The 40,897-nt window shown below is 31.6% G+C and carries 42 protein-coding genes (1 of these 42 only partly in view); 21 read left to right on the top strand and 21 right to left on the bottom strand.

Annotated elements, in window-relative coordinates; translation table 11 throughout:
* Both ACEWL1_RS10160 and pyrE read right to left on the bottom strand, forming a co-directional pair.
* Positions 1-104, bottom strand: the 5' end (the start) of a protein-coding gene (locus ACEWL1_RS10160; protein ID WP_409233195.1) for an SRPBCC family protein. The gene continues 286 nt to the left of window position 1, outside the view; 104 of the gene's 390 nt are visible here — the first part of the coding sequence; its start codon is at positions 102-104; the stop codon falls past the left edge of the window.
* Between the two features lie 9 nt (positions 105-113).
* Positions 114-755 carry an orotate phosphoribosyltransferase gene (gene pyrE, locus ACEWL1_RS10165; RefSeq protein WP_409233196.1) on the bottom strand — a complete coding sequence of 214 codons (642 nt, stop codon included), beginning with the start codon at positions 753-755 and terminating at the stop codon, positions 114-116.
* Between the two features lie 7 nt (positions 756-762).
* On the opposite strand from pyrE, the gene ACEWL1_RS10170 reads away from it, so the two are divergent.
* Positions 763-1,362: an NUDIX hydrolase gene (locus ACEWL1_RS10170; RefSeq protein WP_409233197.1), complete on the top strand. Its 600-nt coding sequence runs from the start codon at positions 763-765 to the stop codon at positions 1,360-1,362.
* A gap of 48 nt (positions 1,363-1,410) precedes the next feature.
* A complete protein-coding gene (locus ACEWL1_RS10175) occupies positions 1,411-3,072 on the top strand; it encodes a SulP family inorganic anion transporter (RefSeq protein WP_409233198.1) in 1,662 nt (553 codons plus the stop codon).
* Here ACEWL1_RS10175 and ACEWL1_RS10180 read toward each other — a convergent pair.
* The 3 genes from ACEWL1_RS10180 to ACEWL1_RS10190 form a co-directional block, all read right to left on the bottom strand.
* Positions 3,069-3,683 (bottom strand): nucleotidyltransferase family protein, encoded by a 615-nt coding sequence (locus ACEWL1_RS10180; RefSeq protein WP_409233199.1) that lies wholly within the window; start codon positions 3,681-3,683, stop codon positions 3,069-3,071. The two genes, ACEWL1_RS10175 and ACEWL1_RS10180, sit on opposite strands and share 4 nt — an antisense overlap.
* Before the next feature lie 149 nt (positions 3,684-3,832).
* Positions 3,833-6,007, bottom strand: coding sequence for a xanthine dehydrogenase family protein molybdopterin-binding subunit (locus tag ACEWL1_RS10185; protein ID WP_409233200.1), 2,175 nt, complete (start codon positions 6,005-6,007; stop codon positions 3,833-3,835).
* A gap of 20 nt (positions 6,008-6,027) precedes the next feature.
* Positions 6,028-6,483, bottom strand: a complete 456-nt coding sequence (locus ACEWL1_RS10190) for a (2Fe-2S)-binding protein (protein WP_409233201.1) — start codon at positions 6,481-6,483, stop codon at positions 6,028-6,030.
* Positions 6,484-6,744: 261 nt separating this feature from the next.
* Here ACEWL1_RS10190 and ACEWL1_RS10195 point away from each other — a divergent pair, with 261 nt between their 5' ends.
* Together ACEWL1_RS10195 and ACEWL1_RS10200 are read left to right on the top strand one after the other, a co-directional pair.
* Positions 6,745-7,326 carry a cysteine dioxygenase gene (locus ACEWL1_RS10195; RefSeq protein ID WP_409233202.1) on the top strand — a complete coding sequence of 194 codons (582 nt, stop codon included), beginning with the start codon at positions 6,745-6,747 and terminating at the stop codon, positions 7,324-7,326.
* Positions 7,314-8,705 (top strand): pyridoxal phosphate-dependent decarboxylase family protein, encoded by a 1,392-nt coding sequence (locus ACEWL1_RS10200; protein ID WP_409233203.1) that lies wholly within the window; start codon positions 7,314-7,316, stop codon positions 8,703-8,705. The genes ACEWL1_RS10195 and ACEWL1_RS10200 overlap by 13 nt, the downstream gene beginning before the upstream one ends.
* A gap of 4 nt (positions 8,706-8,709) precedes the next feature.
* Here ACEWL1_RS10200 and coaD read toward each other — a convergent pair whose 3' ends face one another.
* On the bottom strand, positions 8,710-9,192 hold the full coding sequence (gene coaD / locus ACEWL1_RS10205; protein WP_409233204.1) for a pantetheine-phosphate adenylyltransferase: 483 nt from the start codon (positions 9,190-9,192) through the stop codon (positions 8,710-8,712).
* A 92-nt stretch (positions 9,193-9,284) separates the two neighbouring features.
* Positions 9,285-10,259, bottom strand: coding sequence for a D-alanine--D-alanine ligase (locus ACEWL1_RS10210; protein WP_409233205.1), 975 nt, complete (start codon positions 10,257-10,259; stop codon positions 9,285-9,287).
* A 96-nt stretch (positions 10,260-10,355) separates the two neighbouring features.
* Here ACEWL1_RS10210 and ACEWL1_RS10215 point away from each other — a divergent pair, with 96 nt between their 5' ends.
* Together ACEWL1_RS10215 and ACEWL1_RS10220 are read left to right on the top strand one after the other, a co-directional pair.
* Positions 10,356-10,907: a PASTA domain-containing protein gene (locus ACEWL1_RS10215; RefSeq protein WP_409233206.1), complete on the top strand. Its 552-nt coding sequence runs from the start codon at positions 10,356-10,358 to the stop codon at positions 10,905-10,907.
* A 95-nt stretch (positions 10,908-11,002) separates the two neighbouring features.
* Positions 11,003-12,034 carry an RluA family pseudouridine synthase gene (locus tag ACEWL1_RS10220; RefSeq protein WP_409233207.1) on the top strand — a complete coding sequence of 344 codons (1,032 nt, stop codon included), beginning with the start codon at positions 11,003-11,005 and terminating at the stop codon, positions 12,032-12,034.
* A gap of 163 nt (positions 12,035-12,197) precedes the next feature.
* On the opposite strand, the gene ACEWL1_RS10225 is transcribed toward ACEWL1_RS10220, so the two are convergent.
* From ACEWL1_RS10225 to ACEWL1_RS10235, 3 genes are all read right to left on the bottom strand, one after another.
* Positions 12,198-12,689 carry a hypothetical protein gene (locus tag ACEWL1_RS10225; RefSeq protein WP_409233208.1) on the bottom strand — a complete coding sequence of 164 codons (492 nt, stop codon included), beginning with the start codon at positions 12,687-12,689 and terminating at the stop codon, positions 12,198-12,200.
* A 104-nt stretch (positions 12,690-12,793) separates the two neighbouring features.
* Positions 12,794-13,165: a hypothetical protein gene (locus ACEWL1_RS10230; protein ID WP_409233209.1), complete on the bottom strand. Its 372-nt coding sequence runs from the start codon at positions 13,163-13,165 to the stop codon at positions 12,794-12,796.
* 22 nt (positions 13,166-13,187) lie between these two features.
* On the bottom strand, positions 13,188-14,657 hold the full coding sequence (locus ACEWL1_RS10235) for a potassium/proton antiporter (RefSeq protein ID WP_409233210.1): 1,470 nt from the start codon (positions 14,655-14,657) through the stop codon (positions 13,188-13,190).
* Between the two features lie 175 nt (positions 14,658-14,832).
* Here ACEWL1_RS10235 and yaaA point away from each other — a divergent pair, with 175 nt between their 5' ends.
* Complete coding sequence (yaaA, locus tag ACEWL1_RS10240) at positions 14,833-15,591, top strand: peroxide stress protein YaaA (RefSeq protein WP_409233211.1); 759 nt, start codon at positions 14,833-14,835, stop codon at positions 15,589-15,591.
* A gap of 88 nt (positions 15,592-15,679) precedes the next feature.
* On the opposite strand, the gene ACEWL1_RS10245 is transcribed toward yaaA, so the two are convergent.
* The gene (locus ACEWL1_RS10245) at positions 15,680-17,104 is read right to left on the bottom strand and encodes an L-serine ammonia-lyase (protein WP_409233212.1); all 1,425 of its coding nucleotides are present in this window, start codon (positions 17,102-17,104) and stop codon (positions 15,680-15,682) included.
* 221 nt (positions 17,105-17,325) lie between these two features.
* Here ACEWL1_RS10245 and dnaK point away from each other — a divergent pair, with 221 nt between their 5' ends.
* The 9 genes from dnaK (at position 17,326) to ACEWL1_RS10290 (ending at position 26,548) form a co-directional block, all read left to right on the top strand.
* A complete protein-coding gene (gene dnaK, locus ACEWL1_RS10250) occupies positions 17,326-19,227 on the top strand; it encodes a molecular chaperone DnaK (RefSeq protein ID WP_409233213.1) in 1,902 nt (633 codons plus the stop codon).
* A 242-nt stretch (positions 19,228-19,469) separates the two neighbouring features.
* Complete coding sequence (locus tag ACEWL1_RS10255) at positions 19,470-19,994, top strand: hypothetical protein (protein ID WP_409233214.1); 525 nt, start codon at positions 19,470-19,472, stop codon at positions 19,992-19,994.
* A gap of 108 nt (positions 19,995-20,102) precedes the next feature.
* A complete protein-coding gene (locus tag ACEWL1_RS10260) occupies positions 20,103-21,395 on the top strand; it encodes an NAD(P)/FAD-dependent oxidoreductase (RefSeq protein WP_409233215.1) in 1,293 nt (430 codons plus the stop codon).
* Between the two features lie 6 nt (positions 21,396-21,401).
* Positions 21,402-21,710, top strand: a complete 309-nt coding sequence (locus ACEWL1_RS10265) for a hypothetical protein (protein ID WP_409233216.1) — start codon at positions 21,402-21,404, stop codon at positions 21,708-21,710.
* A complete protein-coding gene (locus ACEWL1_RS10270) occupies positions 21,707-22,072 on the top strand; it encodes a hypothetical protein (RefSeq protein WP_409233217.1) in 366 nt (121 codons plus the stop codon). Before ACEWL1_RS10265 ends, ACEWL1_RS10270 begins: the two co-directional genes overlap by 4 nt.
* Before the next feature lie 2 nt (positions 22,073-22,074).
* Entirely contained in the window at positions 22,075-22,995 is a 921-nt protein-coding gene (locus tag ACEWL1_RS10275) for an AraC family transcriptional regulator (protein WP_409233218.1), read from the top strand.
* A 127-nt stretch (positions 22,996-23,122) separates the two neighbouring features.
* On the top strand, positions 23,123-25,279 hold the full coding sequence (locus ACEWL1_RS10280) for a TonB-dependent receptor (protein ID WP_409233219.1): 2,157 nt from the start codon (positions 23,123-23,125) through the stop codon (positions 25,277-25,279).
* A 101-nt stretch (positions 25,280-25,380) separates the two neighbouring features.
* A complete protein-coding gene (locus ACEWL1_RS10285; RefSeq protein ID WP_409233220.1) occupies positions 25,381-25,812 on the top strand; it encodes a DUF2141 domain-containing protein in 432 nt (143 codons plus the stop codon).
* Positions 25,813-25,924: 112 nt separating this feature from the next.
* Positions 25,925-26,548 carry a hypothetical protein gene (locus tag ACEWL1_RS10290; protein WP_409233221.1) on the top strand — a complete coding sequence of 208 codons (624 nt, stop codon included), beginning with the start codon at positions 25,925-25,927 and terminating at the stop codon, positions 26,546-26,548.
* A 122-nt stretch (positions 26,549-26,670) separates the two neighbouring features.
* On the opposite strand, the gene ACEWL1_RS10295 is transcribed toward ACEWL1_RS10290, so the two are convergent.
* The 3 genes from ACEWL1_RS10295 to ACEWL1_RS10305 form a co-directional block, all read right to left on the bottom strand.
* Positions 26,671-27,234 (bottom strand): PDDEXK family nuclease, encoded by a 564-nt coding sequence (locus ACEWL1_RS10295; RefSeq protein WP_409233222.1) that lies wholly within the window; start codon positions 27,232-27,234, stop codon positions 26,671-26,673.
* Positions 27,235-27,237: 3 nt separating this feature from the next.
* Positions 27,238-27,582, bottom strand: a complete 345-nt coding sequence (locus ACEWL1_RS10300) for a type II toxin-antitoxin system HigB family toxin (protein ID WP_409233223.1) — start codon at positions 27,580-27,582, stop codon at positions 27,238-27,240.
* Positions 27,583-27,729: 147 nt separating this feature from the next.
* The gene (locus ACEWL1_RS10305; protein ID WP_409233224.1) at positions 27,730-28,680 is read right to left on the bottom strand and encodes an XdhC family protein; all 951 of its coding nucleotides are present in this window, start codon (positions 28,678-28,680) and stop codon (positions 27,730-27,732) included.
* 93 nt (positions 28,681-28,773) lie between these two features.
* Between ACEWL1_RS10305 and ACEWL1_RS10310 the strand changes: the two genes are divergently transcribed.
* Positions 28,774-29,331 (top strand): 5-formyltetrahydrofolate cyclo-ligase, encoded by a 558-nt coding sequence (locus tag ACEWL1_RS10310; protein ID WP_409233225.1) that lies wholly within the window; start codon positions 28,774-28,776, stop codon positions 29,329-29,331.
* A 182-nt stretch (positions 29,332-29,513) separates the two neighbouring features.
* Here the strand turns inward: ACEWL1_RS10310 and ACEWL1_RS10315 are convergent, their stop codons facing one another.
* Positions 29,514-30,395, bottom strand: coding sequence for a TIGR01777 family oxidoreductase (locus tag ACEWL1_RS10315; RefSeq protein ID WP_409233226.1), 882 nt, complete (start codon positions 30,393-30,395; stop codon positions 29,514-29,516).
* Positions 30,396-30,576: 181 nt separating this feature from the next.
* Here ACEWL1_RS10315 and ACEWL1_RS10320 point away from each other — a divergent pair, with 181 nt between their 5' ends.
* The 4 genes from ACEWL1_RS10320 to ACEWL1_RS10335 all read left to right on the top strand — a co-directional run bounded on the left by ACEWL1_RS10320 (position 30,577) and on the right by ACEWL1_RS10335 (position 35,427).
* Positions 30,577-31,227, top strand: a complete 651-nt coding sequence (locus ACEWL1_RS10320) for a DUF4331 family protein (RefSeq protein ID WP_409233227.1) — start codon at positions 30,577-30,579, stop codon at positions 31,225-31,227.
* Between the two features lie 28 nt (positions 31,228-31,255).
* Positions 31,256-31,813 (top strand): DUF4331 family protein, encoded by a 558-nt coding sequence (locus ACEWL1_RS10325; protein ID WP_409233228.1) that lies wholly within the window; start codon positions 31,256-31,258, stop codon positions 31,811-31,813.
* A 78-nt stretch (positions 31,814-31,891) separates the two neighbouring features.
* Positions 31,892-33,187, top strand: coding sequence for a tetratricopeptide repeat protein (locus ACEWL1_RS10330; protein ID WP_409233229.1), 1,296 nt, complete (start codon positions 31,892-31,894; stop codon positions 33,185-33,187).
* An 11-nt stretch (positions 33,188-33,198) separates the two neighbouring features.
* Positions 33,199-35,427 carry a TonB-dependent receptor gene (locus ACEWL1_RS10335; protein ID WP_409233230.1) on the top strand — a complete coding sequence of 743 codons (2,229 nt, stop codon included), beginning with the start codon at positions 33,199-33,201 and terminating at the stop codon, positions 35,425-35,427.
* Between the two features lie 126 nt (positions 35,428-35,553).
* Here the strand turns inward: ACEWL1_RS10335 and ACEWL1_RS10340 are convergent, their stop codons facing one another.
* The 6 genes from ACEWL1_RS10340 to ACEWL1_RS10365 form a co-directional block, all read right to left on the bottom strand.
* Positions 35,554-36,357, bottom strand: coding sequence for an anti-sigma factor (locus tag ACEWL1_RS10340; RefSeq protein ID WP_409233231.1), 804 nt, complete (start codon positions 36,355-36,357; stop codon positions 35,554-35,556).
* The gene (locus tag ACEWL1_RS10345) at positions 36,357-36,884 is read right to left on the bottom strand and encodes an RNA polymerase sigma factor (protein ID WP_409233232.1); all 528 of its coding nucleotides are present in this window, start codon (positions 36,882-36,884) and stop codon (positions 36,357-36,359) included. Before ACEWL1_RS10345 ends, ACEWL1_RS10340 begins: the two co-directional genes overlap by 1 nt.
* 38 nt (positions 36,885-36,922) lie before the next feature.
* The gene (locus ACEWL1_RS10350; RefSeq protein WP_409233233.1) at positions 36,923-37,498 is read right to left on the bottom strand and encodes a YdeI/OmpD-associated family protein; all 576 of its coding nucleotides are present in this window, start codon (positions 37,496-37,498) and stop codon (positions 36,923-36,925) included.
* Complete coding sequence (locus ACEWL1_RS10355) at positions 37,492-38,829, bottom strand: M28 family peptidase (RefSeq protein WP_409233234.1); 1,338 nt, start codon at positions 38,827-38,829, stop codon at positions 37,492-37,494. Before ACEWL1_RS10355 ends, ACEWL1_RS10350 begins: the two co-directional genes overlap by 7 nt.
* 4 nt (positions 38,830-38,833) lie before the next feature.
* Complete coding sequence (locus ACEWL1_RS10360) at positions 38,834-40,156, bottom strand: hypothetical protein (RefSeq protein ID WP_409233235.1); 1,323 nt, start codon at positions 40,154-40,156, stop codon at positions 38,834-38,836.
* Positions 40,157-40,274: 118 nt separating this feature from the next.
* Positions 40,275-40,661: a DUF6249 domain-containing protein gene (locus ACEWL1_RS10365; RefSeq protein WP_409233236.1), complete on the bottom strand. Its 387-nt coding sequence runs from the start codon at positions 40,659-40,661 to the stop codon at positions 40,275-40,277.
* Positions 40,662-40,897 lie beyond the last annotated feature (236 nt).

A 40,897-nucleotide genomic window follows, 5' to 3' on the forward strand; every position in this document is an offset into this window, starting at 1 on the left:
GTATTTTCTGGCATTAATTGCTCAAAGTTTTGTAGGTTACTTAAAAATTCAAAAACTTTTTTTGAGGATTTTGATACGCTAACTTTTGTGCTTTCTAAATTCATAAATTTTTTTTATTGATTCCACTTACTTGGATTTCTTCTCCAATCTTGTAATGTGTTTAATTCTTTGTCTGAAATGTAACTACTATCTAGTGCTTGTTCTAACAAATATTCGTAGCTACTTAATGTAGTTAGTTCTACATGATTTTCTTTAAAATTGTTATCAGCAATTTCAAATCCGTAGGTAAAAATGGCAACCATTCCTTTGATGTTAACATCGGCTTCTTTTAAAGCTTCAACAGCTAATAAACTGCTTTTTCCGGTGCTAATTAAATCTTCAATTACAACAACGTTTTGTCCTTTTTCTATATAACCTTCAACCTGGTTTTTACGACCGTGTTTTTTAGCTTCTGGTCTCACATACACAAAAGGAACACCCAATTCTTGAGCTACTAAAACGCCAATAGCAATTGCACCGGTTGCAACACCTGCAATAACATCTGGTTTTCCGTGTTTTTGCTCAACAAGTTTAGCAAGTTCTGTTTTAATAAAATTTCGAACAGGAGGAAAAGATAAGGTAATTCTATTGTCGCAATAGATTGGGGAATTCCATCCAGAAGCCCAAATAAAAGGCTCTGAAGGATTCAACTTTATTGCTTTTACCTGCAATAAAAGTTCAGCTGTTTTTTTTGCTGTATCTTTGTTTAAAATCATGTCGCAAATGTATAAAGTTTTTGTAAATGATAAGCCAATTATTTTAACAGATTCATTAAAAAAAAACAATAATTACCGTGTTTATATTTTTAAGGATATTGTTGTTGATGAAATTTTGCACAAACTAAAAAGAGGCAATTCTAAAGGTGTAAATTTATTCTGTGCTAACTTAGAAAAAGATTGGAAAACGTTTCAAAAACATTTTAAAGTGGTTTCTGCTGCTGGCGGATTGGTTTTAAATCCAAAAAAAGAAATGCTTTTTATTTATCGGTTAGGAATTTGGGATTTGCCAAAAGGAAGAATCGAAAGAGGAGAAACCATAGAAGAAACTGCCGTTAGAGAAGTAGAAGAAGAATGTGGGGTTAAAAATTTGACTTTAGAAAAACCATTATTAACCACATATCATTTGTTTTTTATGGATGATTTTCAACAATTAAAAATTACACATTGGTTTTTAATGAAAACAGATTTTCAAGAAAAACTAACGCCACAATTAGAAGAAGGAATAACCAAAGTAGCATTTAAAAACGAAGCACAAGTTACTGAAGCTATCCAGAATACCTACGCAAATATTAAATTGGTCCTAGATTCTTACAAGCAATTATAAGTTCAAAATAAAACCTATATTTGCCGTCTTCAAAAATCAACCAAAATTATGACTGAATTTATTAGAAAAAGAGTACAAAATGTAAAGAATGATGTCTTATCAGGAATTACAGTAGCCCTAGCTTTAGTGCCAGAAGCGGTTGCTTTTGCCTTTGTTGCGGGAGTGGATCCTTTAGTAGGATTGTACGCTGCATTTATGGTTGGTTTGGTTACCTCTATTTTTGGTGGAAGACCAGGAATGATTTCTGGAGCAACAGGTGCATTGGCTGTTGTAATGGTGAGTTTGGTTTCTGAAGGAAATGCCATGGGAAATCCTGATGAAAATTTAGGGTTGTACTATTTATTTGCAACCGTAATTTTAATGGGATTGATACAAATTTCTGCCGGAGTTTTTAAACTAGGAAAGTTTGTTCGTTTGATTCCACATCCTGTGATGATGGGATTTGTTAATGGATTGGCAATCGTTATTTTTCGTTCACAATTAGGAATGTTTCCAGATTTAGTTTCTGAAGGAACAACTTTCTTTGGAAATACAGGACAATGGTTTCAAGAGCTGTTTTCTAATTTAGAGTTTTGGAAAATGTTTGGATTGGTTGTGCTAACCATGATCATTATGTGGGGTTTACCAAAAATGAAAGCAACTAAAAAATTACCTGAAGCATTAATTGCAATTTTAGTTGTTGTTGGAATTGTTGTTTTTTCAAATTTAGATGTTGATACTGTTGGTTCTTTTATTAGAGACGGAGGAGGAGAAGGCTTAAAAGGTGGACTACCAACGTTACATTTAGAAACATTTTCTAAAATACCAATGAATTTTGATACCTTGAAATTTATTTTTCCATATGCTTTAATTTTAGCAGCAATCGGATTGATAGAGTCGTTAATGACGTTGAATTTAATTGATGATTTAACCGAAACTAGAGGAAATTCAAATAGAGAGTGTGTAGCGCAAGGTAGTGCAAATATTCTTACAGGATTGTTTGGTGGAATGGGTGGTTGTGCAATGATTGGGCAATCAATTATCAATATAAAAGGTGGAGGAAGAGGAAGATTATCTGGAATTACTGCAGCAGTTATGTTGTTGATTTTTATCGTTTTTGCATCGTCTTATATTGAGCAAGTTCCTATTGCAGCACTCGTTGGAGTTATGTTTATGGTGGTAATTGGAACCTTTGCTTGGTCTAGTTTTAGAATTTTAAATAAAATACCAAGAACCGATGTTTTTGTATTGGTATTGGTTTCTGGTTTAACGGTAATTTTTGATTTAGCAATTGCGGTTTTAGCAGGTGTTGTTGTTAGTGCGTTGGTTTTTTCTTGGGAAAATGCGAAACGAATTAGAGCAAGAAAACGCCTTAAAGAAGACGGAACAAAAGTGTACGAAATTTGGGGCCCTTTATTCTTTGGTAGCATTTCTGCATTTAATGAAAAGTTTGATGTTAAAAATGATCCACAACATGTAGAAATTGATTTTGTAGAAGCTAGAATTAGCGATCATTCTGCCATTGAAGCAATTTTTGCCTTGGTAGAAAAATACCATGCAGAAGGAAAATCGATTGTATTAAAACACTTAAGTGAAGATTGTAAAGTATTATTGTATAAATCGAGCCCAGTTTTTTCAGGAATTATAGAAGAAGCAATTGATGATCCACGTTATCATTTGGCAGCAAACCCTGAAGATTTTACAAAACCATTATCAGAATATAAATTTTAAGAAATAAATTCTAGCCAATCTTTTGGCGTGTTTAAATTTTTTAAAATAGCAGCATCGTTAATTGCTATCATCGAAATTTCTGATGCATTTCTTTTTTTGATTTGTGTATCTAATCTCGAATTTTCATCAGTTATATTTAATGCTAAGAGCGATTTCCAGAACATTGGTGCTAACTTCACTGGATGTCCTTTTTTGTTGTTGTAAGTGGGAATGACAATTTCATTTTCTGTATCCATAATTTTTTTAAATTCTGATGATTTTAATAATGGAACATCAATCGGTAAAATGACTGCTTGATGATTTGTATCGAGCGTTTTCAAAACAGATTGTACTGTAGAGAACAATCCAAATTCTGGAGTTTTATTAATAACCACACGGACTATCTTCTGTTGATAATTTTGTGGCTTTTCAACAGCTTTTGCTAGCCAAGGAATGGCATCAAAATACAATTGATAATCAAAACCTAAACCAATAGTAATTTTTTCTCCAATAAAAGATTCCATTTGAGAAAGTATCCAAAAATGATTCTTGTGTTTCAACAAGCCTTTTGGGAAATCCATTCTAGATGATTTTCCGCCTGCGAGAATAATAAGAACTGTTTCTTTTTTCATGTAAAATTGGTCAGTTCGAGTGAATTTCCTTTTTGATAAAAAATGAAATTTGTATCGAGAACTATTGAAAGATTTCTCGATACTATTTTCTTTGATTTCGACTGCGCTCAATCTGGCAGAAAATCACTCGAAATGACATTGTGTTGTAATTATACCAATCCATGATCTGACAAAGGTAAAGAACGATATCTTTTTCCTGTTGCGTTAAAAATGGCATTTGTAATTGCTGGAGCAATTGGCGGAACTCCAGGTTCTCCGACTCCGGTTGGAGCTTCATCACTTTCAATAAGAGTAATATCTATTGGCGGAATATCATTCATTCTTGCCATTTTATAATCGTGGAAATTACTTTGTTCAATTTTGCCATCTTTTGCTGTGATTTTTCCGTGTAATGCAATCGATGTTCCAAAAACAGCAGCTCCTTCCATTTGATTTAAGACATTGTTTTTGTTAAGAACCATTCCGCAATCTAAAACGGACCAAATATTATGGAGTTTTACTTTATTGTTGGTAACTGAAACTTCAACAACAGTTGCAACATAACTATAAAAACTATAATAAAAAGCAATTCCTAAACCATGACCTTCAGGTAAATTTCTTCCCCAATTGGCTTTTTTAGCAGCAATGTTCATTACATTTTTTAAACGGTTTGTATTTAATGGATGTGGAGAATTTTCTTCTCTAATTCTATCTTTTCCAATTAAATCTAGTTTAAATTGTAAGGGGTCTTTTTTAGCTTTATCAGCCAGTTCATCAACAAAAGAATTGATTCCGAAACTGTGAAAAATAGCACAAACAGAACGCAGCCAACCAATTCTTACATGCGATTCGGCTTTGGCATTTTCATAACGAGTATTTTCTATTTCAAACGGATTGTTATTCATTCCTTGTCCAATTTCCCATCCAGCAGCATAATTTACTCCGGCTACAAAAGTTGAGTTGATAGAAGGAAAAGCAGTTCTGTGTAACCAACCGGTTACTGTTCCGTTTTTATCTAACGAAGCTTTTAAATATTGTGCATTTGTGGTGTGGTAATAACTATTTTGTATATCATCTTCTCGTGTCCAAACTACTTGAACCGGAGCATTCATTTTTTTAGACAAAGCAACAGCTTCATTTACAAAATCTGGTTTCGATTTTCTTCCAAATCCACCGCCTAAAAAAGTAACATTAATGGTTACCTCTTTTTCTTTGATTCCCAAAAAGGCGGCAACATCTGTTCTTGCAGTTTGCGGGTCTTGTAATGGTGCCCATACATCACATTTTCCGTCATGAACCCAAGCTAAAGCATTTGGTGTTTCCATCGGAGCATGTGCTAAATGAGGTAATTGATAGGTGGCTTCAACAATTTTAGAAGCTTTAGAAAAAGCCTCATTTACATTTCCTGTAGTTGGAGGAACAATTTTCCCTTTATTATGTACACGATTGGTAATTTTTTGCATGTACTTTTTACTATCATATTGTCCGTTTTTACCATGATTCCAAGTAACATCTAATTTATTTTTTCCTTGTATTGCTGCCCAAGTATTTGTTGCAATTACTGCAACTCCGCCAAACATTCCGAATGGACTTTTTACTTGTTCTAATTCAACAACATCCAAAACTCCAGCAACTTTAAGCGCATCGGTTTTATCAAAACTTTTTACGGTTCCGAAAGCAGACGGACAACGAGCAACTGTTGCAAATTTCATATTTGGTAAACGAGCATCCAATCCGTATATGGCAGATCCATGTGTAAAATGATTGATGTCGATACTTTTTAAAGCTTTACCAATATAATTAAAGTCTTTTTTGTCCTTAAGCCTTACATCTTTAGGGATTTCAACTTGCATTGCAGCTTCAACTAAATCACCAAAAAAGAGTTTTTTATTGTTGTTTCTATTGATAACATAATGCATTTCAGCCTTACAATCCGTCGTAGAAACTTTCCATTTTTTTGCAGCAGCAGCAATTAACATTGCTTTTGCAGTTGCGCCCATTTTACGCATCGGTTCTAAAATAGTTCTTACACTACGAGAACCATCAGTATTTTGATTTCCGAATTTTTTATCACCAGTTGCTTGTTCTACAGAAACATATTTCCAATCAGCATCCATTTCATCAGCAATTGCAGAAGTTAATGAAGTTCTAATGCCTTGTCCCATTTCTGATCGAGAACACACTAAAATTAACTTTCCATCTTTTTTTAATTGTACAAATAAATTCGGAGTAAAAGTTGTTCCGTCATCAATTCTAACAATTTCATTTCCTGAGGTAAATTGGCATCCAATAATTAATCCTCCAGAAGCCAAGCCAAAAACTTTTACGAAATTTCTACGGCTCATATTTTGCATACCTTCCATATCTATTTGTTTTTAAGTTTTACTGCTGTGTGAATTGCTTTTTTAATTCTAGGATAGGTTCCGCATCTACAAATATTTCCGCTCATTGCGTCATCAATATCTTGATCTGTTGGATTAGAATTAGTGTCTAACAAAGCAGTTGCGGCAATTAATTGTCCAGATTGACAATAACCACACTGCGGAACATTAATTTCTTCCCAAGCTTTTCTAAGGATTTCTAAATTGTCTGTTTTACCTTCTATGGTTGTAATTTGTTTTCCAACGCCATAACTTACAGGTAAACTACAAGAACGAACTACCTCGCCATCGATTAAAATTGAACACGCGCCACATTGACTAACTCCGCAGCCATATTTTGTTCCTGTTAAACCAATAATATCTCTAATCGCCCACAACAAAGGCATGTCGTCTTGTGCTTCTAGGTTATGGTTTTTTCCGTTAATTGTGAGTGTTTTCAAATGGTTGATTTTTTTTTGTGTTTACTAAGTTACTACTTTTTTAAAAAAAGGATAGAATTTAATAGAATTTAACTTTTTAATAAATTGAGCATAGTGCATGTTTTTGTTGATTGATTTTTTAGTTTTTTCATGATTTCAATAAAAATTAAAAAGGATTTTTTCTGAATTACTCGTTTAAAAGTTTCAAAAAAGGTATCTTAGCAAGAATGCTAAAAACAGGGGTTTTTCCTTTGATTTAATACAAAAAACACCCAAAACTCATTGGAATCTACAAAAAACACACAAAATTCACTGCAAACCTTTTCGGAACTTATTCAAGTTTTAGATGAAGAAGAGAGGACAAATTACACAGCTATTTTAAAATCGATGAAGCTACCCATTGCAGAATTTGAAAAACATGCAAATTGGTCTAAAACTTGTTATACTCGAAACTGTATTGTTGAAAATGAACACTTTGAACTGATATTAATTTGTTGGGAAAAAGAACAAATTACTGCAATTCACGATCATGGAGGAGAAGAATGTTGGGTGTATTTTGTTGAAGGAGAATTTAAAGAAAATGTGTATAAAGAAAGTGAAAATGGCGAGTTACATATCATTAAAACTACAAAGACAAAAGCAGGTGATGTTTCTTATATGATTGATTTTATGGGGTTTCATAACTTAGAAAACACATCAAACAAAAGAAGCATGTCGTTGCATTTATATGCAAAACCAATTAAGAATTGCAATGTCTACGATTCAAAAAAAAATAAATTTGTTCGTAAGGAGTTGTGTTATGATAACGTCGAAGAAGTAGTGCAAACAAAAACCCAAAAAGAAGAAAATATATGTCTGAATTAAGTAATGATTTAATCCTTTTTAATGAACTAGTTGAAGTTTTATTAAACGAAGAAAAAAATCATCCGGTTGCAAAACGCATTGATTCAACTGTTTTATATGACACTATAGATTTGTCGCTTCAAAAAAATGCGTTGGTAGACGATGCGTTTAAGAAAGTATTGAAAGATGTACTTGTTGCTACACCAAAAACGGCAACAAATTTGTTTTTCAATCAATTATTTGGCGGAAGACAAAGCAAAGCAATTTTAGGAGATTTATTGGCTGTTTTGTTAAACAACAGTATGTATACGTACAAAGTTGCTGGTCCGCAAGTTGGAATTGAACAAGAAATTATAAGACAATCGTGTGATTTGATTGGTTATGGATCACAGAGCAACGGAACCATTCCTACTGGAGGATCGATGAGTAACTATATGGCGTTGATGATGGCAAGAGACGCAAAAGATCCAGATTGTAAAGAAAACGGAATGTCAAAACCATTAGTTGTGTATACTTCTAAAGAATCTCACTATTCTAATGCAAAAAACGCAAGTTTTGCAGGCATAGGAAAAGGCAATATTCGATATATAGAAGCTGATGAAAAAGGACGAATGAGTCCGGCTAAATTAGAAGCACAAATACAACTTGATATTAAAAATGGACACATTCCTACTTTTGTTAATGCAACTGCAGGAACAACTGTTTTAGGAGCTTTTGATCCGATAGATAAAATTGCAGAAATTACTAAAAAATACGCTATTTGGTTGCATGTAGACGGCGCATATTGTGGTTCTGTTATCTTTAGTGATACAAAAAGACATTTGTTAAAAGGAATAGAAAAATCGGATTCTTTTAGTTATAACGCACATAAAATGATTGGAACACCTTTGACCTGTTCCGTTATTTTAGTGAAAGATAAAAAGCATCTTCACAATTCTTTTAGCAATGATGCAGATTATTTATATCAAACAGATGGAGATGATTTTAACTTAGGAAAAACTTCTTTTCAGTGTGGACGAAGAAATGACGCGTTGAAATTTTGGACATTGTGGAAATCTATTGGAACAAATGGAATAGAAAAAATTGTAGATCAGCAATTTTATTTGGCAGATATTGCTAGAAATTATGTTGCAAATCACCCAGATTACACGGTGTATAGTTTTGAGGATTCAGTTTCAATTTGCTTTAATTATAAAGATATTGATCCAAAAACATTGTGTACGTTATTGTATGAGCATCAAATTACCGTTGTTGGATTTGGAGATTTCAAAGAAGATACTTTTATAAGATTGGTTACTATAAACGCAACAAATACCAAAGAAGATATTTTAAATTTCTTTAAAGTATTGGAGAGTTTTGTTGAAGAAAATCAGCAGGTTTTAGAAGAAGCTGTTTACTAGAAATTTATTTTTTATTTAAATAACCTGATACAGATTTAGGTAATAAAATAGAAGCGTCTCCACCATTTTTAAGAATATCTCTAACAATTGTAGAACTGATAAAAGAAGTTTCTGCGCTCGTTAATAAAAACACACTCTCGATATTTGACAACTTTCCATTGGTTTGTGCAATGGCTTTTTCAAATTCAAAATCAGTTGGATTTCGTAAACCACGTAAAATAAAGTTTGCGTTGATAGATGTACAGTAATCAACTGTTAAACCAGTATAGGTTTCTACGGTAATTTTATCTTCTGTAGAAAAAGCATCCTCAATAAATTTTTTACGCTCTTCAAGTGAGAACATGTATTTTTTTTCGGAATTGATTCCGATGGCGATGACAATTTCATCAAACAAAGAAATTCCTCTTTTGATAATATCTATATGTCCTAACGTTATTGGATCAAAAGATCCAGGAAAAATTGCTTTTTTATTTAATTTTTGAGTCATGATGTTTTGCTACTAAACCTACACTTTCTTTCCAAAGATATCACTTTTTAAAGTTATATCTTTTCATTTTCTTGTTTCAAAAAGTCTTGTCTCTATACAAAACAAGATTCTATCGCATTGCCAAATAAGTCTGGCAAGCTAATATTGGCTTCTTTAGCTTGTTGAGGTAATAAACTTTCGTTAGTTAAACCAGGAACCGTGTTCATTTCTAAAAAATGTGGTTCGCCATCAACTAAAATATATTCTGAGCGAGAAAATCCGCTCATATTTAAAACTTGATATACTTTTTGGGCAACTTTCCTTATTTTTTTTGCAACACCTTCTGGTAAATCGGCTGGAGTTATTTCTTGAGATTTGCCTTCGTATTTTGCTTGGTAATCAAAGAAATCGTTTTCTGTTTTAATTTCAGTTATTGGCAATACTTTAATTTCTCCTTTGTACTGAATTACACCAACGGAAACTTCGCGCCCGTCTAAAAAACTCTCTATTAAAATTTCAGCATCTTCTTTGTATGCTTTTTCGATTCCTACAATAATTTCTTCAGCCGAATACGCTTTTGAAATTCCGAAACTAGAACCTGCGTTGTTGGGTTTTATAAAACAGGGTAAACCAACTTTTGCAATGATTTTATCTGTATGTATAACATCGCCTCTATTTAGGTAAACTGAAGCGGCAACAGGAATTCCGTAGTGTTTTACAACGCTTAAACAATCTCTTTTATTAAAGGTTAAAGCCATTTGATAAAAAGGAGCAGACGTGTGTTTTATTCCGATTAATTGAAAATAAGCAAGCAGTTCTCCGTTTTCTCCAGGCGCGCCATGAATGGCGTTAAAAACACAATCAAAAGTGATTTTTGCTCCGCCATAAGTAAAAGAAAAATCATTTTTATCAATTGGATATTCAGCATCATTATCATCAACAACAACCCATTTTTCTTTTAAAATATGAACTTTAAACGGATTGTATTTTTCCCGATCCAAGTTTTTGTATACAACTCCACCACTTTTTAATGAAATGTTTACTTCGGAAGAGTAACCTCCCATGATAATGGCAATATTTTTTTTCACTTGTAAAAATTAAAAATGTATTAACAAATTTATCAAAATATAAATAGAAAGACTAACGTTTGGTTTTATATCTTTGTTGTTCTTAAAAAATTGATCATGAGTATTTTTAAATTTATGAAGAGTACCATTTTTTTTAAACAAATTGCATTTGTAGTGGTTGCATCTTTATTGTTGGTTTTTGTATTAAAATGGTGGCTTGGTTTTACAACCAATCACGATCAAAAAATTGAAGTTCCAGATTTAAGTAAAATGGAATTATCAGAAGTTTCTAAAAAATTAGAAGCATTAGATTTAACTTTTATCGTATTAGATTCTACAAGATACAATCCAGAATACCCAAATAAATCAGTCATAGAGCAAAATCCTGAAGCTGGAGATTTTGTAAAAGAAAAAAGAAAGATTTATTTAACGGTAAATCCTTCTAAATACAACGATGTTGTAATACCAGATTTAAACGGAAGAACAAAAAGGCAAGCAAGAACACATTTGCTTTCTATTGGATTTAGAATGGGAGAATATTCTTATGTAAGAGATATTGGTAAAGATGTTGTTAGAGGAATGAAACACAAAGGAAGAAGATTAAAACCTGGTGAAAAACTACAAAAAAACTCGGTAATTGATTTGATTTTGGGTGACGGGAAACAGTAGGTTCAGTTATCAATTATCAATTATCAATTATCAATTTGCAGTTGTTAACTAAAATAAGTGAAGAATTTCACTAAAAATAATACAGCACAACTTTTATGCAAGAAGAAAATACAGATTTAGAAAACGACGAATTATACGAACATTTTAGATTTACCGCTAGCGAAGGTCAAGAACCTTTAAGGGTGGATAAATATTTAATGAATTTCGTAGAGAATGCAACGCGTAATAAAGTGCAACAAGCTGCAAAAGCAGGAAATGTTTTAGTAAATGATGTTGTCGTAAAATCGAATTACAAAGTAAAACCACATGATGTTGTTCGTGTGGTGTTAGCACATCCGCCAGCAGAAAACTTATTGGTTGCAGAAAACATTCCGTTAGATATTATTTATGAAGATGATACTGTAATTGTTGTGAATAAACCCCCAGGAATGGTGGTGCATCCAGGACACGGAAATTATTCGGGTACGTTGGTTAACGGATTGATTCATCACATAGAAAATTTACCAACCAATTCTAACGAACGCCCAGGTTTGGTACATAGAATTGATAAAGATACAAGCGGATTATTAGTAGTTGCAAAAACCGAATTTGCCATGGCGCATTTGTCAAAACAGTTTTTTGACCGAACTACAGAACGTTTGTATTATGCGTTGGTTTGGGGAAATGTTGAAGAAGATGAAGGAACCATTGAAGGGAATATCGGACGTAGTTTTAAAAACCGTTTGCAAATGGATGTTTTTCCTGAAGGAGATTTTGGAAAACACGCCGTTACACATTATAAAGTGTTAGAACGGTTAACCTATGTAACGTTGGTGCAATGTAAATTAGAAACCGGAAGAACACATCAAATTAGAGCGCATTTTAAACATATCGGACATACGTTATTTAATGATGAACGTTATGGTGGAGATGATATTTTAAAAGGAACCACCTTTACCAAATACAAGCAATTTGTACAGAACTGTTTTAAAACATTGCCAAGACAAGCATTACATGCAAAAACACTCGGGTTTACACATCCAACCACAGGTGAATTTATGCGTTTTAATTCTGAGGTTCCGCAAGATATTGCAGATTGTTTAGAAAAATGGAGGACCTATACCATTAATTCTAAAGACGAAATTTAGAGGTTTCGCTAACTTAAATGATGTGGCAAGTTTTAATTCGTTATATCAAACGTTAACGAAGTTATCTAAAAAAGAGTTTAGAAACAAGTTAAATTAAGAATCTCAATTACATATTGTTATATAAAACAAAACCCTACAATTCTAATTGTAGGGTTTTGTAGTTTTATGCTTTTGTTACTAGTAGTTCATTGATTCTGTTTTCCCATTTTTTAATAGAAGCTAATTCGCCACTAAGCATCATATTAATATCTGTATTGTAAAATTCTAATTTTACTTCGGGTTTGTTTTTAACTATCGGAATAAAAGCTAAAGACAAGGTTTCAATTTCTTTAAAACTGTGATCTTTTGTCTTTAAATTTATATACTGAGTGTTGATGTAACATTTTTTATATAAAGAAAGTTCAATAGTATTTTCTTCTGGTTGTTCTTTGAGTTCTTTATTAAAAAACACAACCTTTTTATTACTATCTATTCCAATAAGATAATTTCCACAAAACTCATGTGTATCAATTTTGCATTGAAGTTTATTTGCTTCATAATTAATTGTTTTTAATCTATTATTTTTCTTCCTTTTTCGTTGTTGATTTAAAATTATAAATGGTGCAGTACAAATAAGCACTAAAACAACACCAACCAAGATGCTTCCTGAATTCATTAGTTTAATTTTATTAAATGTATATATAGTTAAGTAGGCGAATAAGAATTTATAGCGCCTTAAAGATGATGTGAATAGCTAAGTTTTGCTATTTTTTACATCAATTACCAATGGTAATGAAAAGGAAAAATTAAGTCAGATTTTCTTTGTTGAAAAAGAAAATTTTTAGCTGTATTAGTGTATTGATAAAACTGAAACTGAATAAACTGTTCTAGTGATTTGTTTGTTGCAAAAGGCTTAGCAGTTTGTTCTTCAGAAGTAGGAGTATAAAGATTTCCACCAGATTGATTTATCGTTACTTCAGATACTTGAATTGCGTAAGAAAAAACAGAAACAACAGAAGAAGGTTTTTCTTTAGAAAAAGAAGAAACCTCGTTGTGTTTAATATTGGTTGCATTTGTGTGTGTAATCCCTTTTGAAAAAGAGTAACATATAATTAGCAAAGCTAATCCCCAAAAGTGCAAATATTTTTTCATGCTGTAAAAGTAAATAACAAAATTAAATAGCAGTTTTATTTAAGCAAAAATTAACACTGTCAATTCCTTCTTGACTTTCAGAAAGGACAACAAGTGTGTCATTTGCTTCAATAACTGTTGAGCCGTTTGGAGTTAAAAATTTATCATTTCTTTTAATCATTGCAATAATAGCGTTTCTCGGAAATTTTAATTCTATAATCTTCTTGTTAGCGGCATAACAAGTTGGAGATATTTCAAATTCTTTCATCGTAGTTTTTGGTGAGTCAGAAATAAATTTATCTAAATCGGTAAGAATTTTTTTCTTATCTGGCGATGCAACATTTAGCCATTTTGCAACAATAGATAACGTTGTTCCTTGAATTAATACAGAAGTCACAGAAATAAAAAAGACAATGTTAAAAATATTATTAGCTTGTTCAATTCCCGCTAAAAGCGGATACGTTGCAAACACAATTGGAACCGCACCACGTAAACCAACCCAAGAAATATAAAAACGCCTACGAAGTTTCATTTTAAAGAATAGTAAACTGATAAACACGGCAACAGGCCGCGCAATGATAATTAAAAACAAAGAGATTAATAATCCAATTCCCATAAACGGAAAGACTTGCGTAGGAAAAACAAGTAATCCTAAAGTAAGAAACAATACAATTTCCATCAACCAAGCCAAACCATCATACATTTTTAAAATGGTTTTCTTGTGAATCAAATCTTGATTTCCTAAATAAACAGCACAAATATAAATGGCAAGAAATCCATTTCCACCTACAAAATCTGTAGCGGAAAAAGTAATAAACATTAAAGCAATTGCTAAAACAGGATATAAACCTTCAAAGCCAAGTTTTATTTTATTAATAATAAGCTCACTTAATTTACCAAAACCAAAACCTGCAATGGCGCCAAAAATCATTTGTTGAAAAAACAATGGAATCACAGAAAGTAACCCTTGATCTTGATTTACAACCAAGCTTAAAAAAGCAATTGTTAACACATAAGCCATCGGATCATTACTTCCGCTTTCTAATTCTAAAGTAGGTCTTAAGTTTTTTCTTAAAGCCAAATTTTTAGATCTAAGAATCGAAAAAACGGCGGCTGCATCTGTGGAAGATACAATAGAGCCTAACAACATGCTTTCGTAAATTGTAAAATCGGTAACATGCCAAACAAAGATACCAACCGAAACAGCCGTAAGTAAAACGCCAAGAGTCGATAAAGCAAGCCCTTCCTTTAATATTGGTTTTACACTAGACCATTGTGTGTTTAATCCTCCAGAAAATAAAATAAAATTCAGCGAAACAATACCAATAAACTGCGCAACTTTTGGGTCATTAAAACGAATGCCGATAATTCCGTCAGAACCTGCCAGCATTCCAATTGTTAAGAAAAGAATTAATGTTGGAACGCCAAATTTATACGATGTCTTACCAACGACAATACTTAAAAAAAGCAAAAGAGAGCCAACTAATAAAATGTTTTCAATGGTTAAGTTCATGAAAGTTTTTGTATTTCTATGTAAAGGTAAATGGAATTTGAGATTTTTTAATTTTAAAGATAGTTTTTTTTGAAAAACAATCAATTAATCTTATTCTAAAATAAAGATAAAAGTTTTTAAAATTTTGATAATTCTTTTTTTGAATTGTATTTTTACTTCATCAATAAGAAAATATATGAAAATCATTATATCTCCAGCAAAGTCATTAGATTTTGAAAGTAAAGTCCCAACGAGTTTGCATTCTCAACCACAATTTTTAGATGATTCTATAAAATTAAATAAGAAATTAAAAACCTTATCTAGAAAAAAACTGTCTGATTTTATGGGGATTTCGGATGATCTAGCTGCACTAAACTATGAACGCAATCAAAATTGGAGTTTGCCATTTACACCAGATAATTCTAAACAAGCCATTTTTGCATTTACAGGAGAAGTTTTTAGAGGAATTGATGTACACACTTTAGATTCTGATAAAATTCCGTTGTTGCAAGATCGTTTGCGCATTCTTTCTGGATTGTATGGTTTGCTGAAGCCATTAGATTTGATACAAGCATATCGACTAGAAATGGGAAAAAAGTTAAAAGTTGGACGGACAGAAAACTTGTACCAATTTTGGGGAGATAAAATTGCCGAAGCTTTAAATGAAGAATTAACAGATGGTGATTTGTTCATTAATTTAGCAAGTTCAGAATATTTTAAATCAGTGAATCAAAAAGTTTTAAAAGTGCCCATGATTACGCCAGTTTTCAAAGATTTTAGAAATGGTCAATACAAAACGATTATGACGTTTGCTAAGAAAGCCCGAGGACTAATGGTGCGCTATATTATCGACAACAATGTAACAACTATTGATGCTTTAAAAGGATTTCATATTGATGGTTATGGATTTGATGAAAATAGGTCTACCGAAACAGAATTGGTTTTTACACGATAAACGAATCAATTAACAATTAAACAATTATCAATATTCATTTTGTAAATTTGATAACTGATAACTGATAACTGATAACTGATAACTGAATCTAGCAATCGGCTAAACGAACCGTAATTGCCAAACCACCTTCAGAAGTTTCTTTATAATTTCTGTTCATGTCTTTTGCTGTTTCCCACATCGTGTCAATTACTTTATCTAACGGAACTTTAGTTTCTTTTGGGTCAGTATCCAAAGCTAATTCTGCGGCATTAATTGCTTTAATTGCTCCCATTGCGTTGCGTTCTATGCACGGAATTTGAACCAAACCGCCAATCGGATCGCAAGTTAAACCTAAGTGATGTTCCATTGCTATTTCAGCAGCAACTAAACATTGTGCAGGTGTTCCACCTAAAACTTCAGTTAGTGCAGCTGCAGCCATTGAAGAAGAAACTCCAATTTCTGCTTGACAACCACCCATCGCAGCTGAAATAGTTGCATTCTTTTTAAAGATACTTCCAATTTCTCCAGCTGTTAATAAGAATTTTCTAATGTCATTAAAATCTGCTTCATGGTTTTCAATTACCAAATAATACATTAAAACAGCCGGAATTACACCAGCACTTCCGTTGGTTGGTGCTGTAACAACTCTTCCTAAAGAAGCATTTACTTCATTTACAGACAACGCAAAACAACTTACCCATTTTAAGATTTCTCTAAATTTTACTTCAGTACTTCTAATGGCAGTAATCCATTCTTTCGGGTTTGTATAAGAACTATCTTTAATCAGTTTATCATGCATGCTTAGAGCTCTACGTTTTACGTTTAATCCGCCAGGTAAAATCCCGTCTGTATGACAACCAATGTACATGCATTCTAACATCGTGTCCCAAATTCTACGCAATTCAAAATCAATTTCATCAGCAGACTTTAGTTCCAGTTCATTTAGAAAAACAATATCAGAAATTAATTTATTCTCTGTTTCGCAATAAGCTTCTAGTTGTGCCGCTCTGTTTATTGGAAAAGGAAAATTCTTTTTAGAAATTTCTATTTCGTCTTCTAAATTGTCATTTTCTTGTACAATAAATCCGCCACCAATAGAATAGTAGGTTTCTTTAGAAAGCACTTTATTATCATGAAACGCGGTAAAGGTCATTCCGTTAGAGTGAAACGGTAAAAAATCTCTATTAAAAGTGATGGTGTTTTCGGTATAAGGAACATCGTCTAAAGCGTTCAGTTTTAAAATGCCAGTTTCTTTTATGTTTGATATAATACTATCTATAGAGTCAATCGGGATGTATTCTGGATCTGTTCCGCTTAAACCTAATAAAACAGCCAAATCTGTTGCATGCCCTTTTCCTGTTAAAGAAAGAGAACCATATAAATCTACTTTAATATGTGTAACAACATCGGTAATAATTTCTAGATTTAATTTTTTTATCCAAAGTTGAGCGGCACGCCAAGGTCCAAGAGTATGAGAACTTGATGGTCCAACTCCAATCTTTAACATATCAAAAACACTAATAAATTGCGACATACTTAAATTTTTGGCTAATGTATAAAATTTGTCGATTTGAAAAATTTTATTTCTTTTATTTTACGATGTTCAAAAACACGAATTTATGTCAACCTGTCATATTTTTTAAAATGTGATTCCTAGAAACTGACAATTTATTATTTAAAAAGAGATGGCATACAAATTGACTATTAGAGAATTGTAAAATTGAAATAACAATATTAATTATATAAATAACAATTATGAGTAAAATTATAGGAATTGACTTAGGAACAACAAATTCATGTGTTTCCGTAATGGAAGGAAATGAGCCAGTTGTAATTCCTAACGCAGAAGGAAAAAGAACAACACCATCTATTATTGGGTTTGTTGAAGGTGGAGAACGTAAAGTTGGTGATCCAGCAAAAAGACAAGCGGTAACCAATCCTACAAAAACAGTGTATTCTATCAAACGTTTTATGGGGAATAAATTTTCTGAGTCTAAAAAAGAAGTAGAAAGAGTTCCTTATAAAGTGGTAAAAGGAGACAACGATACACCAAGAGTAGATATTGATGGTCGTTTATATACGCCACAAGAAATTTCTGCAATGATCTTGCAAAAAATGAAAAAAACTGCTGAAGATTATTTAGGACAAGATGTTACTGAAGCGGTAATTACAGTGCCAGCATATTTTAATGATGCACAAAGACAAGCTACAAAAGAAGCTGGAGAAATTGCAGGTTTACAAGTTCGTAGAATTATCAACGAGCCAACTGCAGCTGCTTTAGCGTATGGGATGGATAAAAAAGGAACTGATCAAAAAATCGTTGTATTTGATTTTGGTGGAGGAACACATGATGTTTCTATTCTAGAATTAGGAGACGGAGTTTTTGAAGTATTGTCTACTGATGGAGATACACATTTAGGAGGTGATGATGTTGATCAAAAAATTATTAACTGGTTAGCAGAAGAATTTAAAGCGGAAGAAAACATGGATTTAAGAGAAGATCCAATGGCTTTACAACGTTTAAAAGAAGCTGCTGAAAAGGCGAAAATAGAATTGTCTAGTTCTGCTTCTACAGAAATTAACTTACCATATGTTACTGCAACTGCTAGTGGACCAAAACACTTAGTAAGAAGTTTAACAAAAGCGAAGTTTGAGCAATTAATTGACGATTTAGTAAAAAGAACAATTGCTCCATGTGAATCAGCATTAAAAGCGGCAGGTTTATCTAAAAGTGATATTGATGAAGTAATTTTAGTTGGAGGTTCTACAAGAATTCCTGCTGTACAAGAAGCAGTTGAGAAATTCTTTGGAAAAACACCAAGTAAAGGAGTAAACCCTGATGAAGTTGTTGCTTTAGGAGCTGCAATTCAAGGTGGAGTTTTATCTGGAGATGTAAAAGATGTATTGTTATTAGACGTTACACCTTTATCATTAGGAATCGAAACAATGGGGAATGTATTTACAAAGTTAATCGATGCAAATACAACAATTCCAACAAAGAAATCGCAAGTGTTTTCTACAGCAGTAGACAATCAACCTTCAGTAGAAATTCATGTTTTACAAGGAGAAAGAGCAATGGCTGCAGATAATAACACTATTGGACGTTTTCATTTAGATGGGTTGCCACCAGCACAAAGAGGAATTCCTCAAATTGAAGTAACTTTTGATATTGATGCAAACGGAATTATCAAAGTTTCTGCGCTAGATAAAGGAACTAATAAATCTCACGAGATTAGAATCGAAGCTTCGTCTGGATTGTCAGAAGAAGAAATCGAAAAAATGAAGCAAGAAGCAGAAGCAAATGCTGATGCAGATAAAGCAGCTAAAGAAACTGCAGAGAAAATCAATGGAGCAGACGGTATGATTTTTCAAACTGAAAAGCAATTGAAAGAATTTGGAGAAAAATTATCTGACGATAAAAAAGCACCAATTGAAGCTGCATTGGTTGAGTTAAAAGCTGCACACGAATCTAAAGATATTGCACAAATTGATGCTGCAATGTCAACCATAAACGAAGCTTGGAAAGCTGCTTCAGAAGAAATGTATAAGGCAGAGCAAGAAGCGCAAGCAGGAGCTGGAGCACCAGAAGGTCAACCAGAAGCAAACGATGCTCAAGCAGACAATGTTGAAGACGTTGATTTCGAGGAAGTGAAGTAAGTGAAATAGTATTTTGTTTTCAAAATACGTAATTGAACTTATCCCGCTGAAAAGCGGGATCTCAAAACAGATATTTCTGAATAAGAAATAGACCTTTTGGAATAAGATTCAGAAATATAAAACAAAACGCAATCATTAATTTGATTGCGTTTTTTATTTTTGTCATTGCGAGGAACGAGGCATTCTTTCTGTGATAAAACTGATTTCTTCATTACATTCGCAATACGTTTTAATTACAGATTTTGAAAAGCTACAATCCAACCAATTTTTTTAAACATACTTTTTGTGAATTTACAAAAGTGATTGACTTTGAGTTTCCAGAAAACACACATTATAAAAGCAAATCAAATAGCTTCTATTTTTATACGGATGAAGGAGTTTACAGAAAATCAAATCACTGGGGACGCGTTGCAAATTGCAGATGGCGATTACTTTCTGATGAGAAAATTAAAAGTAAAAATGATTATATTGGGTTTGCAAAATGGACAGATTTTTACGCATTAAACGAAGCAGAAAAACAGTTCTATATTGCAGTTGATTTTAAAAACAAGCAGGTCAATTTTCATCATAAAGCAAATAAAGAAGATGTTTTTTTGTTTTTTGCAGTAACTGCTCAGAAAAAAGTCTCACAAATTAGAAAGTTGTTTGTAGATAAAAAATGGGCAAACTATTTTGAAGAGGATCTTGAAGTGCTTCAAAAAAAAATAATTACGACTTTTATCAATTCTAATAAAACTTTGCAAGAAATTAAGCTAGAACATCAATAAAGATTTAACATCATATCCTATTTCTTTTGGCTTTTATTTGTTGATAATTCCGTAAATTTATACCATAAAATTTTACTGAAATTAATCGTATTTTTTACAATTCATTATATGAACATACCACAAACTAGTTTGCCAAGAGTTGTAATTGTTGGTGGAGGTTTTGCTGGATTAGCACTCGCAAAAGGATTAGAAAAAAAAGAAGTTCAAGTTGTTTTAGTTGATAAACACAATTACCACACTTTTCAACCATTATTATACCAAGTTGCAACTGGCGGATTAGAACCAGATTCTATTGCATTTCCTATCAGAAAATTATTTAACAATTTAAAATATTATCATTTTAGATTGGCAGAGGTGTTAAAAATTCATCCAGAAAAAAATGAAATAGAAACATCAATTGGCAATTTAGAGTATGACTATTTGGTTTTGGCAACAGGTTCTAAAACCAATTTTTTCGGTAATAAAAACATCGAAAAACATGCAATGGAAATGAAAAGTATTCCGCAATCTTTAAATATTAGAAGTTTAGTCTTAGAAAATTTTGAAGAAGCTTTACTCACATCAGATTTTGAAGACCGAAAAGCATTAATGAACTTTATTATTGTTGGTGGCGGACCAACGGGAGTTGAGTTGGCTGGTGCTTTAGCAGAGATGAAAAAAGGTATTTTGCCAAAAGATTATCCAGATTTAGACATTAGAGAAATGCAAATCAATGTAATTCAGGGTTCTGATCGATTGATTGATGCAATGAGTGCTAAAGCATCTGAGAAAGCAGAAGATTTTTTAGCTGATTTAGGTGTAAATATCTGGAAAAATTTGCGTGTAATCAATTATGATGGTGAGTTGGTAACAACCAACACAAATGAGGTTTTTAAAGCCGCAACTGTAATTTGGGCAGCAGGAGTTCAAGGTGAAACTATTAAGGGTTTAAAAGAAGAATGTATTGTTGAAAGAGCAAACAGAATTAAAGTTGATGCTTTTAATAAAATCAACGGATATAAAAATATTTTTGCGATTGGTGATGTTGCTGCCATGAGTTCTGAGAAAACTCCACACGGACATCCAATGATGGCGCAACCAGCTTTGCAACAAGGAAAACTATTAGCGAAAAATATTTTAGCAGCATTAAAATCAAAACCGTTACAGCCATTTGTTTATAATGACAAAGGATCAATGGCAACAATTGGTAGAAACAAAGCCGTTGTAGATTTAAAAAGATGGAAATTTCAAGGTGTTTTTGCTTGGTTTGTATGGATGTTTGTGCACTTATTTTCTTTAATAGGTTTTAGAAACAGAGCAATTGTGTTTTTAAATTGGGTGTATAATTATATTCGTTTTGATAGAGAATCAAGATTGATTATCAGACCTTTTAAAAATAAAAACAACCAATCTTTTAAATAGCAAGATTTGTCAACTATTTCACATATAAAATGTTCAAATTGCGGTGTTTTTAACACCAATAGAGAATATTGTAAAAATTGTAATTCGTTAATTTCCCATAAAAAAAAGGAAGTTGCAAGAGCAACTCAAGTTCAAAAAAAAGAAATTTATTTAGCCAAAAAAAAGCTAGAGAAATTAAATTTTGCAGATAAATTAAGAAACCATCCTTTTTTTCTTGTAAAAATAGTTGGCTGGATTTTACATTCGATTTGGTTAATGCTAAATATTATAGGAGGTTTAATTGCTTGGTTTGTAGCAATGGTTGCTGCCGGATGAAAAAAACACTTACATATTATGTTGTAATTTCTGTAATAATTGGAAGTGGAATTTACTTGTGTGAAAAAAGCGAAATTGTTTTACCAAAAATAATTCGGTTTTATGTAAACGATTTTTTAATTATTCCGATTGTTTTATATATCAGTTTATTTGTAATTCAAAGAATAAAAGGAAATACAAAACTTAAATTATCATTTAGAAATATTTTATACGTATGCGCAATGTATTCTGTAATATTTGAATATTGGTTACCAAAATTCCATCCAAGATATACATCAGATTTAGTTGATGTTTCGTTCTATTTTTTAGGCGGATTTGTGTTTTTTTATTTACAAGAAAAAGAACTTAAATTAGTTTCTTAACGATGAATACAGAATCTGTAAGAAAAGAAAACGTTGCTAGAATTAACAATGCAATTCTGTATATAGAAACACATCTTTCAGAGAAATTAATTTTGAGTGATATTGCCAAAGAAGCCTATTTTTCTCCTTTTCATTTTCATAGAATTTTTTCTTTAGTTGTAGGTGAAACAGTCAATAATTTTATTGCTCGTTTACGAATAGAAAAAGCAGCTAATTTTTTAATTCACCAAAAAGAAATATCAATTACAGAAGTTTCGGAAATCATTGGTTTTACAAGTTTATCCTCTTTCTCTAGAGCGTTTAAAAAATTCTACGGAATTAGTCCCGCAGAATTTAAAGAATTAAGTCCAGAGAAATATAGCAAGATTTGTAAAACAGAAAGCAAGAACGGACAAGTTGTTGTCTCTTTTGAACAATACATTTGCAATGTAAATAACGCATTAAATTGGATTAAAATGAACGGAAAAACAACCATACAAAACGTAGAAGAATTACAATTGGCATACATTTCTCATAAAGGTGAAATGGAAAAAGTTGGAAAAGTTTTTAACAGATTAATTCAATGGGCAGCTCCAAAAGGATTGATGAATCAAGAAAATTTACGATTGCTTACTATATATCATGATAGTCCAAAAATTACAAGTCCAGAGAATATTAGATCGAGCATAGCAATTGTGTTAAATACCGAAACTACTGTTGAAGGAGAAGTGCGTTTAAAAACAATACAACCAGGAAAGTGTATTGTTTCAAGATTTGAAATTACACCAAACGAATTTCAACAGGCTTGGGAATCTAATTTTGTTTGGATGTCAGAAAATGGGTATAAAAAAGGTGATAAAGATCCGTTTGAAATTTATTATAACAACGCTGCAGAACATCCAGAGAATAAATTTATTGTAGACATGTGCATTCCTGTTTTATAGTTGATGCATTAAACTTTACATTTAAACAATTCATCATTACTTTTTTACAATTCAGTAACTCTTTTTAGTCAGAGCTTGTTTTCTGCTACATCTTTGTGGCATCAAACAAACAAAATAATTCATAAACATGAAACGACTATTATTTTTTATCATCGCAATTTGCCAAATTTCTTTAGCAGCACAAACCACAGTTTCGGGTAAAGTAACAGATAAAAAAGGAGAACCAATTATTGGTGCAAATGTTTTTTTAGATGGCACTTATGACGGAACATCAACTAGCAAAAAAGGAGAATTTTCTTTTACAACTTCAGAAAAAGGAATTCAAACCTTAAAAATTTCGTTTATTTCATATGTATCATATTCTAAAACCGCGGATGTAAAAACATTCTCTAAATTGCTGATAAAATTAAGAGAAGATGTAAATACTTTAGATGCTGTAAATATAAATGCTGGATCTCTTGAGGCCGGAGACAACGCAAAAGTAACCGCTTTAAAACCATTAGATATTGTAACAACAGCTGGTGCAATGGGCGATTTTGTTGCGGCTTTACAAACATTGCCTGGAACCACAAATGTTTCTGAAGATGGACGCCTTTTTGTGCGTGGAGGTGATGCTGGTGAAACGCAAATTTTTGTAGACGGAATTAGAGTTTTTACGCCGTATTCTCCAACACCAAATAACATTCCAACTCGCGGACGATTATCTCCGTTTTTATTCAAAGGAATTACATTTTCTACTGGTGGATATTCTGCTGAATACGGACAAGCATTGTCGAGTGTTTTGTTGTTAAATTCTATTGATGAACCCACAGAAGAAAAAACAGATTTGTCTTTTATGACACTTGGTTTGGGTTTAGGAAACACACAAATTTGGGATCATAAATCGTTAAGTGTAAACGCATCATATATAAATTTGGCACCATATAATGCAGCTTTTCCAGACAATGAAGTTTGGCATAAATCACCAGAAGCTTTAGGCGGAGAAATGATTTATCGTCAGAAAATGAAAAATGACGGAATGTTAAAAATGTACGGAGCTTTTAGTTATTCAGATTTAGATGTAACCCAAGAAGATATCAATTTACCAAACGGATTTCGTTTTGGATTAAAAAATAGAAACGTATATTTTAATACTTCTTACAAAGGGTTTTTAAAAAATAATTGGACCTTTTTAACTGGTTTGTCATTCACAAACGATCATTCTGATATAAAGTTAGAAGCTGATGAAGTTACAAATGACGAAAATTCGGCACATTTTAAAGTGCGTTTCAAAAGAAACATAAACAATAGAGTGAAACTAAATGTTGGTGCAGAATATTTTATGACCAATTTTAAAGAAGCTTATACAAGCACAAATGTTGGGAATTATAACTACGGATTTGACAATAACATTTTTGGAACCTTTGCAGAACTAGATGTTTTTTTCTCTAAAAATGTTGCCGCAAAAATTGGATTGAGATCAGAATATTCGCAATTATTAAAAGAGCTTACACTTTCGCCAAGACTTTCATTAGCATATAAAGCGAGTGAAAATGGACAGTTTTCGTTGGCATACGGACAGTTTTATCAAAATCCAAATAGTGAATATTTAAGATTCAACAGTAATTTTAAAGCAGAAAACACATCTCATCTAATTGCCAATTATCAATATGTAAAAGAAAAGAAAATTTTAAGAGTTGAAGCGTATTATAAAAAGTACAACGACTTGGTAAAATACGATACCGATTTTACCTTGCCAACATCAAATTATTCTAATAATGGCTTTGGATATGCAAAAGGATTGGATGTTTTTTGGAGAGATAATAAAAGCTTTAAAAATACAGATTATTGGGTTTCTTATTCTTTCTTAGACACCAAAAGAGATTATAAAAATTATGCTGCTTCTGCAACGCCCAATTTTGTGGCAAAACATAATTTGTCTGTGGTTGTAAAGCACTTTATATCTGATTGGAAAAGTCAAATAGGATTTAGTTATAATTACGCTTCTGGTAGAAATTTTACAAATCCAAATATAACAGGATTTTTAAACGATCAAACAAAAAGTTACAACGCGTTAAATGCCAATTGGGCGTATTTAATTAGTCAACAAAAAATACTGTATGTATCTGTAAGTAATGTGTTGGGAACTAAAAACATCAACGGATATCAATATTCAAATCAACAAAACGCACAAGGAAAATTTGATCGTAGAGCGATAACTCCATCTGCTGATAGATTCTTCTTTGTAGGTTTCTTTTGGACGATAAGTGATAACAAAAATGACAATCAATTAAAGAATTTATAAATTGATTACAACTCAGTCATAGAAAACAACAATTCGGTTATAAATATATTTTTAGGGCTTTAAATAATTAGATATTTGAACAGAAATAAAAATCAAACATTTTGCAAAAAGTAATTTTAACGTTCGTACTTATCATCACAAGTTTTTTCTTTTCACAAGCATTTGCTCAAGAAAAAGAAGCAAACACACTTACAATAACAATCTCTGGAATGAAATCGGACAAAGGTGACGTTTTTGTAGCCTTGTACAATTCTGAAAAAGATTTTTTAAAGAAAAGTTTTAAAGGAAAAATTGTAAAAGTATCTGCTAAAAAAGCAACCGCAGTTTTTAAGAATATTGAAAACGGAATTTATGCGATTTCAGTTTTTCATGATGAAAATAACAATAAAAAACTAGACACTAAAATCTTCGGAATTCCGAAAGAACCAATAGGAATGTCTAACGGCGCAACAGGATTTATGGGACCGCCAAAATATAAAGACTCAAAGTTTAGTGTAACCAAAGACATTACAATCGCTATAAAAGTAGAATAACTATCGTTATTGCGAATGAAATGAAGCAATCTTTTAAATTAATGAGATTGCCACCAAATTAAAATTTCTCGCAATATCAGTAATCATTATAAACAAACTAAAATATTTAAAAATGAAAAAAATAACTCTAGTAGTAGCAATCATTTTTGCAGCAAACAGTTTTGCTCAAACACAATATGAAAAAGGAATGACCAAAGCATTTGAACTTTGGGGACAACAAAAAAATACGGAAGCTGTTCAGCTTTTTGAAAGAATTGCATCCGCAGAAAAAGACAATTGGTTACCACCATACTATGCAGCAACAATAATGATTATTGACGGTTTTGCTATCAAAGACGAAACAAAGTTAAAAACACATTTAGACAAAGCACAAGCGTTGTTAGACGATGCAAATACACGTTCTAAAAGCAATCCAGAAATAATGATTACACAAGCTTTATTAAACACGGTGTATGTTGCTTTTGACGGACAAAAATACGGAATGACATTATCTGGTGAGAACATACAATTATACAATGCAGCTTTAAAAATTGCACCAAACAACCCAAGAGTTGTTTTAGGAAAAGCACAATGGGATATTGGCGGAGCAGCATTTTTTGGACAATCTACCAAACCATTTTGTAAAGAAATAGAACGTTCTATAGAATTGTTTAAAACGGAAAAGCAAAAAGGAAAGTTTCATCCTTTTGGTGGCATTGAAAGAGCGCAAGAAGCTTTGAAACAATGTGGGAAATAAATAGTTTTATAATTAATTGAATTTAAAAACCTTCATCAGAAATGATGAAGGTTTTTTGTGATTTACAAACGCTTTGGTTAAACTGTTTTTTAATGTATTTTAGGTTTTTTTGATGTTAGTTTTTACACCATAGCCAAATCAAAATCCTCAGAACTTAGTTTGATTTTTTTTGTTCCAATTACCTGGATAGATTTTTTTATTTGACTTCTTCGTTTTTGTGAAATTGTTGTTGGGACTAAATCAGTTAGGTCTATTTTTAAAAGGCGGTTAATTACTATTAAATCATTTAATGTGAAAGGAGAAATTCCATTCATTAATTCAGACATATGGGTTTTGCTATTATGTCCTAAAAGAGTCATTAAATCTTGTTGAATTAGGTCGAATTTTTTTAATTGTTTCTTAATCAATTCTTTTCTACGATAAGTGAACTGACGTTCTTTTTCTGCTATTAATTCGGCTAAATCGCTTTCTTTCAATTTAACGTCATCAATTTCTGATGAAGACCAATTCTTGGCTTCATACTTTTCTATTAAATCTCTTAATTGTTTGCGCACAGGTTTGAGCTTAGAATTCTCTTTGCAAAGAATTCGTAGCTTTCTGTCAGCAATCATAGCTCTTTCAAGCTCCAACTCGTTTTTAAGCTTTCCAGCTTCCAAAACTTTTTCAATATCAAACTGTGTATTCATAATCTAGTCTATATACTCATTTACTCTAAGCCATTTTTTGATGGTGTTTTTGTTACCTTTAAACACGGAATCATATTCTTTATGAGTTCCAGCCCAAACGATAGTTGCTTCACCATCTTCATCAAATTCAATCAAAATTAATGTGCGGTGAATATTTAGGTCGAAAAAATAGAAACCGTCATTGTGGACACAATCAACATCTGGTCTGTCCTTCTTTAATTCTTCTCCATTTGCCCAATTTCCTAATTCAATTTCCTGAATCAAAATATCAATAGCTTTGACTAATTTGGTGTTTCCTTTGTTTTTGTTTTTAAGCTTCACGAGCCTTTTCTTACCAATTAGTTTCATAATAATATACACAAAGGTAATAATAAAGTTCGGATTATTTCCGAACTATTGTTAAATTAATGCTAATTTATATGATATCGAACGTTTCAATGATTTATATCAGCAGTTAGCGAAGTTATCAAAAAAAGAGATTAGAAACAAGCTAAATTACAGCGCTTTATTTTTAGTTTGTATAATTTCTGCGGCAATACTAATTGCAATTTCTTCTGGAGTTTCACTTTTAATATGAATTCCAATTGGCGCAAAAACGGCATCAAGTTCTTCTTGTTTAAAACCTTCTTTTAGTAAAACTTCCCACATGATTTTTAGTTTGGCTTTGCTTCCTAAAACACCAACATAGGCGTAGTTGTTTCGTAGCAATTGACTCAATACCAATTTATCATCTGTATATTTATTGGTCATAATTGCTACATAACTATCGTTTCCTTTTTTAATGAAATCGGCAATTTTTGTATACTCAATTACGTGTTTTTGATGCGCAAAAGTGTTTGATTCTAAGGTATTTAAATGATCTCTGTTATCAAAAACTACAACCGTAAAGTTTAAGAATCGAAACAGTTTAGAAACCGCCAAACCAACATGTCCGCCACCAACAATATACAGTGTTTCTTTAAAGCCAATATGTTCTTTAAATGTCCATTCGTTTTCAGATTCTATTTGTGTTTCGTATTTATTGGTACAAGTATTTTTTGAAAGCTGAATTCCGTTTGGAGTAAAATATAAAGTTTGTGATTCGTTATTGTAGATGCAGTTTAAAATATTTTCTACAAGTTGAATATCGGTAGTTTGTAACGGATGAAAAACCACCGTTTGTTCACCAGAACAAATCATTCCAGATTTGTCTTTTCCGTTTCCTTGGTGAATTTGTTTTTTGAAAAATATAGGTTGATTTTCTTTTTGCAACAATTCTTTTACTTCTTCTACTAAGGTAAATTCCATTACGCCACCGCCAACAGAACCAAAAATAAATCCATCATCAGCAACCAGCATTTTAAATCCTTTTCTGCCAGGCGAACTTCCAAAATTTTCGATCACCGTTAAGAGATAAACCTTTTTATCTTGTTGTAATTGTGTTAAAAGTTGTTGCCAAAAATCCATAGTTCTATTTATGTTAGCAATATACAAAAATGCACATACTACAAAATGAGTTTTTAGTGAATTTCATTTATCTTTGGATTAAAAGAATTTTACATGGAGCCAATTTTAGAAGAAAAAGATGCTTTGCGAAAAGAAATGTATAAAAAACGTGCAAGAAATAGATCTAAAGCTAAAAAAGAATATGATTTATGGATTTGTGCTGAACTAGAAAAATTGGTAAAAGAACGAAATGTAAAAGTGGTTCATGCCTATTTGCCAATGGGAACAGAAATTGATATTCGTCCATTTATACAAAGTGCATTAGTAAAAGGAATTAAAATTATTTCTCCAAAAACGTTGCCAAAACGTCAATTAGAAAATTTAGAATTACATGCTTTAGAAGCTATTGAAAAAGGTGTTTTTGGTACGTCTCATCCAGCAAATTCTAGCATTTATTCTGGAAATTATGATTTGATTATCGTGCCAGGTTTGGCTTTTGATCATCAAAATTTTAGATTGGGTTATGGCGGCGGGTATTACGATACCTTTTTAGCGCAGCATCCAACTACTTTTAAAATCGGAATTTTTTATCCGTTTCAAGAAGTAACTTCAGTTCCTAAAGAAAACCACGATGTTTGTATGGATCGAATTTTAGTAAAAGAATTAGTTTAACTCGTTGTCCATTTTAATAAAATTCTGTCAGTTCGAGTGAATTTCACGATTGAAATGAGTGAATTTTGTATCGAGAATAAGAATTTTATCATTTAAAAAGTTTTCGATACAATTTTACGTTCCTCATAATCACTCGAACTTACGTTTTAATACAATTTAGAATTATTACTTTCTCTTAAGTTTTAGAATAAATTGTTTAAAGAGCTTTCTAATTTTTTATGAGCAAACTGAAAACCTGTGTTTTCTATTTTTTTAGAAGAAACTCTACTTCCGGTTGTTAATATTATTGACAATTCACCAAAAATTAGTTTCAATAAAAAAGCAGGAACTCCAATTGGTAGAAACGGTCTTTTTGTTTTTTTAGCCAATAGTTTTGTAAACGTATAGCTGGTTTGTTCTTCTGGAGCAACAGCATTAAAAATTCCTGTTAGCTTATTGTCAATAGCAAAAACGAACATGTCTGTTAAGTCATTGATGTCAACCCAAGGGATATATTGTTTTCCGTTTGCAATTGGAGTAATAATTGGTGTTTTCATTTTTTCTAACGCTCCGCCTTTTTTACTCAATACAATTCCGAGTCTAAAAATTGTAGTTGGAACAGCAATTTTATCAAACTTTAAAACAGCATTTTCCCAAAGCTGACAAACTTCACCTAAAAAGTCGTTTGCAGAAACATCGTTTTCTGTGAAAATTTTCTTTGAAGTAATTGCGCCGTAATAACCAACAGCAGATGCAGAAATAAAACCACGAAGCGGCACTTTTAACTCTTGTACTTTATCTAATAATAGTTGTGTAGATTTTGTTCTGCTAATAATAATTTCTTCTTTTCTTTTGGATGTCCATCTTTTATCGGCAATTCCTGCGCCAGCTAAATGAATGATGTAATCAAGGTTTTCAAATGCTTTTTCATCAATAAAATTATTAGAAATATCCCAAGAAAATTCGTTTTTTTCTTTTGGAGTTCTTGTTAAAATACGAACAGTATATTTTTTGTCAGTCAATTTTTCTGCAAGTAGTTTTCCAACCATTCCAGTTCCTCCTGTAATTAAAATTGTAGCCATCATTCAAAAATAAGGATTCTTTTCATAAAAAAAATAATTATTTTTTCATCACTTAAATTGCATAAAATCAAGTATTTATAATTTATTTTTTAAATAAAATTCATTTTTATCAAAAAAAATAAAACCGTGTCTTTCATTTTCTCGTAAGTAGAGGTAAATAAGTAATTAACTAAAATTTACAATCATGAAAAAAATGAAATTAATTATTGGAACATGCGCATTTGCAGTATTAGGTTTAATCTTATATGCAGCAGATCATATTGATGCTCCAGCAGTCTCAGGTGGTTCAAGTGACATCACCGATTTTTACGCCTTTCAAGGTGAAAACACCAACAATTTAGTTTTTGTTGCCAACGTACAAGGGTTATTAAGTCCGATGGCATCGCAAACAGCAAAATTTGACGAAAACGTTTTGGTAGAATTTAACATTGATACCAACGATGACAAAATTGAAGATTGGGTAATACAAGCAATTCCAAGAAACGGAAAAATGTATTTCTTCGGTCCGTTTATGCCAAATAGTACTGGTGTAAATAGTACAATTCCTACAGATGATTCTGAATATGGAGTAGCAATTACGCCATACGGAGCAAGTGCAATTATAGGAACAAAAGGAGAAATGAAATATTTTGCTGGTCCAAGAGACGATCCTTTCTTTATGGATTTTGCGCAATACGGAGAAATTATTGGAGGTAGAGCAACAAGCTTTAACAATCCTGGAGCAGATACTTTTGCAGGAACAAATGTTTTATCTATTGTAGTTGAAGTTCCAAAATCTATGATTGGCGGAACAGGAACTATTAATACTTGGGTAGAATCAAAAGTAAAACAATAATAAAATATCAACTTTAAAACTTAAAATTATGAAACTTAAAAATATGAAATACGTATCAATCTTAGTAGTAGCAGTAATTGCTTTTGCAAGTTGTACTAAAGAGGATGCAATGATGGAAGAAGTATCAATTGATTTTTCTGGAACTTTTGTTCAAAAAGATCAAATGGGAAGACCAGCAATTAATACTGTATTTGTAGATTCAAATATGAAAGATGCTTTTAATACTACAATTCCTTCTCAGCAAGGAGCTGCGTTTCAAACAATGTTCGAAACAAATTTAAAAGCGTTAAGTCCGGCCTACGCAAATGCAGGTGATAAAAATGCATTAATGTTAGACGCTGCAACTTTTACAAGCGTTTTGGCAACCGATGTATTAACGGTTTCTTTAGACGGAACAACTACTTTTTATGACGGTACCAATGTGTTAACAGGTAGAGCGTTGGCAGATGATGTTATTACTGTAGAATTGTTATTGATTTTTGGAGGAGAAGATTTTTCTGAAAACCCAACATTATCAGATGATCATGTAGATGCAAATGATAAAACTTTTTTAACATCGTTTCCTTACTTGGCTTCGCCTTGGTAAAAAGCAGAATTTAAAAATTGGCTGTTGTAATATACAGCCAATTTTAAATACGAATTATGAATTAAAATCCTTCGAAAAATGAAAACCCAACAAACTATATTTTTTGCATTATTTATTTTTGTTTTACTTAGTTGTTCAACAAAAAATAATGCTACAATTACACACAAAAGCGATTACGATAGGTATTTAAATTTATCGAAAAATACTTCAAAAATAACAGCCCAAAAAGAGCTTGTCTTTTGGCAAGAAAAACTTCAAAAACAACCAAGTCAATATCCATATTTAGGGAAGATTGCAAGCGCAAATACACTACTTTTTTCATCTGATGGAAACATAAAGTATTTAGTAAATGCAGAAAAGAAATTAGAAGAATTAAACAGTAAAACCAAGTATACAAACTCTGGGAGTTTAAGAGCTTTGGCTAGAAATTATATTTCTCAGCATAAATTTAAAGAAGCTTTAGGGTTGGTAAAAAAAGCAGAAACTTTAGGAGATAATTTAAAAGCTACTCAAAAAATGCTTTTTGATATCCATTTAGAGCTAGGAAATTATACAGAAGCAGAAAGTTATTTAACAAAAATTAAAAGTTTTTCAGATTTTGATTATTTGATTAGAGATTCTAAATGGAACGACCATATGGGCGATTTAGGTGCTGCAATCCATTTTATGGAAAAGGCAACTGAAATTGCTGAATCTTCAAATAACACAAATTTAAAAATTTGGTCTTACACAAATTTAGCAGATTATTATGGTCATAATAATGAAATTAAAAAAGCATATATTTTTTATTTAAAGTCTTTAAAATTAGATGCTAATAATTCGTATGCAAAAAAAGGAATTGCTTGGATTGTGTATTCTCATGAAAAAAATCCAGAGGAAGCATTGCGAATTTTAAATTCGATTTCTAAAGAAAACACCTCTCCAGATTATTATTTGTTAAAGGCAGAAATTGCCGAGTTTAAGAATAATTTAACAAGTAAAAACGAAAACCTAAACTTATATTTGTTAGCTGTAAATAATGACCTTTATGGCGATATGTATAATCAATACAATGCCAAACTATTTTTAGAAGAGTTTGATAAAAAAGCCGAAGCTCTGGCAATTATTCAAAAGGAAATTGAAAACAGACCAACTCCACAATCTTATGATTTATTGGCGTGGTATTATTTTCAAACCAAAGAATATACTAAAGCATTAGAATTAATGAATTCTTATGTAGTTGGAAAAACATTTGAGCCAGAAGCGCAATATCATTTAGCAGAAATTTACAAAGTAAACGGTTATACAAAAAAGGCTTTAAAGATTAAAAAAGAATTGTTAGAAAGTGCTTTTGAGTTAGGCCCGTTAATGGTAAAAAGAATTAGAAATATTTAAAAATAGCTATCTTGAAAACAAAAATTTTACTTACAGTATCTACAGTGCTACTTAGTTTACAGAGTTTTGCACAGCAATTTTCTGGTCGAATTGTAAATACAGATAAAGAACCTTTAGAAAATGTTTACGTATATAACACTACATCAAATAGTCATACACACACAAAAATTAATGGAGATTTTATTTTAGAAAACAGTAAAGTTGGAGATGTTATTGAAGTAGGAATCTTAGGTTATAAAAAACTACAATTTACTTTAAATGACACTCAGCTTAAAAACAGCACAACGTTAATTTTAGAAACCAAAGTGTTTTTATTAGATGAGCTGATGTTGACTAAAAAAATGGATCCAATACAAACTGTTGTAAAAATAGATTTGGCTAAAAATCCAGTAAATTCATCGCAAGATATTTTACAAAAAGTTCCAGGTTTATTTATCGGTCAACATGCTGGTGGAGGAAAAGCAGAACAAATATTTTTACGAGGTTTTGATATAGATCACGGAACAGATTTAAGTTTGTCTGTAGACGGAATGCCAGTAAATATGGTTTCTCATGCGCACGGACAAGGATATAGCGATTTGCATTTTGTGATTCCAGAAACCATTCAAAAAATTAATTTTGGTAAAGGACCTTATTATGCAAATCATGGAGATTTTAATACGGCTGGATACGTAGATTTTAAAACTAAATCAGCAATACAAAAAAGTCAAATTAACATTGGTATTGGTCAATTTAATACTTTTAGAACCTTAGGAATGTTTAATTTATTAGGGAATAAAAGTAATGAAAGTGCTTACGTTGCTTTAGAATATTTAGCAACTGATGGATTTGTAGAATCGCCTCAAAACTTTAGCCGAATTAATTTGTTTAGTAAATACAATACATACTTAAAAGACAACAGTAAATTTACATTAACAGCTTCTCATTTTACAAGCAAATGGGATGCTTCTGGGCAAATTCCGCAAAGAGAAATTGACAATAAAAATATTACTCGTTTTGGATCAATTGATGATACCGAAGGAGGAGAAACATCTAGAACAAATTTAAATTTTCAATACAATAAAACCTTGGATGATAATGTAGAATTACAAACCAACGTTTTTTATACAAAATATGCTTTTAAACTGTTTTCAAACTTTACGTTCTTTTTAGAGGATCCAATAAATGGAGATCAAATTAAGCAACAAGAAGATAGAGATATCTTTGGATTTAATTCGCAGTTTAAAAAGAGTACAAACATTTCTGATATTGATGTAATCTTAACAGCAGGAACAGGTTTAAGAACTGATATTGTAAAAAAAGTTGAATTATCGCACACACTAAACAGAAAAACATTGCTTAATAATATTCAGTTAGGTGATGTAAATCAAACCAATTACTATGCGTTTTTAAATGCTGAATTTGAATTTGGAAACTTTACAATTGCACCAGCTCTGCGTTTAGATTATTTAGATTTTCAATATAATGATGCTTTACAACCAACTTACACAAGTGAATCGGCATCTAAAGCAATTGTAAATCCGAAGTTAAACTTTACCTACACACCAAATGAAAATGTACAATGGTTTGTGAAATCAGGAATTGGTTTTCACTCTAACGACACGCGTGTAGTTGTAAAACAAACCAATAAAACATTGCCAAGAGCTTATGGTTTAGATGTTGGAAATAGTTGGAAACCAACATCAAAATTAATTGTAAACACAGCACTTTGGTATTTATTTTCTGAGGAAGAATTTGTGTATGTAGGTGATGCCGGAATTGTAGAACCATCAGGAAAATCTGAACGTTATGGTTTAGATGTAGGAATTCGTTATCAATTTGCAGATTGGTTGTACTTTAATACAGATGCAACTTTTACTAAAGCAAGAAGTGTAGAAGAAGTTGCGGGGCAAGATTACATTCCGTTAGCTCCAAAAGTTACTTTAACTGGCGGATTATCAGTAAATAATTACCATAATTTTTCTGGCGGAATTAACTATAAATATATTGGAGATAGAGCTGCAAACGAAGACAATTCTATTGTAGCAGAAGGATATTTTGTTGCTGATGCGAATTTAAATTATAAAATGAACAACATAACATTGGGTATTTCTTTTGAGAATTTATTTGATGTTGCGTGGAACGAAACTCAGTTTGCAACAGCATCTAGATTAAAAAACGAAGTAAATCCTGTAGAAGAAATCCATTTTACACCAGGAACACCATTTTCAGCAAAACTATCAGTTAGCTATACATTTTAAAAATACAGTTGATTTAATCGGGGGATTTTAATCAACCTTTGTTATTATCTGGTTTTGAAGGATTCAAATAATAACAAAAAAATAGCCGCTTTTAAAGCGGCTATTTTCATGTGTAAAATCTTCTCTTTAAGGGCTTACTGCACCTAAAGTATACAATTGATCTAGTGTTGGAGATTTGCTTCCTCCTTCTGGTTCTAAGGTAATTCCGAATGCTTGAGATTGGTTAGGGTTTTCAATTGAAAAAATCTTATTTGCATCTGCAGTAAAATTATCGATGGTTCCTAAACTTGTTGGCGACAACGGATTTAGTTTTAAAGACCAAACCTGATATACTTTTCCTTCTGGTGGATTTGGTAAACCTTGCGCGTCTAAATAAATATTCTGCGTTTTTTTATCCCAATAAACTTTTGCGTACGCTTCTGGAAAAACTTTTTGCCCTTGTAACGGAATCGAAATAATATTTTTATCTCTAATTATTGTCAGTAATTTTTTGTTCTGCGCTAAATCTGTTGATGCTTTTTCTAATTGCAACTCAAATTGCTGTTTTTCTGTGCTTATTGCTTCTAGTTTGTTGTTTAAATTAGTAGTATTATAAACAGAATAAGCAAGTGTGGAGCCAACAATTATTGCTGCTGCCCAACCAGAATATTTTGCCCAGTTATTTGTTGATTTTGATAAAGAAACTACTTTAGGAGTAGTTTCTTTATCCTGAATCATTTTTATTAAAATATTTTTAAAAGAATTTTCTGTTTCTTTTGGCGCAACACTAGAAGTTAGTGTAGAAATGGTTTTTTCTATTTCTCTAATTTCTTCTAATATCTCTGGATGTTCTTGTAGTAAACGATATACTTGTTCGTTTTCTTTTTCAGAAAGCGCACCCGCAATATAAAGCTCTAATATTCCAGATTCTATGTGTTCGTTTTTTGTCATTATTTTAGCATGAGTCTTAGCTCATTGATACAATTTCTATTTCTTGTTTTAATAGTTCCTAACGGAACATCTAAACTTTCAGAAACTTCTTTTTGAGTAAATCCTTTAAAATATAAAAGTTCAATTACTTTAATACATTTATCTTTTAACTTATTTACAAAGTTTCTAATCCCGATAGCATCCGTTTTTGAATCTAAACTATCATGTGTCTCTAATATATCTACGAAAATTTGGGCATCAAGGTTTTTAGAATTGTTCTTAAAATTTTTAGAACGCGTTTTATCTATGGCTGCATTTCTAGCAATGTTGATAATCCAAGTAAAAAAACGACCCTTTCTTGCAGCATAAGAATCTGCATTGTTCCAGGCTTTGATAAAAACATCTTGCGCAATTTCTTCTGCAGATTCTTTATCTCTGACAATATTAAAAACTACACCTTGTACACTTTTATGGTACATTTCATATAAGGTTTCAAAAGCTTTTACATCTTTATTTTTAAATTGAACAACAAGTTCTTCTAATTGCATCTATTAGTTTTTAAGAGGCTGTAAAATACTAAAAACAATTACCAATCTCCTCTAGATTTTATATTCTTTTCGCAAAGTAAAATAATTTCAGAAATTCTTTTTTCTCTTGTAGCTTCTCTTTTAGCTTGATGCAACCAATACAAATAGCTTTTTCTATAACTTGGAGCAAAGTTTTTATAGTTTGAATATGCTGTTGATTTATGATCGAATTCTTGTTGTAAGTCATCAGGAATAATTCCTTTTTCCACGGCATCTAAAGCCGTCCATGAGCCATTTTGTTTAGCGATTTTAATTTTATCTAACCCAGAAGCATGCATTAAATTATTTTTTACTAACTCTTTGATATGCCTTTTGTTTAAAGCGCTCCAAACGCTTTTGTCGTTTCTTGGGCTAAATGTTTGTTTTCTTTTTCCGTTTCCTAAACTTTTCACGGTAGAATCTATCCAGCCAAAACACAAAGCAACTTTTACAGCTTCTTCCCAACGCATGGATTTTTCGCTGTTTTCTACTTTATAGAAAATTAAATAAACGCCTTTAGAGGAACTGTGATTTTCCTCTAGCCATTTTCTCCATTCAAGATCATTTTTAAAATAGAGTTCTGGTTTTATTACCATTTTCTAATAATCTTAGAAGGAAAAACAACCACACTTTCGTGTCCATCTTTTCCAACTGCGGCAACGCCAAAAAAGAAATTGTCAACTACAATACCTTCTAATAAAAAACGAGAAACATCGCCAACATAACGACTATTATCCCAAGTAGGAGAAGTAGTGTCTCTCCAGTAGATTTTATACCCTTTAGCGCCTTTTACTTTATCCCATTCTAATTTTACAGATGCTTGAACTGCACCGCCAATTCCAACATTTGTTGGTGAAGGTGGAGCAGAAGCCAAACCTGCCATTGTAATTGCATTTACGGCGGTTAATTTTTTAGCATACTCAAAGTTTACGTGCTCAAAAGTATCGCCGTATTTAATGCCGTTTTCTACTCTAATATTTTGATGTTGTTGTGTGTAATTTTCATGCGCTTCCATAATTCTGATTCCGGCAAACCCCAAATCGTTAAAAGGTCTGTGATGTCCGCCACGACCAAAACGATCTAATCTGTAAATCATCATCGGATTCATTTCTGGCAGGTAGGTTTTTGTCATTTTATGTGTATAACGAGCTAATTGACGAGAAATTCCGTCAACTTCTCCGCCATAAAAACGTCTTGCTCTACGTTGTCTTTCTGTTTCATTAGCAGGAACTGGTTCAGAGAAAATTCTAAACGATCTATTGTCAATGACGCCGTCAACACCAGTAATGTTTCCAATCATATCATTGTTTAAAACACCAATAATATTCCAACCTTTATCTTTTGCATATTTTGCCAAACCTGCACCTCCAAACAACCCTTGTTCTTCTCCAGATAATCCAACATAAATAATGCTATTCTCGAATTTATATTTTGATAAAACTCTTGCGGCTTCAATGGTTCCTGCCATTCCGGAAGCGTTGTCGTTAGCGCCAGGAGCATCTGTTGTAAAATCAGATCCATTACTTGCGCGAGAATCAATATCGCCGCTCATAATAATATATCTATTTGGATATTTTGTTCCTTTTTGTACAGCAACAACATTTACAATCCAAGCGTCATGCGGAACTCTATTGCCCATTTTTGTAGTCACTAAATCTTTTTGATAAAAGACATTGATACAATCATTACAATCTTTAGAAATGTTTTCGAATTCAGATTTTATCCAACGGCGTGCGGCTCCTATTCCGCGAGTTGAAGAAATGGTGTCTGAAAAGGTGTTTCTTGTTCCAAATTCAGTTAACGTTTTAATGTCTTTTTTAATTCTATCTGCAGAGACATTATCAATAATGTCATAAATTTTTTGATCTGTTTGCGCCGATAAAATAATGGTTGTAAATAACGCGAAAGTTGTAAGTGTTTTTTTCATTGATTTAGTTTTTAAAATACCAAAAAGGAATACGAATATCTGTGCCTAATATAGTGTCTTTTTTCCTTTTTCTGAATCGTTTTAATGTAAGAATATGTTTTCCTTCGGAAAGGTTTTTAATGTTGATATAAGTTTCGAATCCAAATTGATTTTTATTATTCTTGGCAATTAAAAAATCTTTATCAAACTGAATGGAATCAATATAAATTTGATGTGTTTTGTTTAAAATTTCTAAATATTTTTTAATCAAGCTATCTCTCTTTACCAAAGATTCTGTAGAATCATATTTTATAACATCTGACTTAAATCCTCTTGTATCATTTTTTGGCCTTAATGATGGATGATAATTATAAATTTGGTTTTCTACATTTTCTGTAAAAACTTTAAATACTTTTAAATAAGGATCAGTAATTACTTTAGATTGAATGGTGGCAACCCTTGCAAAATCATCACCGTTAACTAATAAATCTTCATAGTTCCTTTTATCAATATATGTAGAAGACACATATCTTGCTGATTCTAAATAGTTGGTTTTGTTGTTTTTAAAAGAGATAAGAATTGAAATTATTATATAGGATGGTACCAGAAAAAAGCTTAACCTTTTGGTAAACTTATTATCTAAAAAATTATAAACTAATGGTCTGTATAAAAAAGTAAGGCTAAGATAACTAAACACCCAATAAAACGGAAAATAGATTTTAGAAAGCCATTTGTTCTTTTTTAAAAAACCTTGAGTTAAGAAATCTATAAAGACCAAAAAAGCACCAATTAGTATAAAAAACAATAGAAACACACCAATAAATATTCTTGGAAGTTCTGGTAAACTATCATTAGCAAGAATTAGTGTTGCAATACCAACAATACTAAGTATAATGATAGAAATTGAAATAACGTAGAAAATGAGTAAAAATGAAGCCGCAAATAAAATACTACAATAGTTTTCTAAAGTAGCAACATACTTATCAAAAGAAACAATTTTCTTTTCTAGGTGTTTTGTGAATTTTGGACTGTAGTTTAGCTTTTCAAAATCTATTTCTCCAGAAACATAACGCAAGCCTAATGCGCCAATCCATAGACCTCTTAGAATTACATGAATTAATAGGTTGAAAATTAAAATACAACAAGCTATAAAAGCAATTAACAATAGCGCGAAGGCATAAATTTGTTTGTCATTTTCCGCCACATTCATTTCCGTTCTAACAAACGGAATAGCAGTAATTAACCCAAAAATGGCGAAACCAGAAATCAGTAATTCTAGTTGCCAACTTTCTTGTTGTAATTTGTCTAGCAACTTTTTAAACTTACTATCTTTATAATCGTTATTCATTAAAAAAATAATTTCTTTAAAGATACAGACTTTTTAAAAACAAAAAAACCATTTCAGATACTGAAATAAATTCAGCATAAATGAAATGGTTTTAGTAATTGAATTTTAAAGAAAGAAGTTATTCTTCTTTGTCCATTTTTTTTACCAAGTTAAATCCAATAAATAATGAAGCTCCTGCACATAAAAAGATAGATGCTGCGTAAAATGTTTCTGGACTCACATATTTTTCTGGACGGCTATTCCAAGGGCCATCATAAGCAAAGCTATAACTTAAAAGTGTTCCTAATAAAATTCCGACTCCAATTCCCATTGCTAACAAACCTAAGTTTAATATAAAAACTTTTGCCAAAGAAGGTGCGCCTTTTCTTCTTTCTCCTTGCATAAATATTTTTGCATCTACACCTTTTTCTATTAAAGCTAAGCGTTCTTTGTTTCTAGTTGAAAAGAATAAATAGAATATTCCGAATATACTTCCAAAAATAATTGCCATGATTGCTACTTCCATAATTGTTATTTTAAATGATTAATTTTAATGCGTTCATTCCATATGACTTTGTCTTTTTAGAAAAGGTTACAAAAAAAGATAAATAAATTTTCTTTGTCATTTCGAGTAAAAAAAAGTGAAGTCGAGAAATCTTTATTTGTTTATTGAGAGTAAGATCTCTCCGCTGCGGTCGAGATGACAGTGCGTTCTTTTTTTGAGTTTAGTGGATGCAAAAGTGCTTTGTCATTTCGAGCGAA

This window comes from Polaribacter gochangensis, from assembly GCF_046224025.1.
In the GTDB taxonomy this organism is placed as follows: domain Bacteria; phylum Bacteroidota; class Bacteroidia; order Flavobacteriales; family Flavobacteriaceae; genus Polaribacter; species Polaribacter gochangensis.

Bases quoted from the DNA above. Each gene is read 5' to 3' on its own strand.
- ACEWL1_RS10330 (WP_409233229.1), top strand. From the start codon at position 31,892: ATGAAAACCCAACAAACTATATTTTTTGCATTATTTATTTTTGTTTTA.
- ACEWL1_RS10340 (WP_409233231.1), bottom strand. From the start codon at position 36,357: ATGACAAAAAACGAACACATAGAATCTGGAATATTAGAGCTTTATATT.
- ACEWL1_RS10355 (WP_409233234.1), bottom strand. From the start codon at position 38,829: ATGAAAAAAACACTTACAACTTTCGCGTTATTTACAACCATTATTTTA.
- ACEWL1_RS10175 (WP_409233198.1), top strand. From the start codon at position 1,411: ATGACTGAATTTATTAGAAAAAGAGTACAAAATGTAAAGAATGATGTC.
- ACEWL1_RS10235 (WP_409233210.1), bottom strand. From the start codon at position 14,657: ATGAACTTAACCATTGAAAACATTTTATTAGTTGGCTCTCTTTTGCTT.
- ACEWL1_RS10360 (WP_409233235.1), bottom strand. From the start codon at position 40,156: ATGAATAACGATTATAAAGATAGTAAGTTTAAAAAGTTGCTAGACAAA.
- ACEWL1_RS10185 (WP_409233200.1), bottom strand. From the start codon at position 6,007: ATGAGCCGTAGAAATTTCGTAAAAGTTTTTGGCTTGGCTTCTGGAGGA.
- ACEWL1_RS10180 (WP_409233199.1), bottom strand. From the start codon at position 3,683: ATGAAAAAAGAAACAGTTCTTATTATTCTCGCAGGCGGAAAATCATCT.
- ACEWL1_RS10200 (WP_409233203.1), top strand. From the start codon at position 7,314: ATGTCTGAATTAAGTAATGATTTAATCCTTTTTAATGAACTAGTTGAA.
- ACEWL1_RS10170 (WP_409233197.1), top strand. From the start codon at position 763: ATGTATAAAGTTTTTGTAAATGATAAGCCAATTATTTTAACAGATTCA.
- ACEWL1_RS10310 (WP_409233225.1), top strand. From the start codon at position 28,774: ATGGAGCCAATTTTAGAAGAAAAAGATGCTTTGCGAAAAGAAATGTAT.
- coaD (WP_409233204.1), bottom strand. From the start codon at position 9,192: ATGACTCAAAAATTAAATAAAAAAGCAATTTTTCCTGGATCTTTTGAT.
- ACEWL1_RS10230 (WP_409233209.1), bottom strand. From the start codon at position 13,165: ATGAAAAAATATTTGCACTTTTGGGGATTAGCTTTGCTAATTATATGT.
- ACEWL1_RS10305 (WP_409233224.1), bottom strand. From the start codon at position 28,680: ATGGATTTTTGGCAACAACTTTTAACACAATTACAACAAGATAAAAAG.
- ACEWL1_RS10315 (WP_409233226.1), bottom strand. From the start codon at position 30,395: ATGATGGCTACAATTTTAATTACAGGAGGAACTGGAATGGTTGGAAAA.
- ACEWL1_RS10320 (WP_409233227.1), top strand. From the start codon at position 30,577: ATGAAAAAAATGAAATTAATTATTGGAACATGCGCATTTGCAGTATTA.
- ACEWL1_RS10325 (WP_409233228.1), top strand. From the start codon at position 31,256: ATGAAACTTAAAAATATGAAATACGTATCAATCTTAGTAGTAGCAGTA.
- yaaA (WP_409233211.1), top strand. From the start codon at position 14,833: ATGAAAATCATTATATCTCCAGCAAAGTCATTAGATTTTGAAAGTAAA.
- pyrE (WP_409233196.1), bottom strand. From the start codon at position 755: ATGATTTTAAACAAAGATACAGCAAAAAAAACAGCTGAACTTTTATTG.
- ACEWL1_RS10270 (WP_409233217.1), top strand. From the start codon at position 21,707: ATGAAAAAAACACTTACATATTATGTTGTAATTTCTGTAATAATTGGA.
- ACEWL1_RS10275 (WP_409233218.1), top strand. From the start codon at position 22,075: ATGAATACAGAATCTGTAAGAAAAGAAAACGTTGCTAGAATTAACAAT.
- ACEWL1_RS10295 (WP_409233222.1), bottom strand. From the start codon at position 27,234: ATGAATACACAGTTTGATATTGAAAAAGTTTTGGAAGCTGGAAAGCTT.
- dnaK (WP_409233213.1), top strand. From the start codon at position 17,326: ATGAGTAAAATTATAGGAATTGACTTAGGAACAACAAATTCATGTGTT.
- ACEWL1_RS10350 (WP_409233233.1), bottom strand. From the start codon at position 37,498: ATGGTAATAAAACCAGAACTCTATTTTAAAAATGATCTTGAATGGAGA.
- ACEWL1_RS10365 (WP_409233236.1), bottom strand. From the start codon at position 40,661: ATGGAAGTAGCAATCATGGCAATTATTTTTGGAAGTATATTCGGAATA.
- ACEWL1_RS10260 (WP_409233215.1), top strand. From the start codon at position 20,103: ATGAACATACCACAAACTAGTTTGCCAAGAGTTGTAATTGTTGGTGGA.
- ACEWL1_RS10300 (WP_409233223.1), bottom strand. From the start codon at position 27,582: ATGAAACTAATTGGTAAGAAAAGGCTCGTGAAGCTTAAAAACAAAAAC.
- ACEWL1_RS10290 (WP_409233221.1), top strand. From the start codon at position 25,925: ATGAAAAAAATAACTCTAGTAGTAGCAATCATTTTTGCAGCAAACAGT.
- ACEWL1_RS10220 (WP_409233207.1), top strand. From the start codon at position 11,003: ATGCAAGAAGAAAATACAGATTTAGAAAACGACGAATTATACGAACAT.
- ACEWL1_RS10245 (WP_409233212.1), bottom strand. From the start codon at position 17,104: ATGTCGCAATTTATTAGTGTTTTTGATATGTTAAAGATTGGAGTTGGA.
- ACEWL1_RS10215 (WP_409233206.1), top strand. From the start codon at position 10,356: ATGAGTATTTTTAAATTTATGAAGAGTACCATTTTTTTTAAACAAATT.
- ACEWL1_RS10280 (WP_409233219.1), top strand. From the start codon at position 23,123: ATGAAACGACTATTATTTTTTATCATCGCAATTTGCCAAATTTCTTTA.
- ACEWL1_RS10225 (WP_409233208.1), bottom strand. From the start codon at position 12,689: ATGAATTCAGGAAGCATCTTGGTTGGTGTTGTTTTAGTGCTTATTTGT.
- ACEWL1_RS10345 (WP_409233232.1), bottom strand. From the start codon at position 36,884: ATGCAATTAGAAGAACTTGTTGTTCAATTTAAAAATAAAGATGTAAAA.